This is a genomic window from Methylogaea oryzae (assembly GCF_019669985.1).
Classification (GTDB): domain Bacteria; phylum Pseudomonadota; class Gammaproteobacteria; order Methylococcales; family Methylococcaceae; genus Methylogaea; species Methylogaea oryzae.
In genome coordinates this window covers 1,036,586-1,094,256 of sequence record NZ_AP019782.1, presented here as the reverse complement: position 1 = coordinate 1,094,256, position 57,671 = coordinate 1,036,586, and the positions used below count along the sequence as shown (strand labels likewise).

Below are 57,671 nucleotides of genomic sequence, written 5' to 3'. Positions count from 1 at the left end.
CTGCGTCATACCCGGCGACGTTGATCGAATACCGATTGTCCACATAGCTGAATGGCCAGATTTTAAGACCTTGATACTCGATAACCGGGCAGGTTTGGCTAATGCCGTCCGGGGTCGGAGAATTCGGCCCGGTCATGCAGGAGACTTTACTGCCGGCCGGCGGCGTAGGGCTATTCGCGACCGGCACGGCGGTGACTACCGGCGGAGGGGTTAATTTGCTCCACGGCAGGGTCGCCGTCGTATTCGATTGCCCAAAGAATGTGACGGTTTGCGCCGCCGTATCCACCGTCACTTTCCAAACATAGCGAGTTCCCGGGACTTCCTGCTGGCTTACCAATCGATTGGCGGCGTCGTAACCGGCGACGTTGAGCGAGTAACGATTGTCCACATAGCTGAAAGGCCAGAACTTCACGCCCTCGTACTCGATGACCGGACAGGTTGGGCTGATTGCGGAGTCCGGCCCGGTGGTGCAGGTCACTTTGCTGCTGGGAGGGGGTGTCGGGCTGCTGCCGGTGGGTATCTGCGCCACGACGGGAACGCTGGATTGGGCTAGGGCAAGATCGGCATAAACAGCGGTGTACGACAATAACGCTACGGTCAGCAAACAACTCCAACCGTATATCCGCCGCAAGACCGGGAATACCGAACGGTTATTTTTCGAGTCTAAAATTTTCATAAAACATCCTTTTTAGTTAACGTTTCCGCCAGAAAGCCATTTTTTCCGATCGCACCTCCTCAACACAGTAAGAACCCCGCCGCCCCAGGAAGAGCGTTACCTGGAATGGCGGAATACTAGCCCCGCGCCGGCTATTTTTATGTAGGCACCAGCTGATTGTTCTGTAAGCGGTTGCTTACACAAAAGATGGCCCTTGCCGCCTTGGACGGCGAGAAACAAAACGGAATATGTTTTCCGGGCGCGCGCACGGGCCGCCCTCTCCAGGAACGCGGGAAAACGCCGGTCGGCGATACCGGCCGCCGACCTTGGTAGTGCAAGGGTTCACCGTGTTGGTGCAACAAGTCCTTGCCAATCCCGGCCCATGCGGCCGACGCGGCTAAAAACGTTCGATTTTCATCGTTGGCATTGCACTTGCTGCAAGGCCTTGCATGAATACCCAGCGACAGCCCATGTTCGACGAAATGCACGGCGCCGATGCCGAAATCCGCGCGGTATACCGGGACTATGCCGGCTGGCTGGCCAACAGCCCGCTGGACTATTTGCAGCAGAAAAGCCGCGAGGCGGAGTGGCTGTTCCGCCGGGTGGGCATCACTTTCAACGTCTACGGCGAGGAGGACGGCGCCGAGCGGCTGATTCCCTTCGACGTGATTCCGCGCATCCTTTCCCACGGGGAATGGCAGCGGCTGGCGGCGGGCGCCGTCCAGCGGGTGCGCGCCCTCAACGCTTTCCTGCACGACATCTACCACGGCCAGGAGATCATCCAGGCCGGCATCGTGCCGGCCACGCTGCTCACCAACGAGATGTACCGCCCGGAAATGCAGGGCGTGGACGTGCCGGGCGGCATCTACGCCCACATCGCCGGCATCGACCTGGTGCGCACCGGCGAGGACCAGTTCTACGTGCTGGAGGACAACCTGCGCACCCCCTCCGGCGTGTCCTACATGCTGGAAAACCGCAAGATGATGATGCGCTTGTTCCCCGAACTGTTCCGCCGCTATTCGGTGGCGCCGGTGGAACACTACCCCCAAGTGCTGCTCAACAACCTGCGGGCGGTGGCGCCGCCCGGCGTGCCCGATCCCACGGTGGTGCTGCTGACGCCGGGGGCCTACAACAGCGCCTATTTCGAGCACGCCTTCCTAGCCCAGCAAATGGGCGTGGACCTGGTCGAAGGCCAGGATCTGTTCATCAAGGACAACGCCGTGTTCATGCGCACCACCGAGGGCAACAAGCGGGTGGACGTGATCTACCGCCGGGTCGACGACGACTTCCTCGATCCCCTGGCGTTCCGCGCCGATTCCATGCTGGGCGTGCCGGGCCTGGTGTCGGTGTACCGCAACGGCGGCGTGACCCTGGCCAACGCCATCGGCACCGGCGTGGCCGACGACAAGGCCACCTACACCTACGTGCCGGACATGGTGCGCTTTTACCTGGGCGAAGAACCCATCCTGGCCAACGTGCCCACCTACAAGCTGGCCGACAACGACGACCGCCGCTACGTGCTGGAGCACCTGGAAGAGCTGGTGGTCAAGGAAGTGCAGGGCTCCGGCGGCTACGGCATGCTGGTGGGCCCCACTTCCAGCCGGGAGCAGGTGGCCGAATTCCGCCAGCGCATCCTGGCCAATCCGGACAACTACATCGCCCAGTCGACCCTGGCCCTGTCCGCCTGCCCCACCCTGGTGGAGCAAGGCGTGGCGCCGCGCCACGTGGACCTGCGGCCCTTCGTGCTGTCCGGCAACACAGTCAGCCTGGTGCCCGGCGCCCTGAGCCGGGTGGCCCTGCGGGAAGGCTCGCTGGTGGTCAATTCCTCCCAGGGCGGCGGCACCAAAGACACCTGGGTATTGAACGAGGTGCAGCCATGCTGAGCCGTACCGCTGACCACCTGTATTGGCTGGCGCGCTATATCGAACGCGCCGAGAACACCGCCCGCATGCTGGACGTGACCCACCGCATGTCCCTGGTGCCCAACGCAGCACAAAGCGAGGCGGCCCTGTGGCGGCCACCGGTGATGATCGCCGGCGACTTGGCCGCTTTCGAAGGCGAATACGGCCGGTACAACGCCGCCAGCGTGCTGCGCTACATGGCCCTGGACGAGAACAACCCGTCCAGCATCGTCAGCAACCTGGGCCGGGCGCGGGAAAACGCCCGCGCCGTGCGCGTGTCCATGTCCTCGGAAATGTGGGAAAACGTCAACGCCCTATGGCTGGAACTGCGCCAGCGCATCCGCCAAGGCATCGGCGAGGGCGCTTTGAGCGAGTTCTGCGACTGGGTGAAATCCATGTCGCACCTGTTCCGCGGCGTCACCTACGGCACCATGCTGCGCGACGACGGCTACCGCTTCCTGCGCCTGGGCACATTCATCGAGCGGGCCGACAACACCGCCCGTCTGCTGGACGTGAAATACCATTTGCTGCTGCCGTCGCCGGACGATGTGGGCGGCGCGGTGGACTACTACGAATGGAGCGCCCTGCTGCGTTCGGTGTCGGCCTTCGAGGCCTACCAGAAGGCGTTCCACGACACCATCGAGCCGTGGAAAATCGCCGAACTGCTGGTGCTGCACAGCAATATGCCGCGCTCGCTGCACGCCTGCTTCGACGAAATCACCCCCATCCTGGAAAAGCTCTGCGCCGCGCGCGGCTGGGAATGCCTGCGCCAGGCCGGCGAGCTGCACGCCCGGTTGCACTACGGCCGCATGGAAGACATCTTCCAGGGCGGCCTGCACGAGTTCCTACAGGACTTCATCGCCCACAACAACGCCCTGGGCGCGGAAATCCAGCGCACTTTCCTCAACGCCCCACCCCACTGACCACAAGGCGGCCGCCATGCATCTGACCATCGAACACAGCACCCGCTACGTCTACGACGCTCCGGTGGATTATTCCATCCAGCAACTGCGCCTGACGCCCCGCGACGGTTTCGGCCAGCGGGTCAAGCGCTGGCACCTGCGGGTGAACGGCCAGATGCAGCAGCACGCCGACGCTTACGGCAACGCCATCCACACCCTGGTGGTGGACCGCCCCCACCACGAAGTGACCATCACCGCCTGCGGCGAGGTGGAAACCGGCCTGGACCTGCCGCCCGCCGCCGAACGCTTGCCGCTGCAAGTGTATTTGCGCAGCACCCCGCTGACCGCCGTGGACGGCGCGCTGTCCGCCTTCGCCGCCCGTTTCGCCGGCGGCCGGCGGAACCGCCGACTGGACAACCTGATGCACGCCGTGCGCGAGCGGATCGCCTACCGGCGCCACGTCACCGACACCCAGACCAGCGCCGCCCAAGCCTTCGCCCTGGGCGAAGGGGTGTGCCAGGACCACGCCCATGTCTTCATCGCCTGCTGCCGCCACCTAGGCGTGCCGGCCCGCTACGTCAGCGGCTATTTGTTCACCGGGGACGGCAGCCTGGTGGAAAGCCACGCCTGGGCCGACGCCTGGCAGGAAGACGGCTGGCGCAGCTACGACGTTGCCAACGGCCAACGGGCCAACGGCAGCCATGTGCGGCTGGCCGCCGGCCTGGACTACCGCGACGCCTGCCCCGTCAGCGGCATTCGGCGCGGCGGGGACGGCGAGCGCATGGCGGTTCAAGTGCAGATTGCCCAGCAATAACATGACAGCCCCAATTCCAGCCAGGTAACCCGATGACCTACTGTGTCGGCCTATTACTCGAATCCGGCCTGGTGCTCGCCTCCGACACCCGCACCAACGCCGGCGTGGACCACGTCTCCACCTTCCCGAAAATGACCGTGTTTTCCGTCCCCGGCGAGCGTCTGCTGGTAACGCTGACTTCCGGCAACCTGGCCATATCCCAGGCGGTGATCAACCGGCTGCACAAGCAAATCCAGGAGGGCGCGCTGCCCAATCTGCACAGCGTCGCCAGCCTGGCCGACGCCGCCAAGGTGGTGGGCGATGCGCTGCGCGCCGTGCACGAAGACGATGCGGAGTATTTGCGCAAACACTCGGCGGAATTCATTCAGTCCATCATCCTGGGCGGCCAAATCCGCGGCGAGCGGCCCCGGCTGTTCAACGTCTACGCCGCCGGCAACTTCATCGAGGCCGTGCCGGAAACGCCCTATTTCCAAATCGGCGAAACCAAGTACGGCAAGCCGATCCTGGACCGGGTCATCGGCAACCGCAGCAGCCTGGAGGAAGCCGCCAAGTGCGCACTGCTGTCTTTCGACTCCACCATCCGCAGCAACCTGTCGGTCGGCATGCCCATAGATATTTTTCTCTACCGCGCCGACAGTTTCAGCGACGCAGGCCAAATCCGCATCACCGACAGCGATGCGTATTTCAACCGGCTGCGCAAAGGCTGGGCGGAGGGATTGAAGAAGGTGTTCGCGGCATTGCCGGACCCCGACTGGTTCTAGCCGGCGATCGTCGGCGGAGGGATAAGGCCGATCAGGCGGCGCCGGCCCCGGGAAACCGGGACCGGCCGGACATAAAAACGCCGGACCGGCGACGAGCGCCGATCCGGCCGGAGCCGGGGCGCTTACTTCACGCCGTAGCTGGTTTCCGTATCCATGTGTTCCCACACGTAGTTGGGCTGCACGAAGGAGGGAGACGGGATCAGGAAAGACGCAACATCGATGGCGCCGACCAAGGTACGGCCAACAGCGTGAGCCACGCCTTTCAGCAGGCCGACCGGCGCGTACAGGGGACCATGCTGAACCGGCTCGTTGTAAAGATTCTTGCCGAATTCAACCCAGCCCAGGGCGCCGTTGGACAGGCCGCGGCCGAATTTTTCCGCCACATCGCTGGGATAGTCGGCGAAAGCGGGCGCGGACAGGGCCGCGGCAATAGCGCCGGCGACCAGGGCTTTACGCATCGTCTTCATAAAGTCTCTCCAGATTGCTGTTTTGGTTGGTTTTGTTGTGGTGGACATCAGCTAGTCCGCCGACAGTATAAGTTTGCTCTAAGCCGTTTTCAACGCGCCGCCAGCGGCGAGCCCGCGCCGGCGGCGCGCTTTGTTTTTCCGAAAAACTTTGGAATCATGGCGCCGTAACGGAACCGTCACGGCATAAATTTACTATGCTTGGCATTCCCAGCCCTACCTCGCCCCATCAATGCTGACCCTAGCCCTCAACTCCGGCAGTTCCTCCATCAAGTACCGGCTCTTGCGAATGCCGGAAGCCGTTACCCAGGCCAGCGGCCTCGTCGAAGGCATCGGCGAAAGCGAAGGCCGCTTCACCTGCCGGCGCGGCGGCGAAAACGCCGCCCCCACACGCAGCACCCTCCCCATCGCCGACCATCGCCAAGGCCTGGCGCTGATTTTCGACAGCCTGGGCGACCTGCCGGAAAACGGCTTGGCCGTCGGCCACCGGGTAGTGCACGGCGGCGGCCTGTTCGACCAAGCCGCCCTCATCGACGACGGCGTGGCGGCGAAAATCGCCGACCTCCAGTCTCTGGCGCCGCTGCACAACCCGCCCAACCTGCTCGGCATTCAAGCCTGCCGGACCCTGTGGCCCCACGTACCCCAGGTGGCGGTGTTCGACACCGCTTTCCACCACACGCTGCCGCCCCACGCCTACCACTATGCCCTGCCCCGCCGCCTCAGCGACGACCGGGGCCTGCGCCGCTACGGCTTCCACGGCATTTCCGTGCAATCGGCGCTGAAGCGCGCGGCGGCGCAGCTGGGCAGGCAACCCGAACGGCTGAACCTGATCGTGCTGCACCTGGGCAACGGCGCCAGCGTCACCGCCGTCAAGGAAGGCCGCAGCGTCGACACCTCCATGGGCATGACGCCCCTGGCCGGCCTGATGATGGGCAGCCGCTGCGGCGACATCGACCCGGGCCTGCTGCTGCACCTGCTGCAACAAGGCGAATTGGACGCGCGCAGCCTGGAACATCTGCTAACCCGTCAAAGCGGTTTCAACGGCGTCTGCGGCGACAACGACGTGCGCCACATCCTGGCCCGCGCCGGCGAAGGGGACGCGGCCGCCCAGCTGGCGCTGGACATGTACGCCCATCAAATCAAGAAATACATCGGCGCCTACTGGGCCGTGCTCGGCGAGGTGGACGCCCTCGTCTTCACCGGCGGCATCGGCGAGAACGCCGGCGAAGTCCGCGCCGCCGCCCTGCGCGGCTTACAAGGCCTGGGCGTCGATTTGGATCCGGCGAAAAACGCCGCCGCCTGCGCCGAACCGCGCGCTATCCATGGCGAAGGGAGCCGAACCGCCGTCCTGGTCATCCCCGCCGACGAGGAAAAGGAAGTCGCCGAACAAACCTACCGGCTTGTCGCCGCCGCAAGCGCCTGAGGCACGACGCCGGACCTAGCCGCTGAATTCAACCCAACCGTTATCGCCATTTCCCACGAGAGGACACTCCATGACCAACACCAGCACCGTAACGCCCCAGGACCTGTCGGCCTTCGGCCCCGCCCGCGCCACCGTGCCGGGCGCGCCGCTCAGCGCCGACGAGCTGCGCCAGACTCATGCCTTCTGGCGCGCCTGCAACTACCTGGCGCTGGGCATGATCTACCTGCAAGACAACCCGCTGCTGAAAGAACCCCTCAAGCCCGAGCACATCAAGAACCGCCTGCTGGGCCACTGGGGCTCCAGCCCCGGCCTGTCTTTCGCTTACACCCACATGAACCGGGCTATCAAGAAATACGACTTCGAAGCCATCTTCATGGCCGGCCCCGGCCACGGCGCGCCGGGCGTGCTGGCGCCGGTCTACCTGGAAGGTGCCTACTCGGACATCTACCCGGACAAGAGCCTGGACGAGGAAGGCCTGCTGCGCTTCTTCAAGCAGTTCTCCTTCCCCGGCGGCATCGGCAGCCACTGCACGCCGGAAACGCCCGGCTCCATCCACGAAGGCGGCGAACTGGGCTACGTGCTGTCCCACGCCTGCGGCGCGGCTTTCGACAATCCCGATTTGATCGTGGCCGCGGTGGTGGGCGACGGCGAGGCGGAAACGGGGCCTTTGGCCACCTCCTGGCACATCAGCAAATTCCTCAACCCGATCCGCGACGGCGCGGTGCTGCCGATCCTCAACCTCAACGGCTACAAGATCAACAACCCCACCCTGCTGGCGCGCATCAGCCACGAGGAGCTGGAAAACCTGTTCAAGGGCTACGGCTGGACGCCTTATTTCGTCGAAGGCTCGGACCCTGACAGCATGCACCAGGCCATGGCCGCCACGGTGGACCGCTGCGTGGAAGAAATCCGCGCCGCCCAGGCGGAAGCGCGCCGCAGCGGCGTGGCGCAACGCCCGCGCTGGCCGATGATCGTGCTGCGCAGCCCCAAGGGCTGGACCATGCCGTCCGAGGTCGACGGCAAGAAAATGGAAGGCTTCTGGCGCGCCCATCAGGTGCCGGTGGCGGACGTGCAGAAAAACCCTGTCCACCTCAAGCTGCTGGAAGACTGGCTGCGCAGCCTCAAGCCGGAAGAATTGTTCGACAGCGAAGGCGCGCCGGCGGCGGAAATCCGCGCCCTGGCCCCGACCGGCAACCGCCGCATGGGAGCCAATCCGCAAGCCAACGGCGGCGTGCTGAAAAAAGCCCTGCGCCTGCCGGACTTCCGCGACTACGGCATCGCCATCGGCAAGCCCGGCCAGATCGAGGCGGAGAACACTCCGCCCCTGGGCCGCTTCCTGCGCGACATCATGCGGGAAAACATGACCAATTTCCGCGTGTTCGGCCCGGACGAGAACACCTCCAACAAGCTGGGCGCGGTGTACGAAGTCAGCAAGAAATTCTGGATCGCCGAATACTTCCCGGAAGACGCCGGCGGCACCGAACTGGCGGTGGACGGCCGCGTCATGGAAATGCTCAGCGAGCACACCATGGAAGGCATGCTGGAAGGCTATCTGTTGACCGGCCGCCACGGCTTCTTCTCCACCTACGAAGCCTTCGTCCACGTCATCGACTCCATGTTCAACCAGCACGCCAAGTGGCTGGCCATCTGCAACCAGCTGTCCTGGCGCAAGGAGATCGCCTCCCTCAACCTGCTGATCACCTCCACCGTCTGGCGCCAGGACCACAACGGCTTCACCCACCAGGACCCCGGCTTCCTCGACGTGGTGGTGAACAAGAGCTCGGCGGTCACCCGCATCTACCTGCCGCCGGACGTGAACAGCCTGCTGTGCGTCGCCGACCACTGCCTGAAGAGCGAAAACTACGTCAACGTCATCGTTTCCGACAAGCAGCAGCACCTGCAATACATGGACATGGACGCCGCCATGGCCCACTGCACCAAGGGCGTGGGCATCTGGGAGTGGGCCAGCAACGACCAGGGCCGGGAGCCGGACATGGTGATGGCCTCGGCCGGCGACATCCCCACCCTGGAAGCCCTGGCCGCCGTCGCCATGCTGCGCGACGAGTTCCCCGACTTGAAAATCCGCTTCGTCAACGTGGTGGATCTGTTCAAGCTGCAACCGGACAGCGAGCACCCTCACGGCCTCAGCGAGCGGGACTTCAACAGCCTGTTCACCGAGGACAAGCCCATCATCTTCAACTTCCACGGCTATCCCTGGCTGATCCACCGCCTGGCCTACCGCCGCAAGAACCACGGCAACCTGCACGTGCGCGGCTACAAGGAAAAAGGCAACATCAACACGCCGCTGGAACTGGCCATCAACAACCAGATCGACCGTTTCAGCCTGGCCATCGACGCCATCGACCGGGTGCCGACGCTGAAGACCACCGGCGCCCACGCCAAGGAGAAGTTCCGCAACCAGCAGATCGCCTGCAAGCGCTACGCCCACGAACACGGCGTGGACATGCCGGAAATGGTCGCCTGGCGCTGGCCGTTCTGACACCATGGCGGGGACAAGGACGTTCCCGCTTTCCCGCAAACCGTACCCGAACACACGGAGACCACCATGAAAATCCAATCGGCCCGCGCCTTCATCCTGCTCGCCGCCTGCCTGGCCGCGACGGGCTGCGACAAATTGAACCGGGAAAACTACGACAAACTGAAAATGGGCATGCCCTACCCGGACGTCGTGCAGCTGTTGGGCGAACCGACGCGCTGCGACGCGATCCTGATCGCCAAAAACTGCACCTGGGGCAAGGAGCCCAAATCCATCAGCGTCAACTTCGTCGACGACCAAGTCATCCTGTTCAGCAGCACCGGTTTGTGAACCGCCGAGCGCGCGGATTCACCCCGCGATGCCGAAACCGGCCGGGCCCGTCAAGCCGCAGGCGCGACGCGGCGACGGCGGCCCGTTTAAGATGAAGTCGAGGAGCTGATCCATGGCCGCACACCTGAGCGTCCGCGCCTGGTTTCTAGGGGCCCGCATCGACATCCGCGAGCTGGAACGAACCCAGGTACTGGCTTTGGCGCCGCTCACCATCGCGGCGGGCAAGCAAGGCTGGGCGGTGGTGTTTCGCTTCGGCGTGGTGGTTTTGTTCGGCTTGAGCGCGGTGGAGGAAGCGGAAACCCTAAGCGGCATCTCCGGTTTCGTCACCGGGATGCTGGACGAGCCCGAACTGGAAGCGACGGAAATCGTCATCGACGCGGGCCAACCGGAGCAGATCAACGCCGAAGGACGGCTGGTGCTGGCCAACACCGGCGTCGCCCGCCTGCAAATGGTGGCCCAAGCCTTGGCCAAAAGCGCGGTGCTGTCCCACTACGAAAAAGCCGTAGCCAGCACCTTCGAGCGCTTCGAGCGGCTGGTGGAACAGCTGCGCCAAGGGCTCACCCCCCGGCGCGGCCGCGACGTGCTCAACGAAATCGGCAAAGCGCTGAGCATATTGACGCGCACCGTGGGCCGGGTGGAAATCACCGAGAAACCGGAGTTGACCTGGGACGATCCCGGCCTGGACCGGCTCTATCAGCGTCTCGCGGTGGAATACGAACTGCACGACCGCGACTTGGCCCTATCGCGCAAACTGGACCTGCTCTGGCGTATCGCCGAAACCTATTTGGACTTGGTCAACAACCGCCAGGGACACCGGGTGGAGTGGTACATCGTGGCGCTCATCGTCATCGAAATCGTGCTGACGCTGCTGGACAAGCTGCATTTTTGGCCGGCCGGCTGAGAGTGCCGGCCGCCGCCTAACCCGCCTCGTCCACCAGATAACTGGCGTTGCCTTCCAGCTTTTTCGCTTGCCTCTTGGCCTCGGCCACTTTTTCGGCGAAACGCTCCTTGGTCCAGCCCTGGGCCGGGTCCACCCGGACCAATCCCAGCGACAGCGCCATGAACGGGAAATGGCGCTTGATGCCGAAACGGTCTTCCGTCTCGATACCGCCGTTCTCCCGGTCCCGGGGATTGTAGAAAAGAGGAATCCGCTCCTCGAACTGTTCCAGCAAACGCCGGCAGCGTTCGCGCCAGTCGGCGCTTTTGAACAGCACGATGAAATCGTCGCCGCCCACGTGGCCGACAAAGTCGTCCTCGCCGGCGCTGTCCTCCAGCAACCCCGCCAGGCAGCGGATGATGTCGTCGCCCAGGGCGTAGCCGTACACGTCGTTGAACGGCTTGAAGTGGTCCACGTCGCAATAGGCCGCCACGAATGACGCGCCCTCCTCCAACAGCTGATCCAATTGCTTGTGGATCAGCACGTTGCCCGGCAGCAGGGTGAGCGGGTTGGCGTAGCGGGCCGTATAAATCTGCTGGTCGGTGATGCGGCGCAGCAGGTCGATCAGCGTGCCGCGCCCCACGCATTTGCCCTGGTCGGTGATGATGAATTCGTCCATGTAATGGTCCACGGCGTTGGTGAGGTATTTGCTCACCTTCTCCAGCGGCGTGGCCTTGTCGACGATGAGCACCCGCCGCGTCATGAATTTGCTGATGGGCTTGCGGCCGTGCAGCTCGCGGCCGTAACGGCTGGCCAAGACGTTCATGAATTCGTCCCGCAGCACCAGCCCCAGCGGCTCGCCGTCGCGCACCACGGCGATGGACGACACGTGGCCACGGATCAGCTCGCCGACGCCCTCGTCCATGTCGGCCAAGGCCGCGTCGATGGCATCCTCGGACTTGGCGTCGCTCTTGCGGCGACGGAACAGCTCGTCCACCGCCTCCACCAGGGTGTCGTCCGGCACCTGCATGAGGGGCTGTAACAGGCACTCCGCCGTGGCCTTGAACTGCATGGGACGCGGCGCCTCGAACGCCAGGCGTTCCGGGGCGATCACGACGGGCGGCACCGCATGGGGCCGCTCCAGGTAATAGCCCTGCACCAGGTTGGCGCCCAAGGCGCACACCGCTTCGTATTCCGCGCGGGTTTCCACGCCTTCGGTGACGGTGCGGCAGCCCAGGGACTGGGCGATTTCGATGATGGATTTGACGAACTGGCGCTTGGCCCGGTCCTCGTCAATGCCCTGGACGAAATGCCGGTCGATTTTGACGAAATCCGGGTTCATCTGCGACCACAGGGTCAAGCCGGAATAGCCCGCCCCCAGGTCGTCCAAGGCCACCATGAAGCCCATGCTGCGGTAGTGCAGCAGCGCGGTCTGCATCAAGTGGATGTCGTCGATCTGGTGGGTTTCGGTGATTTCGATCACCACCCGCCCCGGATTCAACCCCTCCGCCTCCAGGTACTGCAAGGTGCGGCCGTTGACGAAATCCTCGTACAACAGCGACACGGGACTGACGTTGATAAACAGCTTGCCCGGCAGTCCCAGCCGCGCGAATCGGCGAATCACCGTTTTACGGCAAAGGAAGTCCAGTTCCAGCAACCGCTGCTGGCGGGTGGCGGTTTCGAACAGGAACATCGGGTTGTGGAACGGCGTATTGGCCGGGCCGCGGATCAAGCCCTCGTAGCCGTAAATTTCCTGCCGGCCGGGACATACGATGGGATGGAAAACCGCGGTTAGCTGTTCCTCCCGCAAAATGCGGTCGAGCAGTTGCGCCATCTCGCTTTCTCCGAGGACGGCGTCGCGGGACTGGGCCGCTTCCGGCGGAAACGTGGCCATCTGGGGCAGGAGCTGTTTCATGGAAGGCGGCGGGTCGAGTTTAACTTGCCGCGCATGCTAAAACGTCCATGTTACAAGGCCGTGACAATGTTCCGCGCCGGCCGCCTCGCGCCGTCACAAAACCTTAATCCCTTCGACGCCAAGCGGTCATCTTTCATCCCTATCTTTGCGGCACGCCAACTTCCATGGAGTTTCGCCATGCCGTCGCTCGCCGCCGCTCAAGACGCCATCAGCGTCGCCCGTCCCCGCCGTTTCGAAGCCATCGTCACGCGGGATCCCGCCCTGGTGCGCGCCGCCCAAAAACTGCGTTATCGCGTTTTCGTCGAGGAAATGGGCGCCGTCATCCACACGCCGCACTACGGCCTGGACTGGGACGAAATCGACGACCACTGCGATCACCTGATCGTCATCGACAATCAAACCGGCGCCATCGTCGGCACCACCCGATTGCTCAACGACCGACAGGCCAAACGCCTGGGCCGCTATTACTCGGAAGGGGAATTCGGCCTGGAAGGCGTGTTGGGCCTGGAAGGGCGTTTTCTGGAAATCGGCCGAACCTGCGTGGACCGCAACGTCCGCGGCGGCGCCGTCTTGACCTGCCTGTGGGGCGTGCTGGCGGATTACGCCGCCGCCGGCGGTTACGATTACCTGATGGGCTGCGCCAGCATCCCGGCCGGCCCCAGCGGCTTCGCCGTGGAAGCGGTCTACCAACAGCTCGCCGCCGAACAATTGGGACCCGCCAGCCTCAACGTGCAGCCGCGGCTACCGGTGCCTGAGGACATGCGCTGCCAGCGGGACGAATGCGGCATCCCGCCGCTGTTGAAAACCTACCTGCGCCTGGGCGCCTGGATTTGCGGGGAACCCTGCTGGGATCCGGACTTCAAGGTCATGGACCTGTTCGTGCTGCTCCCCCTGAGCCGGATGCAGGCCCGTTACGAACGCCACTACCTCAGCCAGCGCGCCAATGAGCCCGGCGGCACGATTGCGGCGCTGGCATAGGTCGCTGATGCTGGCGGCGCTGTTCGCCGCCGGCGTCGGCGCCGTTTCTCTGCTGCTGCCCGCCTGCCGGGTCCTCGGCGCGGCGCGCCAGCGGCGCGTCCGCGACCGCGTCACCCAAAGCTGGTGCGGCGCGGCGGCGCGCATCCTGGGGTTGCGCGTCGTTCGCCAAGGCGACGCGTCCGTCGCCGGCATCATGGCGGCCAACCATATCTCCTGGCTCGACGTCATCGTGCTGGGCATGCACACCCCCCTGACCTTCGTGCCGAAAAGCGAAGTCGCCGCTTGGCCCGTCATCGGCTACCTGGCCCGCCAATCGGGCGCGCTGTTCATCCAACGGGGCAACGCGGCGGCCACTCGCTCGTTGACGGAACAGATTTGCTGGCGGTTGCGCCGCCAGGAAACCGTGGTGCTGTTTCCGGAAGGAACCACCAGCCGCGGCGACCGGGTGCTGCGGTTCCACCCCCGCCTGTTTCAGGCGGCCCTCACCGCCAAGGCGCCGGTGCAGCCGGTCGCCATCGCTTACCTTGGCCCGGCCGCCGCCAAAGCACCGTTCGTGGACGACGACGAATTCCTCTCCCATCTCTGGGCGCTATTGGCCGAACCGGAAATCGCCGCCTCGGTGCATTACGGCAACCCCATCGCCAACGCCGCCAGCCGGGACCAATTGGCCCGGCAAGCCCGCCTTTGCATCGCCGGCCGATTACACGTCGAGGACGAGGCGACGCCTCCGGCGAAAGAATCGCGCCAAGCCCTTTAACTCTACCGCCGCCGATATCCACCGGCCGCTCCGCGCAACAAAAAAACGCCGTTTCGAACCTCGCCCATACCGCCCGGAAAAGCGGCCGAAAAACCCGCGGCGCGGGGAGAATCCGCAACGCCGCCCCGCGCCGCCGGTTAATTACCCAAAACTGTCACAGACCATTAACAAGCTTGTCACACAAGCCTTTTATGCTTTTGCCGTGTCAAAAAAAACCAAAGCGGGAGGACTCCCATGGCGCTGAATTACCGAACTGTCTGGATTTCCGACGTGCATTTAGGCACGCGCGGCTGCAAAGCCGAATATCTTTTGGATTTTCTGCGCAGCGTGGAATGCGACTGCCTGTATTTGGTGGGCGACATCATCGATTTCTGGAAAATGCGCAGCGGCGGATATTGGCCGCAGCTGCATTCGGAATTGCTGCGCACGGTGATGGGCATGGCGAAACGCGGCATACGGGTTATTTATATTCCCGGCAACCATGACGAGTTTTTCCGCGATTACGTCGATACCGTATTCGGCGGCATAGAAATCCACGCCTCCGCCATACACACCGGCGCCGACGGCCGCCGCTTCCTGGTCATGCACGGCGACGAATTCGACGGCGTGGTGTGCAGCAGCCGCTGGCTGGCCGTGGCCGGCAGCGAAGCCTACGACTTGCTGCTGGTGCTGAACCGCTGGTTCAACCTCATGCGCCGCAAGCTGGGTTTCCCCTATTGGTCGCTGTCCGCCTACCTGAAGCACAAGGTCAAAAACGCCGTCAACTTCATCGGCAACTACGAAAAAGCCTTGGTGCACGCCGCCAAGGAAAAAGGCGTGGACGGCATCATTTGCGGCCATATCCACCACGCTGCCATCCAACAAATCGGCGACATCACCTACGGCAACAGCGGCGACTGGGTGGAAAGCTGCACGGCACTGACCGAAAGCCACGACGGCACTTTGTCGCTGCTCCGCTGGGCCGACCGGCAGGCCATGCTGGACCAAGCGCCGGCCTTGGCCCCCGATCGCGCCGAGCCCTCGACCGTCGCCGCCGGCCACTAAGCCGCGCGACGCCACCCGACACCGTCCCCGGAGAAATCCATCCCCATGGCAGCACTATGCAACATCGCCCTGGTTACCGAAACCTGGCCGCCGGAGATCAACGGCGTCGCTATGACGCTGTCCCGCATCGTCAACGGCCTGCGCAACAACGGGCACCGGGTCCAGGTGGTCCGCCCGCGCCAGTGGGGCGCCGGTGAAACAGGCCAAAACGGCGAACAGCTGCTGGTTCCCGGCGCGCCGATCCCCGGTTACGGCGGGCTGCGCTTCGGCCTGCCGGTAAAACGGCATTTGATGCGTCATTGGGCATCCCAGCGCCCCGATGTGGTGCATATCGCCACCGAAGGCCCCCTGGGCTGGGCCGCGCTGAAGGCCGCCCGTCGGCTCGGCATTCCGGTGACCACCAGTTTCCACACCCAGTTCCATCAATATTGCCGCCACTACGGCCTGGGCTGGTTGCGCCGCAGCGTGTCGGGCTATCTGCGCCATTTCCACAACAACGCCCTGTGCACCTTGGTGCCCAACGAATCCCTGCGCGACCTGCTGCAAACCGACGGCTATCGCAACGTCGGCGTGCTGGGCCGCGGCATCGATACGGAATTGTTCAATCCGCAGCGCCGCAGCGCCGAACTGCGCAGCGCCTGGGGCGTGGACGACGACACGCTGGTGGCCTTGCACGTCGGGCGCCTAGCGCCGGAAAAGAACCTCAAGACGGTGGCGGCCGCCTTCGAAGCGCTGCGCGCCAAGCACCCCAACGCCCGCATGGTGTGGGTCGGCGACGGCCCGCAACTGGGGAAACTGCGCAGAAAACATCCCGACCACATCTTCGCCGGCGCCAAAACCGGCGCGGAGCTGGGCGCGCACTACGCCTCGGCCGACGTGTTCCTGTTCGCCAGCCTGACGGAAACCTTCGGCAACGTCACCGTGGAAGCCATGGCCAGCGGCTTGGCGCTGGTCGCCTACCGCTATGCGGCGGCCGAGCAGTTCCTGCGCCACGGGATCAGCGGCCTCACCGCCGCCGTCGCCGACAGCGCCGAATTCTGCCGGCTGGCGGCGCGTCTGGGCGAAGACCCGGATCTGGCGCGGCGGCTGGGTAAACAAGCGACCTCGGACATCGTGCACCTGGGCTGGGATCACGTGCTGGATCAATTCACCCGCACGGTGGAAGACGCCGCGCGCCAAGGCCAAGGAAGCAGCGCTTGAGCTCGCACCAACCGCCCCGCTCCATGCTGCTGCCCCGGCGCGGCCCGGACCGGTCCGCAGCGCCGCCCCCTCAACCCCAAGAAAGGCAAATCGAGTCGATGGAAAGTCCTTACAAAGGCAAAACCGGCCTGCGCCGGCTGTGGAACGCTTTCGGCTACACCCTGGCCGGCCTGCGCTCCGCTTATAAAAACGAAGATGCCTTCCGCCAGGAAGTGCTGCTGGCGGTCATCCTGGTGCCCCTGGCTTTCTACCTGGACGTGTCGCCGTTGGCGCGGGCCTTGATGGTGTTTTCGGTCATCACCGTGCTGGTGGTGGAGCTGCTCAACTCGGCGGTGGAAGCCACCGTCGACCGCATATCCCTGGATCACCACCGCCTCGCCAAACGCGCCAAGGACATCGGCAGCGCGGCGGTGTTCATGAGCCTGGTCAACGTCGCTCTGGTATGGGCCAGCGTTTTATTCACCTAACCGCCCCGAATGCGCCGCGGAACAGCCGCGCGCGCCGGGGGATACGGGGCGCCGGGACGAGCCGTATGGAACGGCATGGATCGTGCTTTCGTCGAAAGACGAACTCATTATTCAGCCCCAAGGAGGAAACGATGTCATTAACCAGTGACTTTGATTATGTCGCCTCGGTTTCCCACGACCTGAAATCGCCGTTGAACGCCATTATCGGATTCGTCGAATTAATCAAAACCGGAATACTCGCCCACGACGCCGAAGACGGCGCGCCTTTGGAAGTATTGGAAGACCTGAAAATGGTGGAGAACCTCAGCAAGGACATGCTCGCCCTGATCAGCAATATGCTGACGGCGGCCCGTATCCAGGCGGGGAAACAACCCATGATGCCGACGGTCATCACCAAACAGGAATTATTGGAACGCGCCTCCATGCTGGAAAGGACTTTCCAGGCCGAAGCGAAAAGCCGCAACATCGATTTCGCGGTATCGGTGGGAGCGTTGCCGAGATATGTCTACTGGGATATTCAGCAAATACGCAATTTCGCCGTGAACAATCTCATTTCCAACGCGCTCAAATTCGTCGGCGAGGACGGCATTGTGCGGGTCTATATCGACACCAACGACAAAGATATCGTGTCGATACTCGTCGCCGACAACGGCCCGGGCGTGCCGGAGCAGGAACGCGCCGCCATTTTCGAAAAATTCGCCCAGTCCTCGGGCAATGCCTGGAGCCATACCGGCAGCGGCTACGGCTTGTACAACGCCGTCAGGGTGGTGCATGCCCACAAGGGACGCTTGGAAATCCTCGACGGGCTGGAAAACAAGGGCGCCACGTTCGCCATGACGCTGCCCGCCGTGCCGTTCGAAATCTGCGGAGACCTGCTGCGGGCGGCCCAAGCCGCCTAGCGCCGCGCACGCCCGGAAAACCGTGTGCCATCGTCCCGCCGAAAGCAAAAATTCACCCTCAACTCAGGCCAACGATGAACATACTTTTTGTTTCCGACGTGTTTTTTCCCCGGGTCAACGGCGTTTCCACCTCCATCGACACTTTCCGCCGGGAATTCCTGGCCCAAGGCCATAAAGTCTGGCTCATCGCACCGGACTACTTCATTCCCAGCGAGGACGAAAACCACATCCTGCGCGTGTCCTCCCACTACCTGTTCATGGATCCGGAAGACCGTTTGATGCGCTACGGCCACGCCCTGCGCCATTTGGACCAGCTGCGGCGGGAGAATTTCGACATCATCCACATCCAGACGCCGTTCGTGGCCCATTACCTGGGCCTGCGCCTGTCCCGCGAGCTGGGCATACCCCGCGTGGAGACCTACCACACCCACTTCGAAGAGTATTTCTACCACTACCTGCCGCTGCTGCCGCGCCCGGTGATGCGTTACTTGGCGCGCTGGTTCGCCCGGCACCAGTGCAATCAGCTGCAAGGCCTGATCGCGCCGTCGCGGCCCATGCTGGACGTGTTGCGCCATTACGGCATCCCCACCCCGGCGGAAATCGTCCCTACCGGCCTGGAGCCGGATCGCTTCGAGCTGGGCGACGGCGACGACTTTCGCGCCAAGCACGGCATCCCGGCGCAACGGCCGGTGCTGCTGTTCGTCGGCCGCGTGGCCCACGAAAAAAACATCGGCTTTTTGCTGAAAGTCACCGAGCGGGTGCGGCAGGACATTCCCGACGTGTTGTTCGTCATCGCCGGCGAAGGCCCGGCCCAGGAATCGCTGCGCAGCGACACCCAGCGCCTGGGACTGGAAGGCCATGTCCAATTCATCGGCTACCTGGACCGCAACACGGAGCTGCGCGATTGCTACCGCTGCGCCGACTTGTTCGTTTTCTCCTCGCGCACGGAAACCCAAGGCCTGGTGCTGCTGGAAGCCATGGCCCAGGCCGTGCCGCTGGTTTCCACGGCGGAAATGGGCGCCAAGTCGGTATTGAGCGAAGGCGCCGGCGTGCATATCGCCAGCGAGGACGTCGAAGAATTCGCCGGCAAGGCCATCGCCCTGCTGCGCGATCCCGAGCTGCGCCGCGCGCTGGGAGAGGCTGGACAGGCCTACGCCCGCCAGTGGTCCGCCGCCGGTTTGGCCCACCGCATGCTGGAGTTTTACCGCAAAACCATCGCCGAAGCCGCCCACCGCGCCCTGCCCTCCGCCACGCTGGCGCCGGCGGGCGAAGCCGACAATTGAGCAGTCAGCGGCGCTAATGCTATGATGGCAGGGGATTAATCCCCTTCCATCGCAAGGACTTTCGGCCATCTTAGGTTTCGTCAAAAAACTGTTCCGCAAGGGCGAGCAAGCAGCGCCCCAAGCCGGCTCCACCCTCCCCAGGGTATACGCGCGCCCGGAACACGGCATATCCCGTTCGCAAATCAGCGAAAACGCCCTGAAAGTTTTGTACCGGCTGCGCAAGGCCGGCTACCAGGCTTATTTGGTGGGCGGCTGTGTGCGCGACTTGCAACTGGGCCGCGAACCGAAAGATTTCGACGTGGTTACGGACGCCCATCCCGAACAAATCAAAAACGTGTTCCGCAACTGCCGCTTGATCGGCCGCCGCTTCCGCCTGGCCCACGTGCATTTCGGCCGCGAAATCATCGAAGTGGCCACCTTCCGCGCCCTGGCCACGGAAGAGGACGAAGGCGGCGACCGCGTGGTGGAAAACGGCCGCATCCTGCGCGACAACATCTACGGCACCATCGAAGAAGACGCTTGGCGGCGCGATTTCACCGTCAACGCGCTTTACTACAACATCCAGGATTTCTCGGTGGTGGACTTCGTCGGCGGCATGGACGACCACAAGGCCGGCACCCTGCGCCTGATCGGCGACCCGGAAAAGCGCTACCACGAAGACCCGGTGCGCATGCTGCGCGCCGTGCGCTTCGCCACCAAGCTGGGCTTCCTCATCCACCCCAGCTGCGCCGAGCCTTTGCCCCGGCTGGCCCCCCTGCTGGGCGGCATCCCCGCGGCGCGGCTTTACGACGAAGTGGTCAAGCTGTTCCTGTCCGGCTACGCCCTGCAGAATTTCGAGCAGCTGCGCCATTACGACCTGTTCCACCAACTGTTCCCCCTCACCGACGAGTGCCTGAGCCTGGAAGACAACGCCTACCCGCTCACCTTCGTCGCCAAGGCGCTGGAAAACACCGATAAGCGCATCGCCGAAGACAAGCCGGTGGCGCCCTATTTCCTGTTCGCCGCCCTGCTGTGGGAACCGGTGCGCATCCAGGCGGAAGCGGCTATCGCCAAGGGGGTGCACGAAATCATCGCCTACCAGGAAGCCTCCGCCGACGTCACCGACGAACAAGCGGACTACACCGCTTACCCGCGCAGCATCAGCCAGCCCATGCGCGATGTTTGGCAGCTGCAGCCCCGCTTCAAAGCCCGCAACGGCGGCCGGCCGTTCCGCCTGCTGACCCATCCGCGCTTCCGCGCCGCCTACGACTTCCTCGTGCTGCGCGCCCAAACCGGCAGCGCCGAGCCGGAACTGGCGGAATGGTGGACCCGCTTCCAGGCCGCCGGCGAAGCCGAGCAAAAAGCCATGGCCTCCGGCCAGAAAACCGGCGGCGGCGGCGGCGGAGCCGGCAAAAAACGCCGGCCGCGCCGGCGCGGCCCCGGCGCCCGCAAGCCCCATGACTCAGCCAACAGCTAAGCCGATCGCGGCTTACATCGGGCTGGGCAGCAACCTGCAAGACCCCGTCGGCCAAATCCGTCGCGCCCGCGCCGCCATCGCCCAAACCGAAGGCATCGCCGAGTTGGCCTTTTCCGGCCTGTATCGCAACCCGCCCATGGGGCCGGCCGACCAGCCCGATTACGTCAACGCCGTCATGGCGGTGTCCACCACCCTGGAACCCCACGCCTTGTTGCACGCCCTGCAAGCCATCGAAAACAGCCAAGGCCGGGTACGCCTGGGCGAACGCTGGGGACCGCGCACCCTGGACCTGGACATCCTGCTGTACGGCCAGCAACAAATCGCCACGGCCGATTTGACCGTGCCCCACGTCGGCGCAGCGGAACGGGCTTTCGTGCTGCTGCCCCTGCTGGAGATCGCGCCGGAGCTGAATATTCCCGGCAAGGGCTTGGTGCGGGATTTGGCCGCCGCCCAGCCTGCCGACACCTTGATCCGCATCGACTCATGACAGACGCAAAACCCGTCACCGTCCCCCAACTGGCCGCCATGAAACAGCGCGGCGAAAAGATCGCCTGCCTCACCGCCTACGACGCCGGCTTCGCCCGCGTCATGGACGAAGCGGGCGTGGACCTGATCCTGGTGGGCGACTCCCTCGGCATGGTGATCCAGGGCCACGACACCACCCTGCCGGTGACTTTGGACCACATGGCCTACCATTCCGCCGCCGTCAGCCGCGCCTGCCGCCGCGCCCTGGTCATCGCCGACCTGCCCTTCATGACCTACGCCACGCCGGACCAGGCCGCTGCCGGCGCCGCCCGGCTGATCCAGGAAGGCGGCGCACGCATGGTCAAGCTGGAAGGCGGCCGCTCGCGGATCGCCGCGGTGCGCCACCTCACCGAGCAAGGCGTCCCGGTGTGCGCCCACCTGGGCCTGCTGCCCCAGTCCGTACTGCGCCTGGGCGGCTACAAAGTGCAAGGCGTGACAGAGAAAGACGCGGAACGGCTCATCGAAGACGCCAGCTTGCTGGAAGAAGCCGGCGCCAGCCTGTTGGTGTTGGAATGCATTCCCGCCACCCTGGCGGCGGAAATCAGCGCCCAGCTCACCATCCCCACCATCGGCATTGGCGCCGGCCCCGGCTGCGACGGCCAGGTGCTGGTGCTGCACGACATGCTGGGGCTAAATCCCAGAATGCCGCGTTTCTGCCGGGACTTCCTGCGGGACGGCGGCAGCATCGCCGGCGCGATCACGGCTTATGCGACGGCGGTGCGCGACGGCAGTTTCCCCGCAGCGGAACACAGTTATTGAGGCATTGGCCCATTCGGCCGGGCAAGCACGGCAAAACCGAGGCCGGCCCGCCAGCAATACAAAATTATTCGCCCGTAACGCGGAACGCTAATCGGTTCCGCCACCGGCTTCGACTCGCCCGATCCGCCCAACCCATCGACGCCTCATGCAAACCCTCCAAACCGCCGCCCAACTCCGCGACTCCGTCAACGCCTGGCGCCGCCAAGGCTTGACCGTCGGTTTCGTGCCCACCATGGGCAATCTGCACGCCGGACACATCCGCCTGGTGGAGGAAGCGCGCCAACTGGCGGACAAGGTGGTGGCGAGCATTTTCGTCAATCCCACCCAGTTCGGGGAAGGCGAGGATTTCGGCGCTTATCCGCGCACGCCGCAGGAGGATGCCGCCAAGCTGGAAGCGGCCGGACTGGATCTGCTGTTCCTGCCGGCGGTGGAAGAGATCTATCCATCCCTGGGCCGCCCCGCCACCTTCGTCGAGGTGCCGGGATTGTCGGAGGAGTTGTGCGGCAAGTTCCGCCCCGGCCACTTCCGCGGCGTGGCGACGGTGGTATGCAAGCTGTTCAACCTGGTGCAGCCGGACATGACCCTGTTCGGCGAGAAGGACTACCAGCAGCTGGCCGTGATCCGCCGCATGGTTGAGGACTTGAACCTGCCCGTGTCCATCCGCGGCGTCGCCACGGTGCGCGACGCCGACGGCTTGGCGCTGAGTTCCCGCAACGGCTATCTGTCGGCGGAAGAACGCGCCGTCGCGCCGCGCCTGTACCAAATCCTGCAACGAACCGCCGCCGCCATCCGCGCCGGCGATACCGATTTCGCCCGGTTGGAATCCCACCACCTGGCCGAACTGCGGCAGGCCGGTTTCGCGCCGGACTACCTGGCCATACGCCAGGCCGGCGACTTGTCCCGCCCCGCCCCCGGCGACACCGACCTCGTGATCTTGGCGGCGGCGCGGCTGGGAAAAGCGCGGTTGATCGACAACATCCGCCTCCAGGCCTGAATCCGCGCGAACGATTCCCGCCCCCCGGCCCGCTATCGGCCCTGCAACGGAGTACAATTCCCCCACACCCGCTCTCGTCAGCCCCATGCTCCACACCCCTACCCTGGTAGCCGTTTTCGCCGCGCTGCTAACAACGGCGATCCTAGTGCACTGCTCCAATTGGTGGCTGCACCGGCCGATGCGCGGGCCAGGCTGGTGGGCGGCGGGCACGGCGGTCAACACCCTCGGTGCGACGCTCTTCGTGCTGCGGGACAGGATTCCGGACCTGCTGAGCATCGTCGGCGGCAGCGCGACCATCATGAGCGGACTGCTCATCATGCTGAACGGCTTGTACGTGTTCGCCGACCGCAAGCTGGATTGGCGCATTCCGGCGGCGCTCCTGTCGGTGGTGCTGGTCAACAACAGTTATTTCTCCCTGATCGACAACTCCATGACCTACCGCTGGCTGGTAACGGCCTGCGTGATCGCAACCATTAAGTGCCTGGCCTTGGCCGCCCTTTGGCGTATCGGCAAGCGGGACGGCCGCTGGGGCACGATGCTGCTGGTGATCTCCTCCACCTCGGAAATCTTTTTTTATCTCGGCCACGCCGGCATGACGCTGCTCTACGAGCCGCACCTCACGCGTTTGGGCGACTTCAGCCAACTGCAACCGAGAGGCGTATTGACCATCATCATCCTCCTGATGGTGAACACTTTCGGGTATGTGATGCTGTCGGCCAACCGCTCGCGGGCGGAATTGAGCCGCTTCGCCTTGCAAGACCCGCTGACCGGGCTGGCCAACCGGCGCGTTTTCGACAACCGGCTGCAAGCGCAGATCGCCGCCGCCAACCGCAACGGCACGCCGTTGAGCCTGCTGCTGTTCGACTTGGATTATTTCAAGCGCATCAACGACGTCCACGGCCATCAAGCCGGGGACGACCTGCTCAGGCACTTCGCCGCGCTGGGCCGCGGCATCACCCGCGGCAACGACGATTTCGCCCGTATCGGCGGCGAAGAATTCGCCCTGCTGGCGCCGGGAGCCGACCTTGCCGTCGCCCTGGAAATTGGCGAGCGCCTGCGCACCCAATTGGAGGCGTCCGCCATCGAACTGGACGGCCAAACGCTGCGGGCGACCACTTCGGTCGGCGTCGCCACCCTGGGCGCCCACGGCCGCGACGCCGCCACGCTGACCCGCGCCGCCGACTCCGCCCTCTATGCCGCCAAAACCGGCGGACGCAACCAAGTCGTCGCCGCCCGCGAGCAAACGGCGCCCAGTTCGGAGGCTAGCGCCATGTCCCCGCTGCCGGCTACCGCGCCCTCCTGACGGCGCAGGCCGGGGCGCTTGCCCGCCGGACGCGGCCGCCCCTGGAATTTAGCGGGTTATCACCTAGGCTTTAGCGTGGCTCGCACTCACTCCACGTTAAGGCCCCATGCTCCACACCCCCACCATCGGGATCATTTTCGCCACGCTGCACCTCACGGCCATCCTGGTCATTTGCTGCAACTGGTGGCTGCACCGCCCCTTGCGCGGCCCCGGCTGGTGGGCGGCGGGGCTGTCGGCCGTCGCGGCCGGGCTCACGATCCTCGTGCTGCGGGGAAAAATCCCCGAATTGGTCAGCGTCATCGCCGGCAACGCCATCACCCTGGGCGGCATGCTCGCCATGCTGAACGGCATCTACATCTTCTCCGGCCGGCGGTTGAACTGGCGCATCCCGCTGGCGCTCATCGGCATATTGATCGTCAACCACACCTATTTCACCCTGGTGCACAACTCCCTCGCCTATCGCTGGGTCGTCATGGCCGGCTTGATCGCGATCACCAAAAGCCTGGCCCTCCCGGCCCTTTGGCGCATCGGCAAACGCGACGGCTATCTGGGCACCGCAACGCTCGCCCTGTCCTACACGTTGAAGGTGATTTTTTATGTCAGCCACGCGACGCTGACCCTGCTTTATGAAAGAGACACCGTGGCGTTTTTCGATGCCAGCCAATTGCAATCGTTCGGCTGGCTTGGCGCAATCGTGCTGCTCATCACCGATACCTTCGGCTATGTGCTGCTGACGGCCAACCGCTCACGCAACGAACTCAGCCGGTTCGCCTTGCAGGACCCATTGACCGGCTTGGCCAACCGGCGCGCGTTCGACACCCGCCTGGCGGCCAACATCGCGGACGCCGGCCGCGGCGGCACGGCATTGAGCCTGCTCCTGTTCGATTTGGATCATTTCAAGCAAATCAACGACCGCTACGGCCACGCCGCCGGGGATCAAGTGCTTCGCCATTTCGCCGAGCTGGGCCGCGCCGCGACCCGCGGCAACGACGACTTCGCCCGCATCGGCGGCGAAGAATTCGCCCTGGTGGCGCCAGACGCCGACCTCGCCACCGCGCTGGAAATCGGCGAACGCCTGCGCCGCGACCTGGAAGCCTCCGCCATCGAGGTGGAAGGCGAAACCTTGCACGTCAGCGCCTCCGTCGGCATCGCGGCGCTCGGCAAGCACGGCAACGACGCCGCCAGCCTGACGCGAGCCGCCGACGCGGCGCTCTATGCCGCGAAAACCGGCGGCCGCAACCGGGTGGTGGCCGCCGGGTAAAACGCGCTGACAGCCGCGCCCGTACTCGTGGAATAATAAGCCTCCCGATCCGTTGCCACGAAAGGACTCGCACGAAACCATCGCACCAGAACAATGAAAAAAGCGAATCCCCTGATGAATGCCATCGCCGCCGCTGGAACCCGCCCCTGCCCGAATAGCCTGGCCAAGCTGGCGCTGCTCTTGGGCGGCATGGGGCTGAGCGCCCTCGCCCAGGGCGACAACGCAACGGTACTCCCCACGGTGAACGTGCGCGACAACCAAGCGCAACTCGCGCCCTCCAACGAAATCGGCCAAAACACCAGCCTTATCCGGGCGGACCTCGAAGCCGGCGGTAAGGCCGACCTGCACAGCGGCTTGCGCAATCAAAGCGGCTTGGTTTTAACCCAGGCCGGCCAGGGCACCACCAGCGGCATCAGCCTGCGGGGCGCCAGCGGCGGCCAGGGTTTGGTCACGCTGGACGGCATTCCCCTGTTCGGCAATTTCGCCGGCTTTTTTCCCTTGAGCCATTTCCCCCTGGACGCCTTCGACCAAGTGGACGTCACCCGCGGCCCCGGCGGCGACCGGCGCGGCAGCCGCACCCTCGGCGGCGCGATCCACCTGCAAAGCCGACGCTTGAGCGACAAGGAAGCTTTCCTGCACTTGGAAGGCGGCAGCTACGGCACGGTCCGCACCAATCTGGGCGGCGGTTTGCAAAACGGGCTGGGCAACTGGACGGTGGTCGCCGGCCGGGCGGACATTTTCGACGGCATCAGCCAAGCCGGCCCGCAAAACGGCGGACGGGAGCGGGACGACTACCAAATGACCAACGGCTTGTTGCGTTGGGACAAGGATTTCGAGCGGGGCAAACTGGACAGTTCTTTCTACTTCGTGCGTAGCCGCGAGCAAACGGACGGCCCCGGCCTGATGCCCAACGGCACGGTCGGATGGAGGGACGACCCCAAAGGGCTCAACATCGGCGAAACCTGGGTAGCGCAAAGCCGCGGCCGCTATTCGGTAACCGACGCCTGGGACAGCACGCTGCAAGTCGGTTACACCAAAGACCGGGAAAGCGGCGCCCTCGGGCGCATCGGCAACCGGCGCTTTTCCATGGACCTCACCAGCCAATTGTGGCTGGGCCGCTGGGAAAACGCCCACCGCATCGCCTTGGACACCGGCCCCAAAGACGCCCTGCGCCTGGTGTGGGGCGTGGACGCCCAGCAGCAGCACGCCGACAGCGCGCTCAGCAACGTGATCGCCACCCACACCACGGTCAGCCCCCTGGTCCGCGCCGAAACCGAAATCGGCGACTGGCTGGCCAACGCCGAAGCCCGCTTCGACCACAACGACCAATACGGCGACCATACGGTCTTCAATCTGGGCGGCGGCTGGCGCATGCGCCAAGACATGACGCTGTGGACCAAGGGCGGCATCGGCTATCGCCCGCCGGCGGTGAACGAGCGCCTGCACCCGCTGTTCGGCAACAACAATTTAAAACCGGAGCGCAACGCCGGCGGCGAAGTGGGCTGGCGCTGGCAGGCGGCGGAAAAAACCGAGTTCAACCTGAGCGGTTATTATCAGCACTACCAAAACCTGATCACCCAGCAATACAACTCCGCCACCGGCGTCACCCGCGCCGGCAATGTGGCTGACGCCCGCGTGTGGGGCGCGGAAGTGCAAACCCGGCACGCCTGGTCCGACGACTGGAGCAGCGGCCTGACCTACACTTTCATGGACGCCCGCAACACCGTCACCGGCGGAAAAGTGCCGATCCGTCCCGAACACCAAGGACAATTTTGGAACGAATTCCGCGTGACCCAGCCGATATCCCTGCGCGTGGAACTGACCTTCCGCGACGCCTACTGGTTCGACCTCAACAACACCGTGCACAACAAACCCGCCCCCCGGCTCAACGCGCAAGTGGACTACCGCGTTTCGCCCAAGCTGAAACTGTACGTGCGGGGGGAAAACCTGAACAGCGAACGCACCGAGGAGTTGCGCGGCTTCGGCTATCCCGGGGCGGCCGTCTACGCCGGTTTCCACGCCGCGCTGTGAAATCGCCGCTCGGGCGCAGGAACCATTGTCGCCTATGATTAAACAATCAAATGCCGCCGGGGCGCCCTGCGGCAAGTTGCCAGCCCCTGGACAATTGAAGATAATGGACTGCTTCTGCTAGCCCTACAGGCGACGTGTATGCATACCACGATGCTCAAAGCCAAGTTGCACAGGGTGCGTGTAACCCACTCCGAGCTGGAATACGAAGGCTCCTGCGCCATAGACGGCAAATTGCTCGACCTGTCGGGCATCCGCGAATACGAGCAAATCCAAATTTACAACGTCAACAACGGCGAACGCTTCACCACTTACGCCATCCGCGCCGAAGAAGGTTCCGGCACCATTTCCGTCAACGGCGCCGCCGCCCGCTTGGCCGCACCCAACGACATTGTCATCATCGCCGCCTACGTGGGCTTGAGCCAAGCGGAGCTGCTCAACTATTCCCCCACCCTGGTCTACGTGGACGAGCACAACCGCTCCACCCGCGTCGCGCGCTCCATCCCCGTCCAAGCCGCTTAAACGCCGGTTTTTTCCCGGCGAATCGCATCCCGCCGACGCGCACCCTCTGCGCGGCTTACCGGCTTGCCTCACAAAGTGATAAAATTGCCGAAATTTGGCTAGGCCGGCTTTCGCCGGCCGCCGCGTCCCGCCGAATGCCGCCCGCCCGCGGCCGGCCCCACCTTTTGGAAGCGCAAACCCATGCTAGGCAGACTGGTTAAGAAAATTGTTGGCAGCCGCAACGACCGCCTCTTGAAGAAAAAAAGAAAGCTGGTCAAGAAAATCAACGCCCTGGAGCCGCAATTCAAGGCCCTGAGCGACCAGCAGCTGGCCGGCAAGACCCAGGAATTCCGCGACCGCCTGGAAAAAGGCGAAACCCTCGACCAGCTGCTGCCGGAAGCCTTCGCCGCCGTGCGCGAAGCCGCTTGGCGCGCCCTCAACATGCGCCACTTCGACGTGCAGCTGATCGGCGGCATGGTGCTGCACGACGGCAAGATTTCCGAAATGAAGACCGGCGAAGGCAAAACCCTGGTCGCCACCCTGGCCGCGTACCTCAACGCCCTGCCCGGCAAGGGCGTGCACGTGGTCACGGTGAACGACTACCTGGCCCGCCGCGACTCCAACTGGATGGGCAAGGTCTACGGCTTCCTCGGCATGACCACCGGCTGCATCATCGGCGGCCTCAGCCAGGAGGAGCGCCGCGCCTCCTACGCCGCCGACATCACCTACGGCACCAACAACGAATTCGGCTTCGACTACCTGCGCGACAACATGGCCTTCAGCCTCAAGGAGAAGGTGCAGCGCGGCCAGTTCTTCGCCATCGTCGACGAAGTGGACTCCATCCTCATCGACGAAGCGCGCACCCCGCTGATTATCTCCGGCCCCACGGAAGGCCGCACCGACCTGTACCAGCAGATCAACGAGCTGATTCCCTTCCTGAGCAAGCAGGAAAAGGAAGGCATGCCCGGCGACTACAGCGTGGACGAAAAGTCGCGCCAGGCCTTCCTCACCGAGGCCGGCCACGAAGCCATGGAACGCATGATGGTGCAGCACGGCCTGATCCAGGAAGGCGAGAGCCTGTACGAGATCAAGAACATCCGCCTGATGCACTACATCAACGCCTGTCTGCGCGCCAATGTGCTGTTCCAGCGCGACGTGGACTATATCGTGCGCGACGGCCAGGTCATCATCGTCGACGAATTCACCGGCCGCGCCATGCCCGGCCGCCGCTGGTCCGACGGCCTGCACCAAGCCATGGAAGCCAAGGAAAAGGTGCAGATCCAAAACGAAAACCAGACACTGGCCTCCATCACCTTCCAGAACTACTTCCGCATGTACCGCAAGCTGTCCGGCATGACCGGCACGGCCGACACGGAAGCGGCGGAATTCTCGCAGATTTACGGCCTGGAAGTGGTCATCATCCCGCCCAACAAGCCCATGAAGCGCAAGGACATGGGCGATTTGGTCTACCTGACGGTGCCGGAGAAGTACAACGCCATCGTCGAGGACATCAAGTATTGCATCAACCGCCAGCAACCGGTGCTGGTGGGCACGGCGTCCATCGAAAACTCGGAATACCTGTCCGCCCTGCTGCGCAAGGAAGGTATCGCCCACGAAGTGCTCAACGCCAAGCAGCACGAACGGGAAGCCCACATCATCGCCCAGGCCGGTAAGCCGGGCGCGGTCACCATCGCCACCAACATGGCCGGCCGCGGCACCGACATCGTGCTGGGCGGCAGCCTGGAGGAAGAACTGGCGGCCTTGGGCGAAGTGGACGCGGCCACCGAAGAACAAGTCAAACGCGCTTGGCAGCAGCGCCACGACCAGGTCGTCGCCGCCGGCGGCCTGCACGTCGTCGGCTCGGAACGCCACGAATCGCGGCGCATCGACAACCAGCTGCGCGGCCGTTCCGGCCGCCAGGGCGACCCGGGCTCGACCCGCTTCTATCTGTCCCTGGAAGACAACCTCATGCGCATCTTCGCCTCCGACAAGGTGGCGAGCCTGATGCAGAAGTTGGGCATGGGCGAAGGCGAAGCCATCGAACACCCGTGGGTCACCCGCGCCATCGAAAACGCCCAGCGCAAGGTGGAAGCCCGCAACTTCGACATCCGCAAATCCCTGCTGGAATTCGACGACGTCGCCAACGACCAGCGCCGCGTCATCTACCAGCAGCGCGACGAGCTCATGGAGCTGGACGACATCAGCGAGGTCATGGAAGCCGTGCGCCACGACGTGGTGAGCGCCATCATCGACCGCTACATGCCGCCGCAGACGCTGGAGGAACAGTGGAACCTCAAAGGCCTGGAAGAGGCCTTGGAGCGGGAGCTCGCCCTGCCCCTGCCGGTGGAGGAATTGATCCACCAGCACCCGGATTGGCACGAGCAAACCATTCGCGAGCATATCGCCGAGCACCTGGAACAGGCCTACAAAGCCAAGGAAGCGGCTCTGGGCGAGCCGGTCATGCGCCACTTCGAAAAATCGGCCATGCTGCAAGTGCTGGACAATACCTGGAAGGAACACTTGGCGGCCATGGACTACCTGCGCCAGGGCATCCACCTGCGCGGCTACGCCCAGCGCGATCCCAAGCAGGAGTACAAGCGCGAAGCCTTCCTGATGTTCAGCACCATGCTGGAAGACATCAAGCAGGAAACCGTCGGCATCCTGTGCAAGGCCCAGGTTCACACCGAAGCGGACGTGGAGGCCATGGACGAGCAACTGCACCAGCCGCCCGAAGCGCAAATGCACTTCGAGCACGCCGAGGCAGTCAGCGCCCTGGAGCCGCAGCCGGCCCAGCAAGAACAGCCGCCCATGGAAGCCAACGTCATCCCCATCAGCGATGCCCGCCCCTTCGTGCGCGACACGCAAAAAGTCGGCCGCAACGACCCCTGCCCCTGCGGTTCGGGCAAGAAATACAAAGCCTGCCACGGCAGCCTGAACTAAAGGAGCGCGCGACATGGCGGTAGGCGTCGCTAAAACACCGGAACTGTTGCCCATCGCCGGCGTGCGCGTCGGCACCGCCTGCGCCGGCATCAAGCGCACCACCCGGGACGACCTGGTGGTGTTCGAGCTGGCCGAAGGCGGCAGCATGGCCGCCACTTTCACCCGCAACGCCTTCTGCGCCGCGCCGGTGACGGTGGCCAAGGAACACCTGGGCCAAGCCCCGCGCTGGCTCGTGGTCAATTCCGGCAACGCCAACGCCGGCACCGGCGCCAGGGGCATGGAACACGCCCGGGCCAGCTGCCAGGCCGTGGCCGCCCTGACCGGCGGCGCCGCCAATCAAGTGCTGCCCTTTTCCACCGGCGTCATCGGCGAATACCTGCCGCTGGAAAAAATCGCCCTCGCCCTGCCGGAAGCCGTGGCCGACCTGTCGGAAAACCACTGGCACAAGGCCATGACGGCCATCATGACCACCGACACCCGTCCCAAGGGTGCCAGCCGCGCGGTGGACATCGACGGCCACACCGTCACCGTCACCGGCATCGCCAAGGGCTCGGGCATGATCCATCCCAACATGGCCACCATGCTGGGGTATGTCGCCACCGACGCCCGCCTGCCCCAGCCCCTGTTGCAACAGGCCTTGAGCCGCGCGGTGGAACTGTCGTTCAACCGCGTCACCGTGGACGGCGACACCTCCACCAACGACGCCTGCGTGCTGCTGGCTAGCGGCTACTCCAGCGCCCCGGCCATCACCAGCGCCGACAGCCCCCACTACGCCGCTTTCGCCGCCGCCGTGGAGGCCGTGTGCAAGGAATTGGCCGAAGCCATCGCCCGCGACGGCGAAGGCGCCACCAAGCTCATGCGCATCCAGGTGGCCAAAGCCGAGGACGAAGCGGAAGCCCACCAGGTGGCCAACACGGTGGCCCTGTCGCCCTTGGTGAAAACCGCCTTCTTCGCCAGCGACCCCAACTGGGGCCGCATCCTGGCCGCCGTCGGCCGCGCCGGCTGCGACAATCTGGACATCGAGCGCATCACCATCGACCTGAACGGCGTGCGCATCGTCGAAAACGGCGGACGCGCCCCAAGCTACACGGAAGAAGCCGGAGTAGCCGCCATGGCGCCGGAAGAAATCGTCGTCGCCATCGACCTGGGGCGCGGCGACAGCGCCTGCGAAGTGCTCACCTGCGACTTCTCCTTCGACTACGTCAAGATCAACGCCGAATACCGGACTTGACCGCGGAACGCCTTGCTCCGCCAACCCGCGGCAGGGCGGAACGCGTTAGCGGTTCCGCCATCTCGTGTTCCGCACCAAAACACCCCCGCCCCTCCCTATCGACTCCCGAGCGGCCGTTGACGCTTCTGGTGTCGGCACATCCAAAAGCAGCCTAATCCCATTTCTCGACACACCCCTTCACCGCAGATTCCGCTACGCCGAATCCACGCTGCGTGGCTGACCTTCTTATCGCAAGTCAAAATCATCGCGATTGTAAGCCTAGGCTGACAGACAGGCGGGCGGATAACTAGTAAATTTCTGTGCCATTGATCAAGACGGGGTTAAACGTGTGGCAAAACGCATGACCCTATACCCCTCTGTACCCCTGGCTAGCAGCTACCAGGGCGGGACTACCGCCCGCTCGACTGCGCGGCATTGCCAAGCCCCGCAACCAAGACCTGACCCCGATCCTCGCAAACTTGAAAACAAAGCAAAACTATAGCGAACTGCATGGAAACAATACCGTTTCTACTATTGCATTTATATGTAATAGCGCAACTGTTGCTATTGCCTATTGCCTATCTTGCCCTCTCCGTGTTGGTCGCCAAAAACTGGTTTTCCAAGTCGCGGACCAATGTCAAAGCCGCCTTCTTTTTCACAGCAACTTTTACTCCAATTGCTTTACTTGCGAACGGATATGTTTCATTTCGCGCCGCATGCAACACTGCGGAATTCGATGAGCTCTTTACTAGCCCTATAGAGAACGTTGATGGTTTTTTAGTTCGTCACAATGACTCAAGATATGACAGCCAAGCCCCGCTTAACCTTCTAAAGGAGAGACAATACCAATATTTTGAGCGGAAATTTAATTATAAGCATAAGCATGGCTATACACTAAATACATGGGATGGGCGAGCTACTAGAACAATTTTCATAACAAGCCGACAAAGCCGCTATGATTTCGAGGTAACGCCTCCCGAACCAGTGTCACCGATATTCAAACCGGGCTTCCAGGTCAGTCGAGTCAAAGTTCTAAATGCAATCAACGGCGAAATTATAGCGCAATCGACGGAGTTCGTGTACGGAGGAGGACTGATAGGGAAATACGTCGCTTATTTATTTAACGAGTGGCGCCAAGCCGACAATGCTTATAGCTGCGGATATATTGATAGAAATATTCATCTATTTCGTTCAAATAGCCTGCACAAGGAGTATCTAACAAAGGATCGTGATTTTATCAATAAAACACTAGCTCCACACCAAGCCAGAAAATAACAAAAACATGGGCCGGGCAGTAGCGGGATCAGCTCCCTCATTCCAACATTGATTTAACATAGTAGCCAACCGGAGGGCCGTAGGGCGAATTAACGTCCTCGTGTGACCCACCTTTTCGCGGAATCCTCGGGTTACGATGTGCACCTAACCGCCCTACCATCAGCCCGTTGGCCGCGCCGGGCGCCGGTTTTTTTCGTCGGACATCGCAACGTGCCGACGATGAACCGTAAAAGGCGGAACCGCTGCGCGTTCCGCCCTACCGGGTGGGGGAAGTCGGATCCGGCGTCACTTCTCCCCTGATCTTTTCGTGCCGCTGCCGTAACCCAACGGATTCGTCCGCCGCTTTCAGGAGCACACCCCATGGCCGCCATCCTCCGTGCCGTACAAGCCGACATCACCACCCTGGCGGTGGACGCCGTCGTCAACGCCGCCAATACGTCGCTGCTGGGGGGAGGAGGCGTCGACGGCGCTATCCATCGCGCGGCGGGGCCGGAATTGCTGGAAGAATGCAGGCGGCTCGGCGGTTGCCGAGTGGGCGACGCCAAGCTCACTGGGGGCTACCGCCTGCCGGCCAAGTTCGTCATCCACACCGTCGGTCCCATCTGGCATGGCGGCGGCGCGGGCGAACAGGAAAACCTGGCCTCCTGTTATCGCCGCTCGCTGGAAATCGCCGCCGACCACGGCATACGCAGCATCGCCTTTCCCAGCATCAGCACCGGCGTATTCGGCTATCCCATGGCGCTGGCCGTAACCGTCGCGGTGGGGGCGGTTTCGGCCACGCTGAAGCGATTGCCCGCCATTGAAACGGTGATTTTTTGCTGTTTTTCCTCGCCCGACCTCGCGATCTACGAAAAACAACTTGCCGCCGCCACCGCCCCTTCTTGATCGCCTATCGCCCCATTCGCCGCGCTCCCGCAGTCAACCATCGCGCCAAATTGTGAACGGCTCGGCAGAATGTCGGTGCCAGACCCTCCTTTTTTCCGCCTGGGCATAAGCGCCGCTTATTGTTTCCATAAAAAAACACATGACTGTAACGAAATTGTCATTGTTTCCTTTTTCTCCACAATAAGTTTCCCCCTAATTTGGTGGGAATTGGGTATCCTAGCCTCGAACGTTAAAGCGAAAGAGGTATATATGCACATTTTCTATCTGTTGGTATTTGGTCCCCTGCTGCTCCTGCTGGCAGCCGCCGCGCTGTTCAGCGTCATGGTGGTGGGTGCGGTGATCCTGGAATTTCCGCTGCTGATCCTGCCGGCCGCCGCGCTCTTGTGGCTCGCCAAAAACACTTCACGCCGGAGCCAGGAAAAACATGTTCCCTGCGAGCAGATGTAACCGTCCCGGCCGCTAGCGGATGCTTCCGCTACGGCCGGCTCTCCCGCCCCCGCAAGGAAGACGCGCTGTATCCATAGGGCAAGGATGGCCGCCGAACCCCGCGCCGCCATGGCGCTCCGCCTGATCCACACAACCGCTCACCGGCATTCAATGGCCTCGCCCCGAGTCCGTGCCGTCTTTCGAGCCGCCGCATCCCCCTAATAACCAAACCCCGTCCCTACGCACGGCCTTCCCTCAGGACGGAAAGCGGATCCGTCGACGCGCCGGCTGTCCCCCCTATCCGTCAATGACAAAGCGCCGTCCTTCGCGCAAGCGGCCGATGAACGCATCGGCATCCAGTGGGCGGCTGAAATGGTAGCCCTGCACTTCGTCGCTCGCCCATCCCCGCAGCAAGCCGGCCTGCTCGGCGGTTTCCACGCCTTCCGCGATGGTCCTCAACTCGAGGCTGTGCGCCAAGCCGATCACCGTTTTGACGATGGCGGCATCTTCCCGGTCGCTCACGATGCCACGCACGAAGGATTGATCGATTTTCAGCACATCGATGGGAAAACGCTTCAAATAGCTCAGGCTGGAAAAACCCGTGCCGAAGTCGTCCAAGGCGATTTGCAAACCGAGGTCCTTGAGATTTCGCAGCAGCCGGATGGTTTCCTCCGGACCATACATGATCATGCTTTCGGTGATCTCAACCTCCAGATATCCGGGAGGGATGCCGCTCAAACGAAGCGCCTGCTGGATCGATTCAAGCAACCCCTTGTGCCGGAACTGGCGCGCAGAAATGTTCACGGCAACCCGAATGCGCGGCAGGCCCATCGCGGCCCACGACTGCGCCTGGACGCAGGCGGCATGCAACACCCATTCGCCGATGGGCACGATCAGCCCGGTTTCCTCCGCGATGGGAATGAACTGGGAAGGTGGAACCAGTCCCAATTCCGGATGCCGCCAGCGGATGAGCGCTTCGGCGCCGACGATGGCGCCGCTGCGCAGGTCCACTTGCGGCTGGTAATGCAGCAGCAGTTCGTCCCGCTCCAAGGCGTGCCGCAACTTCGCCGCCAGCGAAAGCCGCTGACCCAGCCGGGCGTTCATTTCCTCCTGATAGAACTTGCAACGGTTGCGCCCGCCTTCCTTGGCGCGATACATGGCGGCATCGGCGTTCTTGAGCAAGGTTTCGGGGTCGGCGCCGTCGCGGGGGAACAGGCTCGCGCCAATGCTGCAGGTGACGTGCAATTCGTGCCGGGCGACCTGGTAGAGCCCCGCCACGACTTCCAAAATCCGCGACATGGCTGTCGCCACCTCGTTTTCCGACTCCGCGTCGGCGAGGATCAGCACGAATTCGTCGCCGCCGGCGCGGGCGACCGTGTCCATGTCGCGCACGCAACCGGCCAGGCGCTCGCCGACGGACTTGATCAACTCGTCGCCGACCCCGTGTCCCAGGCTGTCGTTGATAATCTTGAAATTGTCGAGATCGAGGAAAAGCACCGCCACGTTCCGGCCGTGCCGCGACGCGCCGGCCAGGGCCTGCTCCAGGCGGTCGTTAAGCAGGTTGCGGTTGGCCAACCCGGTAAGCGCGTCATGGGTCGCCTGATATTCCAGCTCGACCTCGTACCGCACGCGCTCGGTAATATCGGTGGCCACCACCACCAAATGCTTGGGATCTCCGGCGGCGTTTCGCACCAGCGACGTCCGCCGATGCACCCAAACCGGCGCGCCGTCCTTCCTGATATAACGCTGCTCGCGGTTGAGGCTGGGGATGTCGCCGCGCAGCAGCGCCGCCATGGCCGGCGCATCCGCTTCGACATCCTCCGGCTCGGCGATATCCCCATAGCGGAGACTCAGCATCTCGTCGCGGCTATAGCCGGTGATCTCGCACAACTCGTCGTTCACCGCCAACCAGCGTCCGTCCAAATCCAGGTGCGACACCCCCACCGGCGCATTCTCGAAAGTAGCGCGGTACAACGCCTCGCTTTCGCGCAAGCGCTCATGGCCTTCCGCCAGGGACACGGTGATGGCGCTCTGTTTTTGCAGGGAAATCTCCAGCTTGTGCAGCAGCACCGCGCTGGAAACGGTCATCAGCGCGTTCACAAAAGCGAAGTTGATGGTGATGACGATCCACTCCAGCAGCGGCGCCCCGGCGAACCCCGGCAGATGGATGTCGGCGTTGGCATAATAACCGACACCCAGCAGCGTGGCGGCGTTCAAGGCCAGCGCGAACAGGGCCGAGCGCAAACCGAGCAGCAGCGCCGTCATCACCGGCCCCGCCATCAGGTAAATCTGCGCCGCAGGGCCGACCTTGAGCAGCAGCGCAAGCCCCAGAAGGTAAAGCAGACAGATGAAGTTCCGGGCGCGCCAACGGAACGGCGACTCGCGCCGACGCCGGATGAAAGCCAGCCACAACAGCGCGACGCAATCGACGACGGCGATGGACCAAAGGCCGTCGCTCACCGAAATCAGGATGCTGGGAACGGCCGCGACCGAGCCCAGCACCATGGCGACGGACAAGATGGTCGACAGGACGCGATCGCGCCAATTTTCGACATCTTCCAAATCGACCTGCGGTGAAGACAATATGTCGCGAACGGATCGAAGCATCGCCACGAGATGGATTCCCCCATTGCTGCCTGGTTCGCCGTGGATGTGGAATGTCAAACCCTGTGCCGGCGGCGCCCCTGCGCGTCGCAGGCCTCTTCGGCTTCGAACGCGATTCGGAGGAAAGGTTTGCAGCGCCCTATGTTACCCCGTTGGACGCGTCCCCGCCGTAGCGGCCGCTTGCCCACGGGATGTTGCCTAAATATCCCGCGCCGTCGCCCTATTGCGGCCACCAACCGGAATATTCTACTAATCTTAATAAAGCATCGCCCTGACCAGACGACAGGACAAGCTCGCCCCTAGTTTTCCGCCCTCTGCTTTGACCCGCTCTTTCCGACAGAATCCCGTTCGGCCCCATGCTTCAACCAAGCAAAAATCGCAATCTGACCTTCTGGGTTACCGTGGCGACGTCGATCTTCGGCGTTGTGGTGGTGACCTTCGCCCTCTACGTCTACAGCGAAAAAAACGTCGAACGCGTCAGTAATCTTCGCCTGAACGCGCTGCAACTGGCCGACGAGCTGCGCCACTCGTCCGAAAGCCTGACCAAGATGGCGCGCAGCTATATCGTCACCGGCAATCCGGACTACAAGCGCTATTTCCAGGAAATCATCGACATACGCGAAGGCCGTCGGCCGCGCCCGGCCAACCACCTCTATTACTGGGACCTGGTGGTCTACGGCGACCAGTTCCCGCAAGACAAAGCCGCCGATGCCGTTCCGTTGCTGGACCTGGTGAAAGGCGCCGCCTTCGGCGAAAACGAATTCAGCCTGTTGGCCGACGCCAAACGCAACTCGGACGCGCTGGCGCAAACGGAAATGGAAGCCATACGCCTGTTCGACAGCACCGCCGCGGACCCCACAGCCGACAAGCAGCGCGCCCGGCAAATCCTGTTCGATAAGGCCTACGACCAAGCCAAGCTGAACATTCTGCGCCCGATCAGCCAGTTCAACGACCTGATGGACGCCCGCACCGCCGCCGCGGTGGAACGGGCCATATTCCACGCCAACGTCTTCCGCGTCATTTTCGTCGGCACCAGCCTGTTCTGGTTGTACCTGCTGTGGCGCAGCTACCGGTCGCTGCTCACCCTGCTCGGGGCGTCGCCCGGCGAGCTGCAAACGCAAATCGCCCGCCTCGGCCGCGGCGACTTCTCGCCGCCGGCCGTCGCGGTTCCCGTCGACGCAGACAGCGTCATGGCCTGGCTCAACGAAACCCGGCACGAACTGAACAGCCTATCCACCGCCCGCCTGCGCGCCGAAGCGCTGCTGGAAGAACGCACGCGCTACCTGTGGACCAACAACCGGATCCTGCAGATGCTCGCCGACAACGCGCCGCTGGAGACCATCCTGAGCGAGCTGATGCGCATCATGGAAAACATCCATCCCGGCGCCTTGTGCTCGGTGTTGCTGGTGAACGAAGCCGGCACCCACCTGTGCAACGCCGCCTCGCCCAGCCTGCCCGAATCCTGGCGGCAAATAACCGCCAAAGTGCCCATCGGCGACAGCATCGGCTCCTGCGGCACCGCCGCTTTCCGCGGCGAACGCGTCGTGGTCGAAGACGTACGCACCCACGCCTATTGGCGGCCGTTCCGCGACGTGGCGGAACAAGCCGGCTTGCGCGCCTGCTGGTCCCAGCCGTTCAAGAACAGCCAGGGCAAGGTGCTGGGGACGTTCGCCGTCTATCACCGCGAACCGGCCCGCCCGACCGAACAGGAAATCCAGCTGATCGAAGACTATGCCAAGCTGGCCCAGCTGGCCGTGGAACGGGCGAGCCTGGCCGAAGGGCTGCGGCAAAGCCAGGAAATGTATCGGCTGATTGCGGAAAACAGCAGCGAAGTCATCTGGCTGGTGGATTTGCCGGAGATGCGCTTCAGTTACATCAATCACGCGATCAAGCACTTGCGCGGCTGGGCGCCGGAAGAGATCCTGAACCAGCCGTTAAGCGCGATGCTCACGCCGAAAATGGAAGCCAAGGTGAAAAAAACGCTGGAAGGCATCGTCGCTCGCCTGGGCGCGCCCGGCCAGACGGTCCGCCACGAAACCCTGGAGGTGGAGCTGCCGCACAAAGACGGCCATATGGCGCCGGCCGAATTGATCGCCACCCTCCTGTTGGACGAAGCCGGACGCCCCCGGCAACTCCTCGGCATCAGCCGCGACATCACCGAACGCAAGGCGGCCGAGCAGGCCATCCGCCAGATGGCCTTCCACGACCCGCTGACCACGCTCCCCAACCAGCGATTGCTGGAAGACCGCCTGCACCAAGTCATCGCGCGCGCCCAGCGCGACCACAGCCGCATGTCGCTGCTGTTCATCGACCTGGACAAATTCAAGCAGGTCAACGACATGCGGGGCCATGCGACCGGGGACTGGCTGTTGCAGCGCGTCGCCGAGCGCATGCAGAACTGCCTGAGGGAATCGGACACGGCCGCCCGCATCGGCGGCGACGAGTTCGTGGTGCTGCTGCCGGACGCCGAAACAGCGCAAAGCGCCCTCGCCGTCGCCGAAAAAATTCGCGCCACCCTCGAAGAGCCGTTCGTCACCCCGGACGGCGCTGCCCTTCACATCTCGTCCAGCATCGGCATAGCGATCTACCCCGACCACGCCGACACCCCGCGCGACCTGCTGCGCTTCGGCGACGAAGCGATGTACCGGGCCAAAAAGGGAGGACGCAACGCCGTGGAGGTGTTCGCGGCGGCGGCGCCCGCCCAAAACAGCCGCCCCGTCATACGGGTCATGTGGCAACCGGCCTATGCCTGCGGCGAACCCTCCATCGACGAGGAACACAAGGAACTGTTCCGCCGTGCCAATACGCTGCTGGATTTGGCGGTGAAGCACGAGGCCGATCCGCCGGCGGTCAACCAGGCTTTCGACGAACTCTTGGCACACGTGACCGCGCATTTCGCGCACGAGGAAGCCGTGCTGCGCGACCACGATTACGAGGCCTTGAGCCGGCATGCCGATCAGCACCGCGTGTTGCTCGAGCACGCCCAAGACCTGCGCCGGCAAGCCGCCGAAGGGATGTTGCCGGTCGGCGAACTGATCGACTTCATCGCCTCCAAAGTCGTGGTCGGCCACATGCTGAAAGAGGACAGCCGGTTCCACGGGCTGTTCACCCATGCGCCACGCCCCAACCGATCCCGGAACCGCACCGTATGACGGCACCGAACGCGATACGGGCGGTCGAACGCTATGTCACGGACCGGCAACGCCCGACTATATTCATTAACCGGTACACGCCGTCTTCCCTACTCCGCACGAACCCGCGCCAATGACCGAACATCCCGCAGACAAAACGTCCCAAGCGCAGAAAACCTTGCTGCTAGTGGACGACACCCCGGAAAACCTGACGGTACTGGGCGAAATTCTCATGCCCTACTACCGCATACGCGTCGCCAACTCCGGCGCCAGGGCGCTGGCCGCGGCGGCGTCCAGCCCACGCCCCGATCTCATCCTGCTGGACGTGATGATGCCGGAAATGGACGGCTACGAAGTCATCACCCGGTTGAAGGACGCCGACGACACCCGCGACATCCCGGTCATCTTCGTCACCGCGCTGGACGCCGTCGAAGACGAAACCCGCGGCCTGACCCTGGGCGCCGCCGACTACATCACCAAGCCGGTGCAACCCGCCGTGGTCCTGGCCCGCGTCCTCGCCCAGCTGGAGCTGAAGGACGCGCGCGACCGCATGCGCGACCAAAACGCTTGGCTGGAAGCGGAAGTGCAGCGCCGCATGCAGCAGAACCAGCGCATACAAGACGTCAGCATGCGCGCATTGGCCAGTTTGGCGGAAGCCCGCGACAACGAAACCGGCAACCACATCATGCGCACCCAGGGATACGTCAACGTGCTTTGCCAAGAGCTGGCGAAGCTGCCCAAATACCAGGACATCCTCACCCCCGGCCAGATCGAGCACATCACCAAAACCGCCCCGCTGCACGACATCGGCAAGGTGGGCATACCGGATTCGGTGCTGCATAAACCCGGCAAGCACACGCCGGAAGAATGGGAAATCATGAAAACCCACGCCAAAGTCGGCGCGGACGCCATTTGGCGCGCGATACAGGACGAAGAAGATCCGGCCGGCGTCGACTTCCTCTACAGGGCCATGGAAATCGCCGAGCATCACCACGAAAAATGGGACGGCAGCGGCTACCCAGCGGGCCTGAAAGGCGAAGACATCCCCCTTTCCGCGCGGCTGATGGCCCTCGCCGACGTGTTCGACGCGCTGATCAGCAGGCGCGTCTACAAGCCGCCGTTCACCATCGAAAGAGCCACCGACATCATCGAGCAAGGCAAGGGCAGCCATTTCGACCCGGAGGTGGTCAACGCCTTCAAAGCGCGCCTCGACGATTTCCGCGCCATCGCGGCGCGCTACGCGGACAAGGACTCGGACGGCGATCCGGCCTAGCCGCGTTCGCGCCGACCCGCTGTTCCAACCTCATCATTACCGGATGACTCGCCGCCCGCCATGAAGAAACGACTTCCCCTGCATCTCGTGCTGCTGATACTGCTCGTACCGCTGATCGGCGTCATTTTCGTCGTGGTTCAAACGCCGAAAATGGAGCGGGACGCCTACCGCAACCTGGAAAGCATCCTGGCGCTCAAGGCCGCGCGCATCGAAAGCTGGTTGCAGGAACGGCAAGGGGACAGCGAATCCCTGTCGGGATCGGAAAACTTGGCGCTGCGCGTCGAGCAACTCATTCAGCACAAAAACGATCCGTTGAACCGGCGCCTCCTGTCCAATCGGCTACATCTCTTGCTGCGTTCCTACGGTTATTTGAGTGCCCTATTGGTGGACACCCAAGGCAACCTGTTGATCGGTTCCGGCAATCACCGCGATATTCCGCCGCTGGTCAGAGACCTGCTGCGCCAAACCGTCGACAGCAAGCAGGTCCTGCATACCGACCTGTACCGCGAGGAAACGGGGCATACCCACATGGACTGGATCGCGCCGATACTCGCCAAGACGCCGACGGGGGAGCGCGTCATCGCCGCCATCGTTTTGCGTATCAACCTAAAAAGCTTCCTCTACGAAACCCTGCAAACCTGGCCGACCGTCAGCGAAAGCGCGGGATCCGTGCTGGTGCGGCGGGACGGCAACGACGTGCTGTTCCTGAGTGAAACACACCACATCGCGAACGCTCCCCTGCAATTCCGGCGTCCGGTGGACACGCCGGCCCTTCCCGCCGCCGCGGCCGTCCTGGCGGATCAGCCGGGAATCATGCGTGGGTGGGACTTCCGCGGCGTGGAAGTCTTGAGCGCCTATCGGCCCATCGCCGGAACGCCATGGAGAATTGTCGGGAAAATCGACCGCGCCGAGGTGCTGGCGCCCATGTGGAACACGCTGTTATGGATCGGCGGAGTGGTGTTTGCGGCGGTCGTGGTCATCCTTATCGTGCTCTACCGCTTGTTGCGCCAACAGGATTACGCCCACGCACTGGAAGTCGAAGCCGAAAAGCTCAAGGCCGATCAACTGTTGCGGAACTTCTACGAATTGCCGTTTATCGGCATGGCCATCACTTCCGCGGAAACCAAACGGTGGATACGTTTCAACGACCGCTTATGCGAGATTCTCGGCTACTCCGTCGAGGAACTGTTGGGCAAAACCTGGGAGGAAATGACCCATCCGGAGGATGTCTCGGCGGACCTGGAAAGCTTCGACAGCCTCCTGCGGGGCGAACACGACGACTATTCCCTGGAAAAGCGCTTCATCCGCAAGGACGGCGCGGTGGTTTATACCTTGATCGATGTCCGCTGCGTGCGCAAACAAGACGGCCGCGCCGATTTCATCGTTGCGACGGTGCAAGACATCAGCGAGCGCAAACGCGCGGAAATCCGCTCGGAGCGATTAAAGTCGCTCTACGAGAACCTGGTCAAAATCAACGAAACCCTCCTGCATTCCACCGACGACAAGCAATTATTCGAGGAGTTGTGCCGCATCCCCGTCGATAATGGGCTGATGAGCATGGCTTGGGTGGGTAGCGAGGATCCCGAAACCCGGCGAATTCATCCCACGTTCCGTTACGGATACGGCACCCCTTACCTCGATACCATCGTCATATCCAGCCGCGCCGACCTACCCGAAGGGCGAGGCACCACGGGCACCGCTTTCCGCGAGCAAAAGGCCATCGCCACCAACGACTGGCGAACCGATCCCGCCATGGCGCCGTGGAAAGCCCAGGCCGCGCAATACGGCTGGAAGTCCAGCGCGTGTTTCCCCATTTTCCGCAATAAGAAAATCCACGCGATATTCACCGTCTATAACCAAGAGCCGAATTTTTTCGACGAACAGGTGATGGCGTTGCTGACCGCGCTGGCCGGCGACGTTTCCTACGCGCTGGACGGCATGGATATCCGCCGCGCGCTGATGGAAAGCGAAGAACATTCCAAGCTACTGCTGGAATCCGCCAATAGCGGCATCGTCGGGCTCGACGTGCAAGGCAATATCACCTTCGTCAACAAGACCGCCGCCGACATGCTCGGCCGCAGCGCGGAAGAGCTGCTGACCCAACCCATGCACGCCACCGCCCATCATAGCCGCCCGGACGGGACGCCGTTTCCCGAGGAAGAGTGCCCGTTGTACGCCACATTCATGGACGGACAACCGCGGCATTTCGCCAAAGGGATATTCTGGCGCAAAAACAACAGCAACTTCCCGGTGGAGTGCTGGACCCACCCGATCGTCAGGCGCAACGAGCTGCTCGGCGCCGTCGTGGTATTCCAGGACATCAGCGAACGCCTGATCATCGAAGAGCAGGTTAATAGCGAGCGGGAAAGGCTGAGGAACATCATCGACGCTACCGGCGCCGGCACCTGGGAATGGAACCTGTCCACCGGCAAGGCCATATTCAACGAACGGTGGGCGGAAATTTTCGGTTACACGCTGGCGGAGCTTGTCCCGTTCACCACAAAAAGCTGGGAAAAATTCGTCCACCCCGACGACCTGCAGCTCGCCAACGAGCGGCTGCAAAAACACCTGTACGGCAAGAGCGATTACTACGAATGCGACGTGCGCATGCGCCACAAGGACGGCCATTGGGTTTGGATCGCCGACCGCGGCCGCATTACCCGGCGCGCGAACGACGGCTCCCCCCTGATCGTCAGCGGCACGCATCTCGACATCACCGAGCGCCGCCAGGCGCAGGAGCGCCTGTTCCAAAGCGAAGAGCGATTCCGCAAATTATTCGCCGATTCCAAACAACCCTTGATGCTGATCGAAGACGGCCATTTCATCGACGCTAATCCGGCCACATTGGAAATGATAGGCTTCGACTCCGTGGACGAATTCCGGGGAATTTCCCCTGCAGCTATTTCTCCGGAATACCAACCCGACGGCCAGTCGTCCACCGCCAAAGCGGAAAAAATGTTCCGCATCGCCCAGGAAAAAGGCAGCCACCGTTTCGAATGGGAACATATCAAGAAAAACGGCGAGCATTTCTTCGCCGAAGTCATGCTCACGCCGATCGGCTTCGCCGGGAAAACGCTGATCCACGTGGTGTGGACCGACATCACCGAACGCAAGCGCATGGACGCGCAAATGAAACAATTCGAGGCCATCGTCAATTCGTCCGACGACGCCATTATCAGTAAAGCGCTGGACGGCACCGTCACCAGTTGGAATCCCGGCGCGGAAGCCATTTTCGGCTACACCGCCGACGAAATACTGGGCAGGGCGATAAAGCACCTGCTCCCCGCCGATCGCCAAAATGAGGAAGACTACATTTTGGAAAAGATCAAGCAGGGGGAAAAATTCGACCATTACGAAACGGTCCGCATCCGCAAGGACGGAACGACCATATACATATCCGCGACGATTTCCCCCATTTACGACGAAAACGGCCAGGTGATCGGCGCTTCGAAAATCGCCCGCGACATCACCGAGCGGAAAAAATACGAGGAGGAACTCAGCAAGCTGTCCCTCAGCGTCGAGCAGAGCCTCAACAGCGTCATCATCACCAATCTCGACGCGGAGATCGAATACGTCAACAAACGTTTCACGGAAATCACCGGCTACAGCCGCGAGGAAGCCATCGGCCAAAATCCGCGCATCCTCAAATCGAACCGCACGCCGAAGGCCGTTTACGACGATCTCTGGGCCACCCTGACCCAGGGCAAGGCGTGGCGCGGCGAGTTCATCAACCAGCGCAAGGACGGCAGCGAGTTCGACGAGTGGGCGCAGATCATCCCGTTGCGCAATCCCGCCGGCGCCGTCACGCATTACGTTGCCGTCAAGGAAGACATCACGGAAAAGAAACGCAACGAAGAGGAACTGGCGCGATACCGCGAACACCTCGAAGAGCTCGTCACGGTACGAACCAACGAGCTGGAAAAGGCGAAACAGGCGGCGGAAGTCGCGAATCAGTCCAAAAGCACCTTCCTAGCCAATATGAGCCACGAAATACGCACGCCGCTGAACGCCATCATCGGTTTCTCCCATCTGCTGCAAGGCCAAATCAGGCAGCCGGACCATCGCGACAAACTCAATAAAATCATCGCATCCGGCAAACACCTGCTGGGCATCATCAACGACATCCTCGACCTGTCGAAAATCGAGGCGGCGCGGCTCACCCTGGAGGAAATCACTTTCCTCGTCCCCGCCACCCTCAACCACGTTTGCAGCATGATGACCGACCGCATCAGCGGCAAAGGGCTGACGCTGGTCGAGGAAGTCGACCCCCGCCTGAACGACTTGCCGTTGCAGGGCGATCCGCTGCGGCTGGGACAGATCCTGGTCAACTACATCGGCAACGCGGTCAAATTCACCGATCGCGGCGTCATCATCCTGCGCGCCAAAATCCTTTCCGAAGGTCCGACGCGGGTGACGTTGCGGTTCGAAGTGCAGGATTCCGGCGTCGGCATAGACGAAGCGCAGCAGGACAAGCTGTTCGAGGTTTTCGAGCAAGGCGAATCCTCCACCACGCGCAAATACGGCGGCACCGGGCTCGGATTGGCCATTTCCCGAAAACTCGCCGGCATGATGGGCGGCGAAACCGGCGTGATCAGCGCGCTCGGCCAGGGCAGCACCTTCTGGTTCACCGCGTCCCTGGCGCGCGGCCAAGCGGGCGCCTTGAGCGAAGAGGCCGACGCGCTGGCGTCGGCGACGCTGCGCCGGGGCGCGCTGGTGCTGCTGGTGGAGGACAATCAACTGAACCAGGAAGTAGCCAAGGGCATACTGGAGGGCTACGGCTTGCGGGTCGAAACCGCCAACCACGGCGGCGAGGCCATGGAAAAAATCGAACGGACGCGTTACGACCTGGTCCTGATGGACATGCAGATGCCCGTGATGGACGGCCTGGAGGCGACGCGCCGAATCCGGCAGCTCCCGGCGCACAACGAGTTGCCCATCCTGGCGATGACCGCCAACGCCTTCGAGGAAGACCGCAGGCGCTGCGAGGAGGCCGGCATGAACGGCTTCATCTCCAAGCCGGTCGATCCGGCCCGGCTGTGCTGGACCCTGGCGCAATTCATACCGGGGTCGAAAACCCCCGCTTCCCAGGCGGAAACCACTCCGCCGTCGGCGGAAACGGCAGGCGATGGAGCCGCCGACACGACAAAGCAGATCAACGCGGAAGCCGGGCTGAAATACAGCGGCGGCAACGTGCCGAGCTATCACCGCATGTTGCGCAAGTTCGCCGAGACCCACGCCGAAGACACGTTGCGCTTGCAGGAACTGCTTACCCACGGCGATCTCCAAGGAGCCGAACGCATGGCGCATTCGCTCAAGGGCGTATCCGCCACGTTGGGGGCGGAAAAATTGCGCAAAATCGCCTACGATCTGGAACATAGGATCAAAAGCGGCGCCGACGAAGGAGAAGTCGCCGACCTGCTCGATTTGCTGGGCAACGCGCTGGCGGCGGTTTGCGCGGAAATCGGCGAACTGTACGCCCCCGCGGAGACGCCCTCGCCGGAGGACAGTGCGCCGTCCGCCCGCATTCAAGCCCTGGTGGCGGGGCTGGAGACGCAGCTGGCGGAGGACGATATACAGGCGATCGCCACCTGGCGCGAATTGGGCCCGCTGCTCGCCGACAGGGTCGACGCATCGCTCACCGCGCCCCTGGCGCGGCAAATCGAGGGCTTCGACATGGCCGGAGCGCTGGCGACCCTGAGCGCCATTGTGCAAATGCAACCGACGCTGAAACCGAACTAACCCCCGCCGCCGGCGCCGCCATCACTCAACCGGAACCAAACCCATGCCTACCCCGATGCGCATCCTCCTCGCCGAAGACGAAGAAATCATCGCCACCATCGTCCAGGACTTGCTCCAATCGCAAGGCATGGAGGTCACCGTTTGCGCCGACGGGCTGACCGCTTGGGAGCACCTGCGCGCCAAACGCCCCGGTTACGATGTCATCTTGCTGGACCGGATCATGCCGGGCATGGACGGCATGGATCTGCTGCGCCGCATCAAGGCCGATCCCGAGCTGACCCACACGCCGGTCATCATGGAAACGGCGAAGGACGATCGAGACAGCGTGCGGGAGGGACTGACCCAGGGCGCGTATTACTACCTGACCAAGCCCTTGCAACCGGAAGTGCTGATCGCGGTGGTGCAGGCCGCCGTGAGCCAGGCGAACGAATACCGCCAGCTGGTCGAAGAGGTGCGCCGGGCCGAACGCCCGCTGGCCTTGATGTGCAGCGGCTCTTTCCGTTTTCGCACCCTCGATGAAGGCCGCCTGCTGGCCAACTACCTGGCCCGCGCTTGCCCGCAGCCGGAACGCGCCATCCAAGGACTGCAGGAGCTGCTGGTGAACGCGGTCGAGCACGGCAACCTGGGAATTTCCTACGCCGACAAAAGCGCGCTGATCATGGCCGGGACATGGCAGCAGGAAGTGCAGCGCCGCTTGGAGCTGCCGGAATACCGCGAGCGCCACGTAGAGGTTTTTTTCCAGCGCCAAGCCGACAGCATCAGCTTGACCATTCAAGACCAGGGCGACGGCTTCGGCTGGCAGGACTACCTCGACTTCTCCCCGGAACGCGCATTCGATCCCCATGGGCGCGGCATCGCCATCGCGCACAAGCTCAGCTGCGACCGGTTGGAATTCCACGGCAACGGCAACACCGTCGTCGCCACCTTCAACCTGCCGCCCGCCCGATAACCTGACCCGCCGGGCCGGCGGCGATTCGCATTTGTTTTTCTCCCGGGCGGCACTAGACTCAAAATCGCGCCCGCGCACTTTCGCCAGGGCTAGCCGAGCGGCCGCGGGCCGCCCGGCTAGCATCCATTTTCCCAACTCACGCAGTGCCGATATGGATACGCCTCGCGACGACAACGATCTGCGCTATCTCAAAACCTTGTCCGTGCTCTACGTGGAGGACGAGGACGAAATCCGCGAGCAGCTGGCGCAATTCCTCCAGCGCCGCTGCGCCGCCGTGTATACCGCCAGCGACGGCCGCAAGGGCCTGGACGCCTTCCGGCGGCGCAAGCCGGACATCGTGATTACCGACATACTCATGCCGGTCATGGACGGCCTGAAAATGGGCGCCGCCATCCGCGAGCTCAGCCCGACCACTCCCATCATCATCACCACGGCCTTCGAGGAGCCCGCCTATTTCCAAAAGGCCATCGACCTGGGCGTGGACAAATACGTGGTCAAGCCGGTGGACGCCGGCGCGCTACTGCAAGCCCTGCTCAACAGCGCCCGCGCGGTGCGGGCGGAAGCCGCGTTGCGCGAGGTGGAAGAGCGCTACCGCCTGCTGTTCCACTTGTCCCATATCGCCATTTCCGTGGCGGGCGGCGAACCGGCCGAACCCGCCGGCCTGGCCGACATGAATGTGCAGATATTGGAATGCAACGAAGCATTCCTGCGGCTGCTGGGTTACCGCGATCAAGCGGCGATACAGGGGGAGAACCTGTTCGAGCTGATCGCGCCGGAATTCCGCGAGCCGCTGTACGAGATGCTCAAAACCGAGCTGTGGGTGCGCGGCTTCACCCGAGAATTCGAGCTGGAACTCCTGCGCCGGAACGGCGGCCGAGCGCCGGTCATTCTGCAATTGCTGCTGCGCCACGACAGCGGCGGAGCGCCCAAGGAAGTGCTGGCGGTGATGCGCGACCTGGCCGAACAGCGCCGTTCCGAGCAGGAACTGCGCTTGTCGGCCGGGGTGTTCTCGCAAAGCCAGGACGCCATCCTGGTGACCGACAGCAACAACGACATCGTCTCCGTCAACCCGGCCTTCACCCGCCTCACCGGCTACGGGCTCGACGAAGTGCTGGGCCGCAACCCGAAACTGCTGCAATCGGGCCGCCAGGACGCGGCTTTTTACCAGGCCATGTGGAGCGCCATCCAGACCGACGGCCATTGGCAAGGCGAAATCTGGAACCGCCGCAAAAACGGCGAGGTGTTTCCCGAATGGCTGTCCATTTCCACCGTCCGCAACGACAAGGGGGAAATCGTCAACCACATCGGCATTTTCTCCGACATCAGCAAGCTCAAAGCGGCCACCGAACACATCGAATTTCTCGCCCATTACGATCCGCTGACCCATCTGCCCAATCGCCTGCTGCTGAGGGACCGCGTGGTGCAGGCCCTGGCGGGACGGCAACGGCACGGCAATCGCGCCGCCGTGCTGTTTCTCGATCTGGACCGTTTCAAGCTCATCAACGACTCCCTCGGCCATGCCGTGGGCGACGCCCTGTTGGTGGAAGTGGCGCGGCGGCTGTCCGACAGCGTGAGGGAAACGGACACGGTGTCGCGCCTGGGCGGCGACGAATTCGTGGTGCTGCTGTCGGAAGTCCGCAACGGCGACGAGGCCATGCAGGTGGCGCAAAAAATCCTGCGGTCCATGCAGGAGGTTTTCCAGGTGGGTATTCACCAGCTCGCCGTCACCCCCAGCATCGGCATCGCCCTCAGCCCGGACGACGGCGAGGACTTCGACACCCTGCTGAGAAACGCCGACGCGGCCATGTATACCGCCAAGCAGGACGGGCGCAACAGTTACGTCTTCTTCACCCCCAGCATGAACGCCGGCGCGCTGGAGCGGCTGTCCATGGAAACCAGCCTGCGGCGCGCCCTGGAGCGGGAGGAGTTCCGCCTGCACTACCAACCGAAAGTGGATGCGGACAGCGGGCGCGTGCTCGGACTGGAAGCGCTGTTGCGCTGGGAACACCCGGAACTCGGCTGGGTGCCGCCCAGCCGCTTCATCCCCCTGGCCGAGGACACCGGCCAAATCGCCGCCATCGGCAACTGGGTCTTGCAAACCGCCTGCCGCCAGAACCGCGCCTGGCAGGAACAAGGGCTGCTGGCGGTGCCGGTCGCCGTCAACCTGTCGGCGTTGCAATTCCGCCAACGCCGCCTCAAGGACCAGGTGCTGGACGCGCTGCGGCAAAGCGACCTGGACGCCCGCTACCTGGAGTTGGAGCTGACCGAAAGCATGTTGATGGAGGACACCGCCGGCGCCGTCGTCATGCTGGCGGAGCTGCGAAAAATCGGCGTGCGCCTGTCCATCGACGATTTCGGCACCGGTTACTCCAGCCTGAGCTACCTGAAACGGCTGCCCATCGACGCGCTGAAAATCGACCAGTCCTTCGTGCGCGATATCGCCGACGACAGCGACGACGCGGCCATCGTCAGCGCCGTCATCAGCATGGCCCACGACCTGCACCTGAGAGTCGTCGCCGAGGGCGTGGAAACCCTGGAGCAACTGCGCTTCCTGCGCGCCCACCAGTGCGACGAGGCGCAGGGCTACCTGTTCAGCCGGCCCGTCTGCGCCGAGGACGCCGCCGCCCTGCTGGCGCGGCGCGTGCTGGTGACGCAATGAAAGCCGCCTACCGCCGGGCGGGGAGCCCTTCATGAAGCGCGGCGCCGAACAACTGCCCGCCCTGCCTCACTACCGCCTGCTGGAGAAACTGGGCGAAAGCCTGCATTCGGTCATTTACAAGGCCTCCCCCAAAAACTCGCCGCAGCGGCTGGTCACCCTCAAGATATTGAAGACGCCCCTGCGCCAGGAAAGCCTGCGGCGCTACATCCGCCAGAAAGTGGAACGGCTCAAGGTGATCCACGACGTGCGCGTCATCACCCCGACCGCTTTCGAAAGCTACGGCGACATCCAGATCATCGTGCAGGAGCACTATCCCGGCATCCCCTTGGACGCCTGGCGGCAACGGCAAAACCCGGTGTCGATGGCCGATTTCCTCGCCATCGCCCTGGAGCTGGCCCAAGCCCTGTCCGCCGTGCACGACGGCGGCATCGTCCACGGCGGCATCAAGCCCCACAACATCCTCATCCGCCCCGATACCCTGGCGGTGCGGCTGATCGATTTCATCACCCCCATCGACGTGCGGGAAATCAGCCATTTCATTTACGACAGCGGCTTTGTGGAAGGCACCCTGGCCTACACCTCGCCGGAACAGACCGGACGCATCAACCACCGGGTGGATTTCTCCACCGACATGTATTCCCTCGCCATCACCTTCTACGAACTGCTCAGCGGCCGGCTGCCGTTCAAGAGCACCGACCCCCTCGAGCTGATCCATTCCCACCTGGCGGAAGAAGCGCCGCCGCTGCACAGCCTCAACCCGGCCGTGCCGGAAATGCTGTCGCGCATCGTCGCCAAGCTCAGCCTCAAGGAGCCGGAAAAGCGCTACCAAAGCGGCGGCGGCCTTTACGCCGACCTGATCCGCTGCCAGCGGGAATACCTCGCCTCCGGCGGCGTGGCCGAATTCCGCCTGGGCACCCGCGACCACGCCCGGCGGGTGGTGTTCATTTCCCGCATGGTGGGCCGCGACCAGGAGGCCCGCACCGTGCTGGACGGCTACGACGCGGTGATCCGGGGCGGCTTCCATTCCGTCTTCATTTCCGGACTGCCCGGCATCGGCAAAACCCGCTTGATCCAGGAGCTGCAACGGCCTTTGGTAGAGCACCGCGGCTATTTCACTTCCGGCAAGTTCGACCAGTACCAGAAGAACATCCCCTACAGCTCCTTGCTGCAAGCCCTGCGCAACCTGATCCGCACGTTTCTCACCGAAAGCGACCCGCAAGTCGCGGCTTGGAAGGGGAAAATCCTCGCCGCCGTGGGCCAGCAGGGGCGGCTGCTCACCGACGTGCTGCCGGAACTGGAAATCCTGCTCGGCTCCCAGCCGGAAGTGCCGCCCCTGCCGCCGGTGGAAGCCCGCCACCGCTTCAACAGCCTGTTCGGTCGCTTCCTCGCCTGCCTGGCCACGGCGGAAAATCCCCTGGTGCTGTTCATCGACGACCTGCAATGGTGCGACAGCGCTACTTTCGATTTTCTCGACCACGTGTTCGCCGGCGCCGCCGACTACCCCTACCTGTACTTCATCGGCGCTTACCGCCACAACGAGGTGGACGGCGCCCATCCCCTCACCCGGCTGCTGCGCGCCAACCAATCGCGCCGCCTGCCCATGAGGGAAGTGCGCATCGGCCCCTTGGACGCTTCCCACTGCCACGAGATGGTGGCTTACATCCTCGACCTGTCGCTGCAAGAGACCGCCCTGTTGTCGGCCTTTGTCGCCGACCTCACCGAAGGCAACCCGCTGTTCGTCAGCGAGAGCCTGTCCTGGCTGCACGGCCAGGAGCTGCTGCACTACGGCGAGGACGGCCAATGGCGCTGGGACATGGAAAAAATCCACGCCTCCAACATGCCGCCCACGGTGGTGGAGCTGTTCGGCGCCAAGGTGAAAAAGCTGCCGCCGGAGACGCTGGACGTGCTGGTGTTCTGCGCCTGCATGGGCAACCGCTTCACCGCCGAGGACATCGCCCTGATCCTGGAACTGGAGCTGCTGGCCTTGTTCGAGCGGCTCAAGCCGGTGCTGAGCATGGGGTTGCTGATGGAGAGCAAGTCCGAGTTGCAATTCGTCCACGACCGGGTGCAGGAAGCGGTGCTGCGCCTGCTGGATGCCGAGCGGCGGCGCGCCATCCACTGGCGCATCGGCCACCACTTGCTGCAAGCGGTGCCCGCAGGCAAGGCCCTAGCCAAGCAGGACAATCTGTTCACCATCGCCGCCCACCTCAACCTGGGCCGTCCGGAACAACTGGACAAGGCGGCGACGCTCACCCTGATCGGCATCAACCACCAGGCCGGCGACAAGGCTTTGGAAGCCCTCGCCACCCAAGCCGCCAACGAATACTTCCGCGCCGCCCTGGCGCTGCTGCCGGAGGACTGCTGGGAGTGCTGTTACCCGGAAACCTTCCAGATCCACCAGAAACTGGCGAAAACCGAGCTGATGTGCGGCCGCTACGACCGTTCGGAAAGCCTCATCGACACCCTCATCGCCCGCGCCGCCAGCGACCTGGACCGAGCCGAAGCCCTGGCGGAACAAACCACCTCCCTGTCCTCCATCGGCAACTTCATCAAGGCCATCGAGGCCGCCAACCGGGGCTTGGCCTATTTCGGCAAGGACATCCCCGCCAATGCCGAGGAAGCCAAGGCGCGCATGGAAAAGCTGATGGAGGATATCCACGCCGGCGGGCGCGACGTGTGGGGCGCCATCCTCGACATGCCTTTCAGCGGCGAACGGCGCAGCAAGATCGAGCTGAAGTTCTACAGCGAGCTGATACCGGATTTGTACATGTCCGGCCTGGTGCCGCAGCTGTACCTGTCCGCCGCCCAATCCACCGCCCACTGCCTGGCCGGCGGCATGGACGAATCGGTGATTTACTCCTTCTCCATCATGGGCCTCAACCTGGGCGAACAAGGCCGCTTCGAGCTGGCCTTCCGCTACGAGGACCTGGCCCGTGACCTGTGCGCCCGCCACCCGGACACTTTCGGCGCCACCCGCGGCATCAACGGCATCGTCTGGTGCAATATGCACTCCCGCAGCCACCCCCGCGACATCGCCGCCTATTGCCGCCAGGGCATCCAGTGCGGCAAGAACTGCGGCGACCTCTACAACGCCGGCCTGTCCTACGGCCCCTTGATGTGGAACAGCCAGGTGCTGGGGGCGGACCTGGCCGCCGTCGCCGAAATCGCCGCCGAGTGCTTGGACTTTTCCCGCAAGAACCAGCTGGAATTTTCCGTCGGGCTGGCGGAAGCGGTGCAAAAAGGCTGGGTGGAGCCCATGGCCAGCCCCACGGCGTCGCTGGAGCCCATGGACGAACGCCTGGCCCTGTGGGAAAGCCGCAACCACGTGGCCTCGGCCGGCAGCTATTTCGTCCACCTGGCCCTGAGCCATTACTACTACGGCCGCCACGCCGAGGCGGCCCGGTGCCTGGAGGCGGTCAACCGCTACCTGTCGGGCCTTACCGACAACGTGCTGAAGCGCCAGTGGTACGCCTTCCGCGTGCTCAACGCACTGCGGCTCTACCGCGGCGGCCTGTTCGACGGCGGCGCCGAGCGGTTGCGCGCCGCCGTTGATCCCCTCATCGGCCAACTGGAAACCTGGGCCGGCCTGGGACCGCTGCTCCAGCCCTACCTGGCCCTGATCCGCGCCGAACGGGAGTGCGCCCTGGGCGACATCAAGGAAGCCCGCAACTTGTACCTGGACGCTATCGAGACCGCCCACGGCCAGGGCTACCTGTTCCTGGCCGCCTACGCCAACGAATCCCTGGGCGAACTGCTGCTGGAGTCCCATCCCGCCAGCGCCGAAAACTTCTTGCGCGAAGCGCTGGAGCTGTACCGCCGCTGCCGGGCGCGGGGCAAGGAAATCCAGCTGCTGGAGAAATATCCCGACGCCCTGGAGGAAGGGCGCAAAGCGCTGGCCGCGGAAGCGCCGGAGCAACCGGAAACCCTGCCCAGCCTGGACACCGAATACCTGATGAAATCGGCCCTGGCCCTGTCGGCGGAAATCGACCTGGACACCCTGCTGGACCGCATCCTGACGGTGATGCTGGAAGCCACCGGCGCGCAAAGCGGCTTCCTGCTGATGCTGGAACAAGGCCAGCCGGTATTGCTGGCCGAGCGGCGCGTCGGCCAAAAAACCGGCGAACGGCGGCACGGCATGGCCGAGGCGGCCGAATTGAGTCCGGGCATCGTGCAATACGTGCTGCGCACCAAGAATCCGCTGGTGCTGGACGACGCCCTGGCGGCGCCGGAGTTCCGCAACCTGCCCAAGGTCGGCGAAGCGCGGCTGCGTTCGGTGCTGTGCCTTCCCCTGTTGCAACAAGGACAAGTGGCCGGCGCGCTGTACCTGGAAAACCGCTTATCGCCCGGCTTGTTCGGCCCGGACAAGGCGCGCATGGCCGAGCTGCTCGCCGCCCAAGCCGCCATTTCCCTGGAAAACGCCCGGCTGATCCGGGAAATGCGCCAGGCCCGGGACCAAATCGCCCAGCTCAACGCCGGCCTGGAACAGCGGGTCAAGGACGAAGTGGCGCAAAGCCGCGAGAAGGACCACCTGCTGATCCGCCAATCGCGCCTGGCGGTAATGGGGGAAATGATCGGCAACATCGCCCACCAGTGGCGCCAGCCCCTCAACGCCCTGGGACTGGTGCTGGCCAACCTGAAAGACGCCGAGCAATTCGGCGAGCTGACGCCGGACTACCTGGAAACGCAAGTGGCCAACGGCCGCCGCCTGGTGGAACGCATGTCCCACACCATCGACGATTTCCGCCGCTTTTTCCGGCCGGACAAGCGCAAGGAGCGCTTCTCCCTGAAGGCGGCGGTGAACGACGCCGTCGGCCTGGTGTCGGCCAGCTTCAAAGCGCACGACATCGAAATCGCGCTGGACGCGCCGGAAGACTTTTACCTGGAAGGCTTTCCCAACGAATACGCCCAAGTGCTGCTCAACCTGCTGGGCAACGCCAAAGAAGCCATCCTGCAGCGCAACATCCGCCACGGCCGAGTGGCTATTCGCCTTTGGGCCGAGCATGGAGAGGCGCGCCTCAGCCTGGCGGACAACGGCGGCGGCATCGCCGCGGAAGCCATGGAACGCCTGTTCGAGCCGTATTTCTCCACCAAGGAAACCGGCACCGGCATCGGCCTGTACATGTCCAAGATGATCATCGAAAACAGCATGGGCGGCCGCATCGAAGCCGGCAACGCGGGCGACGGCGCGGTTTTCGCCCTGATAACGCCCCTCGCCTGAACGCCGGCCGCCGCGCCCCTTTGGTGCGGCGCGCACCACCTCGGCCTGCGCCGGCGTCCGGCCTGGCGCAAAAACCCGCCTGTTTACGCGGCATAAGCCGGTCCCGCCGCCGGGCGGCGATTGGCATGCGCCATGCTTCAACCTTGGCAAGAACCGTTCGCGGGCCAAAGGCGGCCGCGACGTACCCAGGACAAAGGCGTCCGGTGACGGCGGCGTTGCAACCACGCCCGGCCGTCGGCGGACGCTTTTTTGTTGCAACCTCGTCCAGGCGGAGATTCCTCCATGCCCCATCAAACCGACCCCGTTATGCCGACCGAGAACGGCGTCCCGGAAAAAACCCGGCTCAACCTGGGCTTCGTCCCGCTGACCGACTGCGCCGTGCTGGCGGTAGCCCTGGAGCACGGTTATTTCCATCGCCACGGCCTGGACGTGACCCTATCCCGCGAAGCCTCCTGGGCCAATATCCGCGACAAAGTCTGCTGCGGCGTGCTGGACGGCGCGCAGATGCTGGCCGGCATGCCGCTGGCCGCCAGCCTGGGAGCGGAAGCGTTCCAGCAGCCCATGGTCACCGGCTTCGCCATGAGCTTGAACGGCAACGCCGTCACCGTATCGAACGCGCTCTACCGGCGCCTGCTGGACACGGACGGCGAAGCCATGGCCAACCGGCCGCTCACCGCCCAAGTCCTGAAAACCCTGATCGACAGCGACCGCGCCGCCGGCCGCCCGCCCCTGCGCTTCGCCATGGTTTACCCCTGTTCCTCGCACAATTACCTGTTGCGCTATTGGCTGGCGGCGGCGGGCATCGATCCCGACCGCGACATCACGCTCACGGTGGTGCCGCCGCCGCTCATGGCCGGATACCTGCAGAACGGCCTCATCGACGGCTATTGCGTGGGCGAGCCGTGGAACACCCGCACGGTGGAAGACGGCCTGGGACACGTGCTGATCGCCAGCTACGAAATCTGGAACAACCACCCGGAAAAGGTGTTCGGCGTCACCCGCCAATGGGCGCAGCAACACCCCAACACCCACCGCGCCGTGCTCATGGCCCTCATCGAGGCCGCCCGCTGGCTGGATCCGCCGGAAAACCGCGCCGAAGCCGCCGAATTGCTGTCCGGCCCGGAATACGTCGATGCGCCGGTGGAGCTGCTACGCGCCGGCCTGCTGGGCGAGTTCCGCTACGGCAAAGGGGAAGCCGCCGCCGCGTTCCCGGACTTTCACGTATTCCATCGCTACGCCGCCAACATCCCGCGCCGGACCCATGCCGAATGGCTGGTGAGCCAAATGCTGCGCTGGGGGCAATTGAAAGGGCCGCTGGACGTGGCCGCCGCCGCGGCCGGCGTCTATCTTCCCGCCCTGTACCGGGCG

39 protein-coding genes (2 of these 39 running past the window's edge) are annotated in these 57,671 nt (G+C 63.7%); 35 read left to right on the top strand and 4 right to left on the bottom strand.

Going from position 1 to position 57,671, the window contains the following annotated elements:
- On the bottom strand, positions 1-676 hold the 5' portion of the coding sequence (locus tag K5607_RS05300) for a hypothetical protein (protein WP_221048422.1). 485 nt of this gene lie to the left of the window's left edge; only the first 676 of its 1,161 coding nucleotides appear in the window; it begins with the start codon at positions 674-676; its stop codon lies beyond the left edge, outside the window.
- Between the two features lie 428 nt (positions 677-1,104).
- On the opposite strand from K5607_RS05300, the gene K5607_RS05295 reads away from it, so the two are divergent.
- Genes K5607_RS05295 through K5607_RS05280 form a run of 4 tightly spaced genes read left to right on the top strand, consistent with a single transcriptional unit; the run spans position 1,105 to position 5,033 of the window.
- A complete protein-coding gene (locus tag K5607_RS05295) occupies positions 1,105-2,538 on the top strand; it encodes a circularly permuted type 2 ATP-grasp protein (protein WP_221048421.1) in 1,434 nt (477 codons plus the stop codon).
- On the top strand, positions 2,532-3,479 hold the full coding sequence (locus K5607_RS05290) for an alpha-E domain-containing protein (RefSeq protein WP_221048420.1): 948 nt from the start codon (positions 2,532-2,534) through the stop codon (positions 3,477-3,479). The genes K5607_RS05295 and K5607_RS05290 overlap by 7 nt, the downstream gene beginning before the upstream one ends.
- Positions 3,480-3,495: 16 nt before the next feature.
- Positions 3,496-4,272, top strand: a complete 777-nt coding sequence (locus K5607_RS05285; protein WP_221048419.1) for a transglutaminase family protein — start codon at positions 3,496-3,498, stop codon at positions 4,270-4,272.
- 32 nt (positions 4,273-4,304) lie between these two features.
- Positions 4,305-5,033: a proteasome-type protease gene (locus K5607_RS05280; RefSeq protein WP_221048418.1), complete on the top strand. Its 729-nt coding sequence runs from the start codon at positions 4,305-4,307 to the stop codon at positions 5,031-5,033.
- Positions 5,034-5,155: 122 nt separating this feature from the next.
- Here K5607_RS05280 and K5607_RS05275 read toward each other — a convergent pair whose 3' ends face one another.
- Positions 5,156-5,500 (bottom strand): exosortase system-associated protein, TIGR04073 family, encoded by a 345-nt coding sequence (locus K5607_RS05275; RefSeq protein ID WP_054774586.1) that lies wholly within the window; start codon positions 5,498-5,500, stop codon positions 5,156-5,158.
- Between the two features lie 229 nt (positions 5,501-5,729).
- Between K5607_RS05275 and K5607_RS05270 the strand changes: the two genes are divergently transcribed.
- The 4 genes from K5607_RS05270 to K5607_RS05255 all read left to right on the top strand — a co-directional run bounded on the left by K5607_RS05270 (position 5,730) and on the right by K5607_RS05255 (position 10,648).
- On the top strand, positions 5,730-6,920 hold the full coding sequence (locus K5607_RS05270; protein ID WP_221048417.1) for an acetate/propionate family kinase: 1,191 nt from the start codon (positions 5,730-5,732) through the stop codon (positions 6,918-6,920).
- 70 nt (positions 6,921-6,990) lie between these two features.
- A complete protein-coding gene (locus K5607_RS05265; RefSeq protein WP_221048416.1) occupies positions 6,991-9,420 on the top strand; it encodes a phosphoketolase family protein in 2,430 nt (809 codons plus the stop codon).
- A gap of 66 nt (positions 9,421-9,486) precedes the next feature.
- Positions 9,487-9,747 carry a hypothetical protein gene (locus tag K5607_RS05260; protein WP_054773961.1) on the top strand — a complete coding sequence of 87 codons (261 nt, stop codon included), beginning with the start codon at positions 9,487-9,489 and terminating at the stop codon, positions 9,745-9,747.
- A 112-nt stretch (positions 9,748-9,859) separates the two neighbouring features.
- The gene (locus tag K5607_RS05255; RefSeq protein WP_054773962.1) at positions 9,860-10,648 is read left to right on the top strand and encodes an RMD1 family protein; all 789 of its coding nucleotides are present in this window, start codon (positions 9,860-9,862) and stop codon (positions 10,646-10,648) included.
- Between the two features lie 16 nt (positions 10,649-10,664).
- On the opposite strand, the gene K5607_RS05250 is transcribed toward K5607_RS05255, so the two are convergent.
- Positions 10,665-12,539 (bottom strand): GGDEF domain-containing protein, encoded by a 1,875-nt coding sequence (locus tag K5607_RS05250; protein WP_221048415.1) that lies wholly within the window; start codon positions 12,537-12,539, stop codon positions 10,665-10,667.
- Between the two features lie 177 nt (positions 12,540-12,716).
- Here K5607_RS05250 and K5607_RS05245 point away from each other — a divergent pair, with 177 nt between their 5' ends.
- From K5607_RS05245 to K5607_RS05150, 20 genes are all read left to right on the top strand, one after another.
- The gene (locus tag K5607_RS05245; protein ID WP_221048414.1) at positions 12,717-13,517 is read left to right on the top strand and encodes a GNAT family N-acetyltransferase; all 801 of its coding nucleotides are present in this window, start codon (positions 12,717-12,719) and stop codon (positions 13,515-13,517) included.
- Positions 13,483-14,274, top strand: a complete 792-nt coding sequence (locus K5607_RS05240; RefSeq protein ID WP_221048413.1) for a lysophospholipid acyltransferase family protein — start codon at positions 13,483-13,485, stop codon at positions 14,272-14,274. The genes K5607_RS05245 and K5607_RS05240 overlap by 35 nt, the downstream gene beginning before the upstream one ends.
- 234 nt (positions 14,275-14,508) lie before the next feature.
- The gene (locus tag K5607_RS05235; protein ID WP_221048412.1) at positions 14,509-15,318 is read left to right on the top strand and encodes a UDP-2,3-diacylglucosamine diphosphatase; all 810 of its coding nucleotides are present in this window, start codon (positions 14,509-14,511) and stop codon (positions 15,316-15,318) included.
- 45 nt (positions 15,319-15,363) lie between these two features.
- A complete protein-coding gene (locus K5607_RS05230) occupies positions 15,364-16,518 on the top strand; it encodes a glycosyltransferase family 4 protein (protein ID WP_221048411.1) in 1,155 nt (384 codons plus the stop codon).
- A gap of 98 nt (positions 16,519-16,616) precedes the next feature.
- Positions 16,617-16,985, top strand: coding sequence for a diacylglycerol kinase (locus K5607_RS05225; protein ID WP_054774661.1), 369 nt, complete (start codon positions 16,617-16,619; stop codon positions 16,983-16,985).
- Between the two features lie 131 nt (positions 16,986-17,116).
- On the top strand, positions 17,117-17,884 hold the full coding sequence (locus K5607_RS05220) for a sensor histidine kinase (protein ID WP_054774660.1): 768 nt from the start codon (positions 17,117-17,119) through the stop codon (positions 17,882-17,884).
- Positions 17,885-17,958: 74 nt separating this feature from the next.
- On the top strand, positions 17,959-19,167 hold the full coding sequence (locus K5607_RS05215; protein ID WP_221048410.1) for a glycosyltransferase: 1,209 nt from the start codon (positions 17,959-17,961) through the stop codon (positions 19,165-19,167).
- A 34-nt stretch (positions 19,168-19,201) separates the two neighbouring features.
- Positions 19,202-20,623: a polynucleotide adenylyltransferase PcnB gene (gene pcnB / locus K5607_RS05210; protein WP_221048883.1), complete on the top strand. Its 1,422-nt coding sequence runs from the start codon at positions 19,202-19,204 to the stop codon at positions 20,621-20,623.
- Positions 20,604-21,110 carry a 2-amino-4-hydroxy-6-hydroxymethyldihydropteridine diphosphokinase gene (gene folK / locus K5607_RS05205; protein WP_054775079.1) on the top strand — a complete coding sequence of 169 codons (507 nt, stop codon included), beginning with the start codon at positions 20,604-20,606 and terminating at the stop codon, positions 21,108-21,110. The genes pcnB and folK overlap by 20 nt, the downstream gene beginning before the upstream one ends.
- Positions 21,107-21,907 (top strand): 3-methyl-2-oxobutanoate hydroxymethyltransferase, encoded by an 801-nt coding sequence (panB, locus tag K5607_RS05200; protein ID WP_221048409.1) that lies wholly within the window; start codon positions 21,107-21,109, stop codon positions 21,905-21,907. Before folK ends, panB begins: the two co-directional genes overlap by 4 nt.
- Before the next feature lie 145 nt (positions 21,908-22,052).
- On the top strand, positions 22,053-22,901 hold the full coding sequence (panC, locus tag K5607_RS05195) for a pantoate--beta-alanine ligase (protein ID WP_054774650.1): 849 nt from the start codon (positions 22,053-22,055) through the stop codon (positions 22,899-22,901).
- A gap of 85 nt (positions 22,902-22,986) precedes the next feature.
- Entirely contained in the window at positions 22,987-24,204 is a 1,218-nt protein-coding gene (locus tag K5607_RS05190; protein ID WP_221048408.1) for a GGDEF domain-containing protein, read from the top strand.
- Positions 24,205-24,310: 106 nt separating this feature from the next.
- A complete protein-coding gene (locus tag K5607_RS05185; protein ID WP_221048407.1) occupies positions 24,311-25,465 on the top strand; it encodes a GGDEF domain-containing protein in 1,155 nt (384 codons plus the stop codon).
- A 93-nt stretch (positions 25,466-25,558) separates the two neighbouring features.
- Positions 25,559-27,496, top strand: coding sequence for a TonB-dependent receptor (locus K5607_RS05180; protein ID WP_221048406.1), 1,938 nt, complete (start codon positions 25,559-25,561; stop codon positions 27,494-27,496).
- A 138-nt stretch (positions 27,497-27,634) separates the two neighbouring features.
- Positions 27,635-28,015: an aspartate 1-decarboxylase gene (gene panD, locus K5607_RS05175; protein ID WP_054774782.1), complete on the top strand. Its 381-nt coding sequence runs from the start codon at positions 27,635-27,637 to the stop codon at positions 28,013-28,015.
- A gap of 180 nt (positions 28,016-28,195) precedes the next feature.
- Positions 28,196-30,934, top strand: coding sequence for a preprotein translocase subunit SecA (gene secA, locus K5607_RS05170; protein WP_221048405.1), 2,739 nt, complete (start codon positions 28,196-28,198; stop codon positions 30,932-30,934).
- 13 nt (positions 30,935-30,947) lie between these two features.
- Positions 30,948-32,165: a bifunctional glutamate N-acetyltransferase/amino-acid acetyltransferase ArgJ gene (gene argJ, locus K5607_RS05165; RefSeq protein ID WP_221048404.1), complete on the top strand. Its 1,218-nt coding sequence runs from the start codon at positions 30,948-30,950 to the stop codon at positions 32,163-32,165.
- Between the two features lie 489 nt (positions 32,166-32,654).
- Positions 32,655-33,419, top strand: coding sequence for a hypothetical protein (locus tag K5607_RS05160; RefSeq protein ID WP_156302319.1), 765 nt, complete (start codon positions 32,655-32,657; stop codon positions 33,417-33,419).
- Between the two features lie 360 nt (positions 33,420-33,779).
- The gene (locus K5607_RS05155) at positions 33,780-34,304 is read left to right on the top strand and encodes an O-acetyl-ADP-ribose deacetylase (protein ID WP_054772990.1); all 525 of its coding nucleotides are present in this window, start codon (positions 33,780-33,782) and stop codon (positions 34,302-34,304) included.
- A 249-nt stretch (positions 34,305-34,553) separates the two neighbouring features.
- Entirely contained in the window at positions 34,554-34,751 is a 198-nt protein-coding gene (locus tag K5607_RS05150) for a hypothetical protein (protein WP_054772989.1), read from the top strand.
- Between the two features lie 276 nt (positions 34,752-35,027).
- Here the strand turns inward: K5607_RS05150 and K5607_RS05145 are convergent, their stop codons facing one another.
- Positions 35,028-37,292, bottom strand: coding sequence for a putative bifunctional diguanylate cyclase/phosphodiesterase (locus K5607_RS05145; RefSeq protein WP_221048403.1), 2,265 nt, complete (start codon positions 37,290-37,292; stop codon positions 35,028-35,030).
- 398 nt (positions 37,293-37,690) lie between these two features.
- On the opposite strand from K5607_RS05145, the gene K5607_RS05140 reads away from it, so the two are divergent.
- The 7 genes from K5607_RS05140 to K5607_RS05110 form a co-directional block, all read left to right on the top strand.
- The gene (locus K5607_RS05140) at positions 37,691-40,486 is read left to right on the top strand and encodes a diguanylate cyclase domain-containing protein (RefSeq protein ID WP_221048402.1); all 2,796 of its coding nucleotides are present in this window, start codon (positions 37,691-37,693) and stop codon (positions 40,484-40,486) included.
- 112 nt (positions 40,487-40,598) lie between these two features.
- Positions 40,599-41,738, top strand: a complete 1,140-nt coding sequence (locus tag K5607_RS05135) for an HD-GYP domain-containing protein (RefSeq protein ID WP_054772981.1) — start codon at positions 40,599-40,601, stop codon at positions 41,736-41,738.
- A gap of 60 nt (positions 41,739-41,798) precedes the next feature.
- Positions 41,799-47,477: a PAS domain S-box protein gene (locus tag K5607_RS05130; protein ID WP_221048401.1), complete on the top strand. Its 5,679-nt coding sequence runs from the start codon at positions 41,799-41,801 to the stop codon at positions 47,475-47,477.
- A 43-nt stretch (positions 47,478-47,520) separates the two neighbouring features.
- Positions 47,521-48,426, top strand: coding sequence for a response regulator (locus K5607_RS05125; protein WP_054774185.1), 906 nt, complete (start codon positions 47,521-47,523; stop codon positions 48,424-48,426).
- A 151-nt stretch (positions 48,427-48,577) separates the two neighbouring features.
- Positions 48,578-51,085 carry an EAL domain-containing protein gene (locus tag K5607_RS05120; protein ID WP_221048400.1) on the top strand — a complete coding sequence of 836 codons (2,508 nt, stop codon included), beginning with the start codon at positions 48,578-48,580 and terminating at the stop codon, positions 51,083-51,085.
- A 31-nt stretch (positions 51,086-51,116) separates the two neighbouring features.
- Positions 51,117-56,303 (top strand): AAA family ATPase, encoded by a 5,187-nt coding sequence (locus K5607_RS05115; protein WP_221048399.1) that lies wholly within the window; start codon positions 51,117-51,119, stop codon positions 56,301-56,303.
- Positions 56,304-56,585: 282 nt separating this feature from the next.
- Positions 56,586-57,671, top strand: partial view of a CmpA/NrtA family ABC transporter substrate-binding protein gene (locus K5607_RS05110; RefSeq protein WP_221048398.1) — the 5' portion only. 177 nt of this gene lie beyond the right edge of the window; 1,086 of the gene's 1,263 nt are visible here — the first part of the coding sequence; its start codon is at positions 56,586-56,588; its stop codon lies off the right edge, out of view.

Coding starts and splice junctions, on each gene's coding strand:
- K5607_RS05295 (WP_221048421.1), top strand. CDS start 1,105: ATGAATACCCAGCGACAGCCCATGTTCGACGAAATGCACGGCGCCGAT.
- K5607_RS05290 (WP_221048420.1), top strand. CDS start 2,532: ATGCTGAGCCGTACCGCTGACCACCTGTATTGGCTGGCGCGCTATATC.
- K5607_RS05285 (WP_221048419.1), top strand. CDS start 3,496: ATGCATCTGACCATCGAACACAGCACCCGCTACGTCTACGACGCTCCG.
- K5607_RS05280 (WP_221048418.1), top strand. CDS start 4,305: ATGACCTACTGTGTCGGCCTATTACTCGAATCCGGCCTGGTGCTCGCC.
- K5607_RS05275 (WP_054774586.1), bottom strand. CDS start 5,500: ATGAAGACGATGCGTAAAGCCCTGGTCGCCGGCGCTATTGCCGCGGCC.
- K5607_RS05270 (WP_221048417.1), top strand. CDS start 5,730: ATGCTGACCCTAGCCCTCAACTCCGGCAGTTCCTCCATCAAGTACCGG.
- K5607_RS05265 (WP_221048416.1), top strand. CDS start 6,991: ATGACCAACACCAGCACCGTAACGCCCCAGGACCTGTCGGCCTTCGGC.
- K5607_RS05260 (WP_054773961.1), top strand. CDS start 9,487: ATGAAAATCCAATCGGCCCGCGCCTTCATCCTGCTCGCCGCCTGCCTG.
- K5607_RS05255 (WP_054773962.1), top strand. CDS start 9,860: ATGGCCGCACACCTGAGCGTCCGCGCCTGGTTTCTAGGGGCCCGCATC.
- K5607_RS05250 (WP_221048415.1), bottom strand. CDS start 12,539: ATGAAACAGCTCCTGCCCCAGATGGCCACGTTTCCGCCGGAAGCGGCC.
- K5607_RS05245 (WP_221048414.1), top strand. CDS start 12,717: ATGCCGTCGCTCGCCGCCGCTCAAGACGCCATCAGCGTCGCCCGTCCC.
- K5607_RS05240 (WP_221048413.1), top strand. CDS start 13,483: ATGAGCCCGGCGGCACGATTGCGGCGCTGGCATAGGTCGCTGATGCTG.
- K5607_RS05235 (WP_221048412.1), top strand. CDS start 14,509: ATGGCGCTGAATTACCGAACTGTCTGGATTTCCGACGTGCATTTAGGC.
- K5607_RS05230 (WP_221048411.1), top strand. CDS start 15,364: ATGGCAGCACTATGCAACATCGCCCTGGTTACCGAAACCTGGCCGCCG.
- K5607_RS05225 (WP_054774661.1), top strand. CDS start 16,617: ATGGAAAGTCCTTACAAAGGCAAAACCGGCCTGCGCCGGCTGTGGAAC.
- K5607_RS05220 (WP_054774660.1), top strand. CDS start 17,117: ATGTCATTAACCAGTGACTTTGATTATGTCGCCTCGGTTTCCCACGAC.
- K5607_RS05215 (WP_221048410.1), top strand. CDS start 17,959: ATGAACATACTTTTTGTTTCCGACGTGTTTTTTCCCCGGGTCAACGGC.
- folK (WP_054775079.1), top strand. CDS start 20,604: ATGACTCAGCCAACAGCTAAGCCGATCGCGGCTTACATCGGGCTGGGC.
- panB (WP_221048409.1), top strand. CDS start 21,107: ATGACAGACGCAAAACCCGTCACCGTCCCCCAACTGGCCGCCATGAAA.
- panC (WP_054774650.1), top strand. CDS start 22,053: ATGCAAACCCTCCAAACCGCCGCCCAACTCCGCGACTCCGTCAACGCC.
- K5607_RS05190 (WP_221048408.1), top strand. CDS start 22,987: ATGCTCCACACCCCTACCCTGGTAGCCGTTTTCGCCGCGCTGCTAACA.
- K5607_RS05185 (WP_221048407.1), top strand. CDS start 24,311: ATGCTCCACACCCCCACCATCGGGATCATTTTCGCCACGCTGCACCTC.
- K5607_RS05180 (WP_221048406.1), top strand. CDS start 25,559: ATGAAAAAAGCGAATCCCCTGATGAATGCCATCGCCGCCGCTGGAACC.
- panD (WP_054774782.1), top strand. CDS start 27,635: ATGCATACCACGATGCTCAAAGCCAAGTTGCACAGGGTGCGTGTAACC.
- secA (WP_221048405.1), top strand. CDS start 28,196: ATGCTAGGCAGACTGGTTAAGAAAATTGTTGGCAGCCGCAACGACCGC.
- argJ (WP_221048404.1), top strand. CDS start 30,948: ATGGCGGTAGGCGTCGCTAAAACACCGGAACTGTTGCCCATCGCCGGC.
- K5607_RS05160 (WP_156302319.1), top strand. CDS start 32,655: ATGGAAACAATACCGTTTCTACTATTGCATTTATATGTAATAGCGCAA.
- K5607_RS05155 (WP_054772990.1), top strand. CDS start 33,780: ATGGCCGCCATCCTCCGTGCCGTACAAGCCGACATCACCACCCTGGCG.
- K5607_RS05150 (WP_054772989.1), top strand. CDS start 34,554: ATGCACATTTTCTATCTGTTGGTATTTGGTCCCCTGCTGCTCCTGCTG.
- K5607_RS05140 (WP_221048402.1), top strand. CDS start 37,691: ATGCTTCAACCAAGCAAAAATCGCAATCTGACCTTCTGGGTTACCGTG.
- K5607_RS05135 (WP_054772981.1), top strand. CDS start 40,599: ATGACCGAACATCCCGCAGACAAAACGTCCCAAGCGCAGAAAACCTTG.
- K5607_RS05130 (WP_221048401.1), top strand. CDS start 41,799: ATGAAGAAACGACTTCCCCTGCATCTCGTGCTGCTGATACTGCTCGTA.
- K5607_RS05125 (WP_054774185.1), top strand. CDS start 47,521: ATGCCTACCCCGATGCGCATCCTCCTCGCCGAAGACGAAGAAATCATC.
- K5607_RS05120 (WP_221048400.1), top strand. CDS start 48,578: ATGGATACGCCTCGCGACGACAACGATCTGCGCTATCTCAAAACCTTG.
- K5607_RS05115 (WP_221048399.1), top strand. CDS start 51,117: ATGAAGCGCGGCGCCGAACAACTGCCCGCCCTGCCTCACTACCGCCTG.